The following is a 55,435-nucleotide window of genomic DNA, read 5'->3' on the forward strand; positions in this document are numbered from 1 at the left end:
ATCACGCTCGACCGCACCATGTGGGGCTCCGACCACGCCGCCTCGCTGGAGCCGTCGGGGCTGGAGCACCTCGTCCGCGACATCCGCATCATCGAGCAGGCCATGGGCGACGGCGTCAAGCGCGTCTTCCCCGGCGAGGAGGCGCCCAAGGCCCGGCTGCGCCGGGTGACCGTCTGAGTCATGACGCCGACCACTCTCTCCGTCGTCGTGCCGGTGCGTGACGGTGAGCGCTTCATCGCCGACGCGCTCACCTCGCTCGCCCGCAACGCCCGGCCCGACTTCGAGTTCATCGTCGTGGACGACGGCTCCGTGGACGCCACCCCGGACATCATCGCCGACTTCGCCCGCGACCTGCCCGGCCTGGCCGTGCTGCGCAACCCCGCCCCCGTGGGGCTGGCCGACGCCCGCAACACCGGGCTGTCGGCCGCCTCGGGGCGGTTCGTCACGTTCATGGACGGCGACGACTGGCTGGCGCCCGGCTACCTGGCCGGGCTGGTGGCGGCCATCGACGGGCTCGGCTGCGACTTCGTGCGCGTCGACCACGTCCAGGTGGAGGGGCGCAGGCGGGTGGTGCACCGGGCCCCGCTGTCGCGCCGCGGCGTCGTGCTCGACCCCCGCTCGGCGATCCTGCCGGCCGGGGAGCGGACCATGGTGGACTACCCGTACGCGTGGGCCGGGGTCTACCGGCGTTCGCTGCGGGACCTGCTGCACTTCCCCGGCTCGCTGCACACCGCCGAGGACCGGCCGTGGATCTGGCGGCTGCACCGGGAGGCGGCCACGTTCGCGGTGGTGCCGCTGGCCGGGGTGTTCTACCGGCGGCTGGTGTCCGGGTCGCTGACGCAGGTCGGCGACGAGCGGCAGCTGCACTTCTTCGACGCCTTCGAGCTGGTACTCAAGGACCTGGAGCCGGAGTTCCTGCCCAAGGCGGCGCGCAACTTCTGCTCGCTGCTGGCCCACCACCTGGAGCTCGCGGGCCGGTTCACGCCCGCGCTGCGCGCCCGGTTCGAGGAGCGGGGCGCGCAGATGGTCCGCGGCCTGCCGTCCGCCCTGGTGGCCGACGCCGTGTCGCGGATGGCCGTCGAGCGGGAGGCCGCGCTGCGCGCCCTGGTGCCCGACATTCCCCCCAGCCCCCACGTCCGGATCCGCCGGGATCGGGAGGACTCCTGATGAAGGTCTTCTACGCCTCGACGCTGTTCGGCGCGATGTCGCTGGCCGCGGCCATCGACGACGGCCGCTTCGGCGCGGGCCGGCGCGTGCTGATCGTGTCGAACAACGCGGCGATCCCCGAGGTGTCGGTGCCGCTCGACGGCACGCCCGGCTTCGCCGCCCTGCGCTCGCGCTTCGACGAGGTGCACTCCTGGAACGAGCTGATCGCCCCGCTGCACCCCTCCGACTGGCGGGCGCGGGTCATCGAGGTGCCGATGTTCGAGCGGCTGATCCGCTCCCACCTGGCGCTGGACGACGTCGAGGAGCTGGTGCTGGAGTCGATCGCGGTGCCGCCCGCGCGCACGATCGCCGGCCTGGTGCGCGACTGCCCGATCACCGTCTACTCCGACGGCCTGATGAGCTACGGGCCGACCCGCGACCCGCTGCCCGCGGAGATCTCCCGCCGCATCGAGCGGCTGCTCCACCTGGACCTGGTGCCCGGCCTGACCCCGCTGCTGCTCAGCGAGTACGGCGTGCCGCCCGTGGTGCTGCCCGAGGAGCGCTTCCGCGCGGTCGTGGACGAGGTGGCCGCCACCGCGCCGGACCTGCGCGCCGGGCAGGCGGTCGTCCTCGGCCAGTACCTGTCGGCGCTGGAGATCGTCACGCCGGAGGAGGAGGCCGGGCTGCACGCCTCGATGCTGCGTGCGCTGGCCGCCCGCGGCTGCACCGACGTGGTGTTCAAGCCGCACCCGGCCGCCGGACGCCGGCACGCGCAACTGCTGCGCGCGGCGGCCGGGCCGTTGGGGGTGCGGCTGACGGTGGCCGGGGAGAGCGTGCCGGCCGAGGTGTGCTTCGCGACGCAGCGGCCCGAGCTGGTCGTGGGCTGTTTCTCCACGGGCCTGGTGACCGCCCGGCGCTACTTCGGCCTGCCGGTCGCCTCCTTCGGCACCGGCCTGGTGCTGGACCGGCTCACGCCGTACGAGAACAGCAACCGGGTGCCGGCCACGATCGTGGACGCGCTGCTGCCCCGGCTGAACGCCGACGGCGTGATCGACGAGCCGCCGCGCACGGACCTGCCCGCGCTGGTGCGCGCGGTCGGCTACTGCATGCAGGCCGACGCCTATCCCGAGCTGCGCCCGCCGGGCGTCACGTTCGACGGGCGCTACTTCAAGCGCAAGCGCCTGGAGACGCTGGGGCTGGCCGAGCCGCCCTCGGCGTTGTCCAGGCTGCGCAGGAAGATCAGGTCAGCGATCTGAGGTAGCGGCGCACCCGCCGCTTGGCCCGGTAGCCCGCCCGCAACATCGTGGGCGGCACCTCCACCCGCAACCTGGCCCGGCGGCGGGCCGCGGCGTGCTCGGGACCGTCCAGCAGCGAGCGGGCGGGCGGGCGCGTCCCGTCCGCGGCCAGGCCGGTCAGCAGGGCCGCCCAGTCGTCGCGGCCGGCCGGGTGGAAGTAGTTGGCCTCGCACCAGCGCGGCTCGGCCGTGCGGAAGTCGCCCAGGGCGAGGTCGCCGAGCGTGCCGAGCAGGCCGCTGCCCTCGAACACCAGGTTGATCATCTCGGCGCTGACGCCGAAGTCGCTCAGCACCAGCGACGGCACGCCCATGGCGACGGCCTCCAGCGCGGCCGTCGAGCTGACCGTGACGAACCCGGCCGCCCGCGACAGCTGCTCGTGCATCGACCCGGCCGCGAACGTCAGCCTGCCGGGCTCGCCCATCTCGCGCCACAGCCGCTGGTAGTGGTGGCGTTCGTTGTGGGTCTGGCGCTCGTGCTCCAGGGCGCGCAGTTTGACCACGACCTCCAGGCCGGGCCGGCGGGCGGCCAGCTCGGCCAGCGCCGTCAGCACCCGCTCGCGCTCCTCACGCGCCCGCGGCACCTTGGCCTGGGTGGCGAACACGACCCGGTCGCCGCCGCCGGACACCGCGCCGGGCCGCAGGAACGGCAGCCGGGCCAGCCCGACCGCCCCTCCCCCGCCGAGCCGCCCGGCGATCTCGGAGAACTCGGCCACCTCGCGCTCGCTGTGGACCACGAACAGGTCGCAGCCGCTGCGGAACAGCCACGCCTTCTCCGTGGCCGGCACCGAGATGCCGGGCAGCCCGCTGACGAACACCGGCCGTGCCCGGCCCGCCGGCCGCAGCCCGGCCAGCACGTCGGCCACCAGGACGTCCACGACCGGGCCCGTGCAGCCCACCAGGATCGCGTCGGGGCGGGTGCGCTCGGCCAGGCGGCGCAGCGAGCGCGCCGACAACACCGGGGGCGCCGCGCGCCCGCCCACCGCCGCCGCGATCTGCTCCGGCGAGGGCGCGATCGGGGTGCGCACCACCACCAGCTCGCTCTCGCAGCCCGCGGGCAGGTCGTCGAGCAGGCAGGCCGCCCACTTCAGATACGAGTCGGAGTCGGCTACCGCCAGCACCCTCACCTGGAAGCTCCTGTCAAATGCGATCGCAGGCCGGGGGCCGCCCTGCTCGTCCACCAGTCGTCGGGAACGTCCACCGGCTCGACCTCGACGCCGCGCGGGCCGAGCAGCACCCGCAGCGAGGTGATCGCGGTCGAGGGCAGGCTGAGCACCCGCTGCCCGGCGTCGAGGCCGCGCAACGTCAGCTCGGCCGGCACGCCCGCGTCGTGCACCGTGATGCCGGGACGTTCGCCGATCAGCGCCAGGTCGACGGGGTCCTCGCGGCGGTGCGGGTAGTAGGCCAGCGGCTCGCGCCCGGCCAGGTCGGTCAGCCAGCGCAGGTAGTGGTCGCGGTGGACCAGGCCGTTGCGGACCAGGGACGTGCCGAGGACGACCGTGCGCTCGGCGGGCCCCTGGGCGCTCGGCGGCTGGGCGCGCAGCCAGGCGAAGTCGTGGCGGACGAGGTCGACGCCCGCCCCCCGGACGGCGGCGGCCAGCTCGTCGGGGACGGGCAGGGCGGTGAAGACCGACACCCGGCTCATCCGCAGCCGCAGCGCGGCGGCCAGGCCCAGCAGGGCGCGCGCCCGCGAGGAGGTCGCCCGCGCCCGCAGCAGCGGCCGGAACGGCCCGGCGGCCAGCAGTTCGAGCAGCCTGAGCGTGGCCAGGCCGTCGTCCACGACGACGATGCGGCCGGGGTCGGAGGTCAGCCAGCGCATCTGGACCTTGCCGGAGAACGCGTCGCCCACGGCCTGGACGCGGCGTGGCATGCGCTCGCGCGGCTCGTCCAGCACCAGGCCGGCGGGCAGGTCGAGGCGGCGCAGCTCCTTGCGGGTGGCGCGCAGCGGACGCAGGCCGGCGCGCGGCACGACCACGGTGTCCGGGCCGAGCAGCCCGGCATGGTGGGCCTCGACGGCGCACAGCATCTGGAGCGGAGACTCCACCCAGGCCGACGCCTGTCTGACCACTCTGTTTCCCCCAGCCGGTGGATGGCCTTGCACGACCCGCCTCAAGGTAGCCCGGCCTGCTTAAGCCGCAAGAAACGACACGTGAACAATGGAGGGTATGAACTCGCTGATGCTCAACACCGACGGTGTGCAGATACCACAGCTCGGCTTCGGCGTCTGGCAGGTCTCTGCCGACGACGCCGAGCACGCGGTGACGACCGCGCTGCGCGCCGGATACCGGCACGTCGACACCGCCGCCGCCTACGAGAACGAGGAGGGCGTCGGCCGGGCCGTGCGCGCCGCCGGGGTGCCACGGGAGAAGGTGTTCGTCACCACCAAGCTGTGGAACGGCGACCACGGGCGCGCCGAGCAGGCCTTCGACGAGAGCCTGGCCCGCCTGGGCCTCGACTACGTAGATCTTTTCCTGATCCACTGGCCGGTCCCGGAGCAGGACAGGTACGTGCAGGCCTGGCGGGGGCTGGAGAAGATCTACCGGGACGGCCGGGCCAAGGCCATCGGGGTCTCCAACTTCACGGTCGCCACCCTGACCCGGCTGATGGAGGAGACCGACATCACGCCGTCGATCAACCAGATCGAGCTCCACCCGTACTTCCAGCAGCGCGAGCTGCGGGCCTTCCACGAGGCCAACGGCATCCTGACCGAGGCGTGGAGCCCGCTCGGGCAGGGCAAGGGGCTGCTGGCCGACCCGGCGCTGCGCGTGCTGTCGGAGAAGTACGGCAAGACGCCCGCCCAGATCGTGCTCCGCTGGCACCTGCAGCTCGGCAACGTGGTGATCCCCAAGTCGGTCACGCCGTCGCGGATCGAGGAGAACATCGACGTGTTCGACTTCATTCTCGACACCGAGGACATGGCGGCCATGGGCGCGATGAACGCGGGGCGGCGGATCGGGCCCGACCCCGACTCGTTCAACCTGACCTGAGCGCTCTACGATCTCGGTCGTGCGAGATTTCACCTGGGGAATAGCGGCGACCGGCGGCATCGCGCGTACCGTGGGGGCGGCCATCGTGGCCGAGCCCGGCATGCGGGTGGCCGCCGTCGGCTCGCGGAGCCCGCTCAGGGCGCGGGCGCTGGCCGACGAGCTGGGCGCGGAGTCGGCCTACGGCTCCTACGAGGCCCTGTGCGCCGATCCGGCCGTCGACGCGATCTACGTCGCCACGCCGCACGCCCAGCATCTGGAGGTGGCCGAGGCCGCCATCGCGGCGGGCAAGTCGGTGCTGTGCGAGAAGCCGCTGACGGCCGACGTGGCCGACGCCGAGCGCATGGTGGCGCTGGCCCGCGCGGCCGGGGTCTTCCTCATGGAGGCCATGTGGATGCGCTTCAACCCGCTCATCCAGCGGGTGGCGGCCGATCCGCGCTTCGGTGAGATCCGGTCGGTGCGGGCCTCGTTCGGCTTCGCGCTGCCCTACGACCCCGCCCACCGGCTGTGGGCGCCTGAGCTGGGCGGCGGGGCCCTGCTCGACCTGGGGATCTACCCGTTCGGGCTGGCCCAGCTGCTGCTCGGCATGCCCGCGGAGCTGCGCATGGCCGGCTCGCTGGCGCCCAGCGGGGTCGACGCCGAGGCCGGCGGGCTGCTGCTGTACCCGGACGGGCGGCGGGCCCTGGTGGACGTGTCGCTGCTGGCACATCACGCCAACGACGCGAGCGTGGTGGGCACGTCGATGCGGGCCGACATCCTGGCGCCGTTCTGGGCGCCGCGGCGGGTGCTGCTGTCGGGGCCGTCGATGGAGACGGAGGAGCTGGTGCTCGACCCGGCCGACAACGGTTACGCGGGCGAGCTGCGCGAGGTGCGCGCGGCCACGATCGAGGGCCGCACGGAGAGCGCGATCATGCCGCTTGACGAATCCCTTGCCATGATGGGGCTTCTGGCCGAAGCGCGGGCGCAACTCTCCTAGCTGGACCTTTAGCCACTTGCCTTGCTCTTGCCCGATGTATTACCTTGTGGGGCATCTCGCGGCAGACGTCCGGTTTGTCCGGCTTTGTCCAACCATCGCAAGACATTTCACAGGATCGTCCTGTGACCGCTGAATCCGCCTCCGGGCGGAACCGGGGACCCACGTCCTTTGGGGTGAATCGGCACTTCGGTGCCGTAGGGCAGCTTCCACGTCCGAACCCGTCAGCTAACCCGGTAAGCGGCATGGAAGCAAGGAGTCAATGCCCTCGATGGCCACGCACCGTCCCATCCGTGCCCCGAAGATCACCTACGCCCACGCCGCGCTCGGCGCGGCCATCCTCGCCTCCGCCATCGGCGCCCACGCCACCGCCGCCGCCGCCGACAGCGCCGGCCCGGCCGCCGCCGCCGGCCACTCGGCCGTCGCGCCGCAGGCCGCCGCCCAGACCCGCAAGGCGGAGGAGACCCAGGTCAACGTCACCGCCCAGCAGGTCCTGGCGATGGCCAAGGCCCAGGTCGGCACCTCCGAGAACGCCTACGGCGGCGGCACCAAGTTCCAGAAGTGGTACGCCGACTCCCAGCGCGCCGCCGAGACCATTGCCCGCGACGGCGGCACCCGCGCCATGTACCTGAACGCCCCCTGGTGCTCAATCTTCGTCTCCTGGGTCGGCGAGCAGACCGGCGCGCGCCCGCAGGTCGGCTGGGACGCCTGGACCGTGGCCCACGCCAAGTGGTTCGCCGCCAACGACCGCTGGGGCACCGAGGCCAGGCCGGGCGCCGTCGTCTTCTTCTCCTGGGGCGGCAGCAAGAGCCTGGACGCCATCCAGCACGTCGGCTTCGTCGTCAAGGACAACGGCGACGGCACGATCTCCACGGTCGAGGGCAACACCGGCAACGGCAAGGTCGAGGAGCGCGTCCGTCCGAAGTCGCAGGTCGTCGGCTACGGATACCCGCAGTACGCGAGCTGACCTCCCCCCGCTCCGAGCGCGCGTCCCGCACGAGGGACGCGCGCTCGCCGCGTCTCAGGGCCGGACCGCCGCCAGCGAGTAGAGGATCGGCAGGTGCGAGTCCCCGAACGGGAACCGGTACCGGCCGTCCGCGCCCTCGGCCAGCAGGCCGCGCGGGTCCATGTCGGTCTCGACGTGCTCGCCCAGCTCGGCCACCGTGAACCCGGCCCGCGCCGCCGCCGTGACGATCTCGCCCACCGAGTGCGGGTACTCGACCGCCTCGTGGGCCTCGGTCACCACCGCGGCGTCGGCGTACGTGCCGGTCACCGTCTCCCGGTGGGCCTGGCCGCCGCCGTAGGGCCAGTCGGCCACCAGCGGGTCGAGCGAGGACACCGTCTCGTAGGCCGGATGCAGGTCGACCAGCACCAGCCGCCCGCCCGGCCGCAGCGCCATGGCCGCGCCGCGCATCCAGGCGTCCAGGTCGCCGATCCAGCACAACACGCCGTACGTGGCCACCGCCACGTCGAAGCCGCCGGCCAGCGACTCCGGCAGCCGCTGCGTGTCGGCCTCCACGAACGTGGCCGCCAGCCCCGCCCTGGCCGCCAGGTCGCGGGCGCGCGCGACCGCCACCGGGGAGAAGTCGACGCCGGTCACCCGCGCTCCGAGACGCGCCCAGCTCAGCGTGTCCAGGCCGAAGTGGCACTGCAGGTGGAGCAGGTCCAGGCCGGCGACGTCGCCGGCCAGGCGGCGTTCGAGCGCGTAGAGGGTCTGCCGGCCGGCGAGGAAGGCGTCGACGTCGTAGAACCGGTCGGCCGAGGTGGAGCCGTGGACGCGGGCGCGCTCGTCCCACAGGGCCCGGTTGGGCACGGGGGCGTCTGGTGCGGGTTGGTGCATGGGGCGAGGATGGCACATCGGCCCGCCGGCCGCACGACCGGTACGGTGCCCTGGAAGCGGACGGTCCGCGCCCGCGTGTCGATCCGGCCGGCGCCCGTTCGACGCTTCGGCGAGGCCGGCTCCGCCCCGGAGCCGCGGACGGAAGGGACGGCAGGATGAAATTCATGATCGTCGGCAAGGCCAACGGGGAGACCGAGGCCGGGGCGCTGCCCAGCCAGGAGCTCGTCGACAACATGCACGCCTACAACGAGGCGCTGGCCAAGGCGGGGGTGCTGCTGGCCGCCGAAGGGCTCTACCCGAGCTCGCAGGGCGCGCAGATCGCCTACAGCGGCGGCCGGGCCACGGTGATCGACGGCCCGTTCGCCGAGGCCAAGGAGCTGATCGCGGGGTTCTGGCTGATCCAGGTGAAGTCCAGGGAGGAGGCTCTGGAATGGGCCATGCGCGTGCCCGTCCCGAAGGGCTATGACGGGATCGGCCTGGACGTGTGGCGAGTGTACGACGCCTCCGACACGCCCGACGCGGCCTCGTCCGACCCGGTGGAGGTCGAGCGGGAGAGGGCCATGCGCCGGCGTCTGGGCGGGCGGGAGAGCTGACCTCGGCTTGCGGACCCCGGACGGTGCTGGTGTCATGAGCCGGTGATGGCTTCCGACACCCACCGGGCGATCGAGGCGGTCTGGCGGATCGAGGCGCCCCGGCTCATCGCCGGCCTGGCCGGGCTGGTCCGCGACGTCGGCCTGGCCGAGGAACTGGCCCAGGACGCGCTGGTCGCAGCCCTGGAGCAGTGGCCGGAATCGGGCGTGCCACGCAACCCGGGCGCCTGGCTGATGACGGTGTCCAAACGCCGCGCCGTCGACCTGATCCGCCGGAACGAGCGGATGTCCCGCAACCTGGCCGAGCTGGGCCACCGGCTGGAGACCGCCGCTGAGCCGCCCGAGCCCGACGAGATCGAGGACGACCTGCTGCGGCTGGTCTTCACCGCCTGCCACCCGGCGCTGTCGATGGAGGCCCGGGTGGCCCTGACGCTGCGGGTGCTCGGCGGCCTGAGCACCGACGAGATCGCCCGCGCGTTCCTGGTGCCCGAGCCGACCGCCGCCCAGCGGATCGTGCGGGCCAAGCGCACCCTGGCCGACCGGAAGGTCCCGTTCGAGGTGCCGCAGGGCGCCGAGCTGGCCGGACGCCTGTCGTCCGTGCTGGAGGTCATCTACCTGATCTTCAACGAGGGGTACTCGGCGACCGCGGGCGACGACTGGATGCGGCCCGGCCTGTGCGAGGACGCGCTGCGGCTGGGCCGGGTCCTGGCGGGGCTGATGCCCGCCGAACCCGAGGTGCACGGGCTGGTCGCGCTCATGGAGATCCAGGCGTCCAGGGCGGCGGCCCGGGTGGGGCCGTCCGGGGAGCCGGTGCTGCTGCTGGAGCAGGACCGCACCCGGTGGGACCGGCTGCTCATCGGGCGCGGGCTGGCGGCGCTGGCACGAGCCGAGAGCCTGGCCGAGGAGCGGGCCGGGAGCCCGGCCGAGGAGCGAACCGAGGGCCTGGCCGAGGAGCATGCGGAGAGCTTGGCCGAGGAACGGGCCGAGGAGCGGGCGGGCGCGGTGGGGCCGTACACGCTGCAGGCCGCGATCGCGGCCTGCCACGCCCGCGCGTTCGACCCCGGCGACACCGACTGGGTGCGCATCGCCGGCCTGTACGAGTCGCTGGCCCGGCTGGCCCGCTCCCCCGTCGTCGAGCTCAACCGCGCGGTGGCGCTGTCGATGGCCTACGGCCCGGCGGTGGGCCTCGACCTGCTCGACCAGATCGTGGACGAGCCGGCGCTCAAGGGTTACCACCTGCTGCCGAGCGTCCGCGGCGACCTGCTGTTCCGGCTGGGCCGGCGCGGCGAGGCGCGGGCCGAGTTCGAACGGGCGGCCTCGATGACCCGCAACTCCCGCGAGCGCGCCCTGCTCCACGAACGCGCCGCCGCCTGCTGAGGGCCGCTTCCCCAGAGGCCGAGCGTCGGGCCGAGCGGTGGGTAAGGCGCTGGAACGTTCCAGAAGATCGTCACGCTCCGTGACAGCAACACCTGACCGGGAGCAAGCCCGGAGCGTCCGGGCGACATGCCCTTGATGCGGCACGAAAGATGTCTCTTGAGGTGGGAGCGCTCCCAAACCGCCCTTCACACCCTTCATCCCCTTAAATCCTGATTCTGGGTGGCAAAACGCACGATTGGTAACGGTTCCGTTTCGGCGGATTGACGGACACAGCCGGTAAGTGCACCCTTTGTGGGAGCGCTCCCAAACACTCCCACCGCGGCGGAGCGCGTGCCGCGGTGCACCTCCCATCAGTCACCCGAGAAGGGGTCCCCCATGATGATCAGCAAGCGTCGCGGTCTGGCCGCGGCCTCAGCCCTGGCCGCGGCGGCGCTGACCGTCGCGTCGTGCGGCAGCGGCGACACGCCGGCCGCCGGCAACAGCCCCGCCTCCTCCGCGGCGGCGGCCGAGCCCGTCACCATCCGGGTGCAGACCTTCGGCGGCGGCTCCAACTTCGGCTACAAGAACGCCATCGAGAAGTGGAACGCCGAGCACAAGGACATCCAGATCAAGGAAGAGCACCTGACCGACCAGTTCGAGCAGCAGTACTGGCCCCAGATGATCCAGTGGCTGCAGTCCGGCAACGGCGCGGGCGACGTCATCGGCATCGACGAGGGCGGCATGGGCCTGGCCAAGGCGCACCCCGAGTGGTGGGCCGACCTGAAGGAGTACGGCCTTGAGGGCCGCAAGGCCGACTACCCCGCCTGGAAGTGGGAGAACGGCGTGACGGCCGACGGCAAGATCTTCGGCCTCGGCACCGACATCGGCGGCATGAGCCTGTGCTACCGCACGGACCTGTTCAAGAAGGCCGGGCTGCCCACGGACCGCGAGAAGGTCGCCGCCCTGTGGCCGACGTGGGACGACTTCATGAAGGTCGGCCAGCAGTTCCAGGCGAAGGTGAAGGACACCAAGTTCACCGACGGCACCAACACGCTCTACAACGTGGTGCTGTACCAGGAGGCGGCCAAGAACGGCAACGTCGCCTACTTCGACAAGGACAACAACCTCATCGTCGACAAGAACCCGGCGGTGAAGGCGGGCTTCGACTTCGCCTCCAAGCTCAGCCAGTCCGGCCTGACGGCCAAGCTGCGCAACTTCACCGACGAGTGGGCGGCGGGCACCCAGAAGGGCGCCTTCGCCACGGTCGGCTGCCCGTCCTGGATGCTCGGCGTGGTCTCGGGCAACGCCGGCGACGGCATGAAGGGCAAGTGGGACGTCGCCTCGGTGCCCGGCGGCGGCGGCAACTGGGGCGGCTCGTGGGTGGCCGTGCCCAAGCAGTCCAAGCACCCGAAGGAGGCCGCGCAGGTCGCCGACTACCTGACCAGCGCGCAGACCGAGGCGAGCATCTTCACCGACTTCGGCAACATGCCGAGCAACAGCAAGGCCCAGGCCGACGCCGCCGTGCAGGGCGCGAAGAACGAGTTCTTCAGCGACGCCCCGATCGGTGAGATCTTCGCCAAGTCCGCGGAGAGCCTGCAGCCGGTCTTCCTCGGGGTGAAGCACGCGCAGGTCAAGAACGCGGTCGAGTCGGTCATCCAGGGCATGGACGACGGCTCGGTGGCCTACGACAAAGCCTGGCAGCAGCTGGTCGACGACGCGGTGAAGGCCGCGGGCTGATCTTCCCCCGCCCGGCCCGCCGCTAGCGGGCCGGGCTTGCCGCTGAAAGGTCTGTTATGAGCCTCGACACCCTTCCGCGGGCGGCGCGGAACAACCATCGCCGCGACCGCCCGCCCGGCCGCCTCTGGCGTTCTCGACTCGACGTCAAGGCCATGCCGTACGCCCTGGTGTCCCCGTACTTCCTGCTGTTCGCCGCCTTCGGGCTGTTCCCGCTGGCCTTCACGCTCTACTACTCGCTCTACGACTACGACCTGGCCGGCGACACCAAGTGGGCCGGGCTGGGCAACTACGCCGCGCTGCTGGCCGACGAGGACTTCTGGAACGCCGTCACCAACACCGTCGGCATCTTCCTGCTCGCCACGATCCCGCAGATGCTGATGGCCCTGTTCCTGGCCAACGCGCTGAACAAGAAGCTGCGCTGGCGCCTGCCGATCCGCATGAGCGTGCTGCTGCCGCTGGTCACCTCGGTGGTCGCGGTCGCGGTGGTGTTCACCCAGCTGTTCGCGCGTGACTGGGGCCTGGTCAACTGGGTCCTGGGCTGGTTCGGCGGAGACAAGATCAACTGGCGGGCCGAGCGCTTCCCGTCCTGGCTGGCCATCGCCGCGATGGTCGACTGGCGCTGGACGGGCTACAACGCCATCATCTTCCTGGCCGGCATGCAGACGATCCCCAAGGACCTGTACGAGGCGGCCGCCATCGACGGCGCGTCCCGGCGGCGCCAGTTCTGGCAGATCACGCTGCCGATGCTGCGCCCGACCATGATCTTCGTGGTGCTCAACTCCACGATCGGCGGCCTGACGCTGTTCTCCGAGCCGACCACCTTCTACAACGGCAACGTGGACGGCGGCTCGCAGGGCCAGTTCCAGACGGTGGCGATGTTCGTCGTCAAGCAGGGCTTCCGCGAGTTCGACTACGGCTACGCCGCGGCGGCCGCCTGGCTGCTGTTCCTGCTGATCCTCATCGGCGCGGCCGTCAACTTCCTGTTCGTCCGGCGGATCGGAGGCGCCAAGTGACCGGCTGGAAACCGACCGTCATGACGCGGGTCATGCTCGGGGTGGCGATCTTCCTGTCGGCGTTCCCGCTGTACTGGATGCTCGTCATCGCCTCGCGCACGAACTCCGACGCCGTGTCGGTGCCGCCGAAGTTCCTGCCCGGCGGCAACCTCGGCGAGAACATCGTCGCGGTGCTGGAGAACGAGGACGCGCACTTCCTGCTCGGCCTGACCAACTCCTTCTTCAGCGCGGCGATCGTCACCGTGTCCGTGGTGATCATCTCCACCCTGGCCGGGTTCGCCTTCGCCAGCCTGCAGTTCAAGGGCCGCAACATCCTGCTGCTGCTCGTGCTGCTGACGATGGCGGTGCCGCTGCAGCAGATGGGCGTGGTCCCGCTCTACCGCATGATGGTGAGCCTGGAGTGGACCGGCACGCTGAAGGCCATCATCCTGCCGTACCTGCTCAACGGTTTCGGCGTGTTCCTGATGACCCAGTACACGCGCCAGGCCGTGCCGAACGAACTGGTCGAGGCGGCCAGGGTGGACGGCGCGGCGACGCTGCGGATCTGGTGGAACGTCGTGCTGCCGGCCGTGCGTCCGGGCATGGCGGTGCTCGGCATCAACACCTTCATGCTCATGTGGAACGACTACATGTGGCCGCTGATCGTGCTGACGCCGGACAACCCGACCGTGCAGATCGCCATCAACTCGCTCAACGCGCGCTACTCGACCAGCTACTCGCTGATCTTCGCGGGTACCGCGCTGTCCATCATTCCGCTCATCGCGGTATTCGTCGCATTCGGCCGCCAGATCGTCGGCGGACTCATGGAAGGTGCGGTCAAGGCGTGACGACACAAGAGGAACAGATTCGTCCCGGGCTGCGCTTCCCTCCCGGTTTCGCGTTCGGCGCGGCCACCTCGGCGTACCAGATCGAGGGCGCGGTCACCGAGGACGGACGCGGCCCGTCCATCTGGGACACCTTCACCAAGACCCCGGGGCGGGTGCTCAACGGGCACCACGGGGACGTGGCCATGGACCACTACCACCGCTACCGGCAGGACGTCGCCATCATGGCGGACCTGGGCCTGACGGCCTACCGCTTCTCGGTGTCCTGGCCGCGGATCCAGCCGACCGGCTCGGGCGCGGTCAACCAGAAGGGCCTGGACTTCTACAAGCGGCTCACGGACGAGCTCCAGAACAACGGCATCGACCCGTGGCTGACCCTCTACCACTGGGACCTGCCGCAGGAGCTGGAGGACAAGGGCGGCTGGCCCAACCGCGACACGGCCTACCGCTTCGCCGAGTACGCCGCGATCGTGCACGAGGCGCTGAAGGACCACGTCCACACCTTCAGCACGGTCAACGAGCCGTGGTGCGCCGCGTTCCTCGGCTACGCCTCGGGCGAGCACGCCCCGGGCCGGCGTGAGCCGCGCAACGCGATCAGGGGCGCGCATCACCTCAACCTCGCCCACGGCCTGGCCGTCCAGGCGATGGACGCGCGCCGCGCCGGTGGGTGCGTCAACCTGTACGCGATCTCCCCCGAGACCGGCAGCGAGGCCGACCTGGACGCGGCCCGCCGCATCGACGGCCTGCAGAACCGGTTCTTCCTGGACGCGCTGCTGACCGGCCGCTACCCCGAGGACGTCCTGAACGACATCCCGATCGACGACGACCTCGTGCGGCCGGGCGACATGAAGACCATCAACGCGCCGATCGACGTGCTGCTGGTCAACTACTACAGCCGCTTCACGGTCTCCGGCGCGCCCGGCGGCAGGGCGTCGGCGGCGGCGGCCCCCACGGACACGGCCTCGCCGTGGGTGGGCAGCGAGCACGTCTCGTTCGTCAACGGCGGCCGGCCGGTCACCGCGATGGGCTGGGAGATCGACGAGGACGGCCTGGTGGAGGTGCTCACCCGGGTGGCGCGGGACTACCCGCCGATCCCGATGGTGGTCTCCGAGAACGGCGCCGCCTTCGACGACGTGCTGGCCGACGGCCGCATCCACGACGCGCAGCGGCAGGCGTACGTGGAGGCGCACCTCGGCGCGTGCCGGCAGGCGATCGACGCGGGCGTGCCCCTGCAGGGCTATTTCGCCTGGTCGCTGATGGACAACTTCGAATGGGCCTGGGGCTACGGCAAGCGTTTCGGCCTGGTCCACGTCGACTTCGACACCCAGGAGCGGCTGCTGAAGGACAGCGCGCACTGGTACTCGGAGATCATCCGGCAGAATAGGCGACATGAACCGACCGACTCTTGAGGCAGTCGCGGCTCGGGCCGGTGTGGGCCGGGGCACGGTGTCGAGAGTCATCAACGGCTCGCCGAACGTCAGCGCCAAGGCCCGCGAGGCCGTCGAGCTGGCCATCCGCGAGCTGGGCTACGTGCCCAACAGGGCGGCGCGTGCCCTCGTCACGCGCCGCACGGACACGGTCGCCCTGGTGGTGTCGGAGTCCCAGTTCCGGGTCTTCGACGAGCCGTACTTCGCCGGCACCATCCGCGGCATCGGCTCGGCGCTGGCCGAGACCGGGCTGCAGCTGATCCTGGCGATGGCGCGCTCCCCCGAGGAGCACGAGCGGCTGGAGACCTACCTGACGGGGCAGCACGTCGACGGCGTGCTGCTGCTGTCGCTGCACGGCGCCGACCCGCTGCCGGGCAGGCTGGAGGAGATGGGCGTGCCGACCGTGCTCGGCGGCAGGCCCGTCGGCCTCGACCCCTACAGCTTCGTGGACATGGACAACCGGGCGGGGGCCCGGCAGGCGGTCAAACACCTGCTGGGCCTCGGCCGGGGCGCGATCGCCACGATCGCCGGCTCCCAGGACATGGGCGTGGGCGTCGACCGTCTGGCCGGCTACCGCGACGCCCTGCTGCCCTCGGGGCTGCCGGAGATCGTGGCCTTCGGCGACTTCTCCGAGGAGAGCGGCGCCACCGCCATGCAGGAGCTGCTGGAGAGCCATCCCGATCTCGACGCCGTCTTCGCCGCCTCCGACCCGATGGCCCTGGGCGCGATGCGCGTGCTCAAGGCCGCGGGCAAGGCGATCCCGGGCGACGTCGCCGTGATCGGCTTCGACGACTCCAAGGCCGCGCTGCACGCCGATCCGCCGCTGACCACCGTCCACCAGCCCACGGAGGCCATGGGCCGCCAGATGGCCCAGCTCCTCGTGGCCCGCATCAACGGCGAGGAGCTGCGTCAGCCCGTGGTGATCCTCGACACGCACCTGGTTCGCCGAGAGTCTGCCTGACCAGGCGTTATCCTGGCCCGGCTGCTCGCACGCCCGACGAAAGGACCTTCTCCCGTGCCCCAGCTCGAAGGCGGCGGCTACACCGCGCAGATCAGCCCGCGCGGCGCCGCGCTCAGAACGCTCCGGCACGGCGGGCGCGACCTGGTGACGACCTGGCCCGAGCAGGGCCCGGTCCCCTACTTCGCGGGCACCGTCCTGGCCCCCTGGCCCAACCGGGTGGGCGGCGCCCGCTACACCTTCCAGGGCCGCTCGCACCGGCTGGAGGTGACCGAGCCCGACCGCGGTCACGCGCTGCACGGCCTGGTCGCCGTCGTCGACTGGAAGGTGGCCGAGGCCGAGGCCGATCGGGCGCGCCTGACGTACGAGCTGGCCGAGGCGCCCGGTTACCCGTTCACGCTGGCGCTGTCGGCCGAGCACCGGCTCGACGCGGGCGGCCTGACCACGACGGTCACGGCCCGCAACACCGGCGCGGCCGACGCCCCCTACGGCTGCGGGCCCCACCCGTGGCTGCTGGGCGAGGAGCTGGAGCTGCCCGCCGCCCGCTACCTGACGACCGACGACCGGCTGCTGCCGGCCGGCCTGGCCGACGTCGCCGGCACCCCGTACGACTTCAGGAAGCCGCGCCCGGTCGGCGACACCGTGATCGACCACGCCTTCACCGGGCTCGACCGCGGCGAGGTGCGGGTCGGCGGGGTGCGGCTCGCCTGGGACCCGGCCGTACTGCCCTGGGTGCAGGTCTGCACGAGCCGGCAGCTCGGCTACGAGGGCGTCGCGGCCGAGCCGATGACCTGCCCGCCCGACGCCTTCAACTCCGGCACCGACCTGGTCGTGCTGCGGCCGGGCGACGAACACGTGGCGAGCTGGACGATCAGCGTCGCCTGAACCCGGAAGGGGCCTCGCGTGGACAGCAGGACCAAGCGCCGCTTATCGCCCGCCGAGCTCGACGCGCTGGCCAGACGGGCCGTGGGGGCGGGCGTCTTCACGGCCGTCGAGCTGACCGACGGCTACGCCAACGCCGTGTGGCGGCTGACCCTGGAGGACGGCCGCGAGGTGGTGCTCAAGCTCTCCCCCTCGCCCGACCTCGACCAGCTCAGCTACGAGCGCAACCTGCTGCGCATGGAGGCCGCCGCCTACGAGCTGGCCGCCGCGGCGGGCGTGCCGATGGCCGAGCTGCTGGTGGCCGGGTTCGACGACCCGGTGCTCGGCGGCGACTACCTGATGCTGACCGCGCTCGACGGCGTCTCCTGGAACGACGTCAAGCCCGAGGGCGAGCAGGCGCTGCGCCGGGAGCTCGGCCGTCACCTGGCCGCCTTCAACGCGGTGACCGGCGAGGTGTTCGGCTACCCGCACGCCGGGATCGTCGGCTCGACCTGGCGGGAGGCGTTCCTGGCCATGGCGGGCGCGCTGCTGGCCGACACCGAGCGCTACCCGGCGCCGCTGCCGCGCCCGGCCGCCGAGATCATGGCGGTCTTCGAGCGGGCCGCGCCGGTGCTGGACGAGGTGACCACGCCGTGCCTGGTGCACTTCGACGTGTGGGCCGGGAACGTGTTCCTCGACCTGACCGGCGAGCCGCGCATCCAGGCGATCATCGACCACGAGCGGGCGTTCTGGGGCGACCCGATCGCCGAGTTCGTCACCCCGACGATCTTCGACGAGCTGCGCGAGGACGACCCGCTGCTGGCCGGCTACCGCGAGGTGACGCCGCTGGAGCTGACCTCCTCGGCCCGCGTCCGGCTGGACCTGTACCGCGCCTACCTCTACCTGATCCTGCTGGTGGAGAACGGACCCCGGCAGTACCCGGAGTCCGAGTACGCCAGGGTCCGCGATCTGGCCGTCAGCTCACTGACGGACGTCCTGGACCGCCTCGTACGGCTTCCCCTTGACGCCCGCTGACAGCTTGCCGCACTGACCGCCGCCCGCGCCGTTCACCTGGTTCGGCACGCCGAGGTCGGCCGGCCCGGGGGTGTTGCCGGTGCAGGCGAGCGAGCCCTTGACCGTGGCGCCCGACAGGATCGGCGCGGTGTTGCCGGTGAGCACGGCCGCGCCGCGCAGCTCGGCGCCCACGACCGTGAGCCGGGCCGCGCCGGTGACGCTGAGCGCGCCGTCCACGCGCGTCCTGATCAGGTGCACGGCGGCGGGCCCGGCGGCGGTGAGCGTGCCGCTGATCCGGCCGCCGTCGGTCACCAGCGAGGCGCCGGCCTTGACCGTGACCGGGCCGGTGACCTGGGCGTCCTTCAGGCAGGTGACGCCGTCGGCCACGGTGAGCGGGCCCCGGTGCGCGCCGGTGACCGTGCGGTCGCAGGCGGGCGGCGGGGCGATGGTGGTGACGGTGAAGCTCTTGGCCTGCCCGTAGTTGCCGGCGGCGTCGATCGAGCGGTACTCGACGGTGTGCCGGCCGCGCGGCAGCTTGCCGTAGACCAGGGAGTCGATGACGGTGCCCTGCTCGGTGAACGTCCAGGGCAGCTCGGAGGAGGTGGGCCAGCCGAAGTAGTTGAACCAGCCGTCGCCGTCCACCCGGGACTCCGAGACCACGTAGCCGTCGCGGTCGTCGTCGCCGGTGAGCTTCATCGTGAACGGGCCGTTGTAGACGTAGGTGTCGCCGGAGCGGGCGAGCGGCTCGGACAGCTCGTACCCGGTGGTGGGCGCGGCGGCGTCGACCTGCCAGGTCAGCGTGGTGGCGCCGAGGGTGGCGGTGAGGGTGTGGGCGCCGGGCGCCAGGTCGGCCGCGCCCAGGTCGAACTCGGTGCCGGTGCCCGCCGGCCGGCCGTCCAGCGCCCAGGCGACGGCGGGGACGGACGCCGCCGGGTGGGTGGTCTCGACGTACACGACGGCCTCGCGCCCGGCCGGGCGGTCCGTCGGCGTGGACGACACGACCGCGGCCTGGACGCCGTCGGGCGGCGTGGTGAGCGTGGTGTCCACGGTCCAGGTGCGGGTCCGGCTCATGGCGGTCCGGATCGCCGGGTCGCGGACGAACTCGGTGGGGTCGGCGACCGTGGCCGTGACCGTGTGCGTGCCCGGGGCCAGGCCCAGCGTGCGCAGGTCGAGGACGTCGGCGTCGCCGGGCAGGTTCTTGCCGTCCACGGCCCAGGTGGTGGTCAGCGAGTGCCCCACCGGGCGCATCGGCTCGACCCAGAGCACCCGGTCGGCCCCGACGGGCGCGGCGGTGGGCGTGGAGTCCTGGATCAGCGTGGTCTTGGCGGTGATGCGCTGGGTCATGACCTCGCGGCTGACCTGGTCGAAGTAGTAGCCGAGGGTCTTCATCATGGAGTGCCTGCTCGGCCGCCACACGCCGCTCGTGTAGTACAGGCCGCCCTCGTAGCGGGCGATCGGGCCGCCGGACTCGCTGTCCTCGCCCAGCCACCGCCACCACTTCCGGCGCTGGTCGAGCATCTGCTGCTCGGTCAGCAGGCTGTGGTGCGCGCTGGAGGGCTCGGAGCCGCCGTAGGTCCCGCCGGGGACGCCGCGCTGGTAGTAGTCGTACTCGTCCTGCAGGCCGCCCAGGGAGTGGCCGAGCTCGTGCGGGCTGATCAGGGCGGACATGGAGTTGCTGCCCGAGGCGGTGGCGTAGCTGCCGCCCGCGCCGCCGTAGGTGCCGCTGTTGGCCAGGGCGAGGATCTGCCGGTTGCCCGACGTCGTCCCGGTGACCAGGTTCGCGAACCGGGTGGCGGCGGAGTTGTCCATGGTGATCAGTCGCTGCACGCTGCCGGGGTTGCAGCCGCCCCAGAAGCCCATGCTCAGCGGGGTGGTACGGCGGGGCGCGTCCAGGCCGGGGTCGCAGCTCACGCCGGACTCCCCCGAGACGATGTCGATCCGGTAGACGTTGATGTAGTCGCGGTAGGTCTTGAACGGCTCGATCGACCACATCACGTTGAGGTGCCGGTCCACGTCGGCCCGGAACTTCGCCTGTTCGGCCTCGGTGTAGCCGTCGCCCATGACGATCAGGTTGAACCGCTTGGCCGGGGCGCCGGTGACCTGGACCGGCACGACCGTGGCCGCGCCGGGCCCGTCGGCGGCCGCCGACGCATGGGCGGATGGGACATATAGGACGGCGGCGGCCAGTACCAGGGCCGCGAATCTACGCATGTCATGCACTATCGGCCCGATGGATCCAGCAGTCTCATCCCATAAGGGCATAACTCCGGAGTGATAGCTTCTGCGGGATGCAGCTCGAACTGAGACATCTCAGGACGCTGCGCGCCATCGCCGACCACGGCAGTGTGACCAGGGCCGCGGCGGCGCTCGGCGTCTCCCAGCCCGCGCTCACCGCCCAGCTCGGCCGGATCGAGCGCCTGCTCGGCGGGGCGGTCTTCACCCGCGACCACCGCGGCGTGGCGGCCACCGCGTTCGGGGAGTTCGTGCTGGCCAGGGCGCGAGTGGTGCTCGCCGGCGTGGACGACCTGCTGGCGGCGGGGCCGTACGAGCTGGCCGGGCAGGCGATCCGGGTGGGCGGCTTCGAGAACCCCGTCGTCGTTCCCCTCGTCGCGAACCTGGCGGGCGCGCTGCCCGAGGCCCGGATCACGCTGCAGACCGAGCACTACGTCCGGGTGCTGGTGGACATGGTGGCCAACGGGCGGCTCGACGTGGCGCTGGTGGCCGACTACCCCGACCACGAGCTGCGGCCCGGCCCGGCCATGGGGATGGGCGTGGTGGCGGTCGAGCCGGTGTTCGTGGCGCTGCCCGCCGCCCATCCGCTGGCCGGACGTACCGAGGTGGAGCTGGCCGAGCTGGCGGGCGAGCCGTGGGTGCTGCCGCCGCCGGACGGGATGGGCTGGCCGGAGCACCTGCTGGAGGCGTGCCGGCGGGCCGGGTTCACGCCGCGCGGGCGGTACCAGCTCGTGGAGGCCGGGGTGCGGCGGGAGCTGATCGCGGCCGGGCACGCGGTGTCGGCCTGCCAGGCGCTCTACGACCCGGGCGAGCGGGTGTCGGTGCTGCCGCTGCGCGGGAACCCGCTGTGGATGCGTCAGGTGCTCATCTGGCGGTCGTCGTTCGCCGCGCACGCCCCGGCGCTGCTGGAGAGCGCCCGCGCCGCGCACGCCGCCGTGGCGGCACGCAGCCCGGTCTACACCGCCTGGACCGCCCGCTACGGCCGCCCGCCCCTCCCCTCCTGACCCCACCTCCTCCCCGCGCCCCTCCGGCACGCCGGAGGGGCGCGGGGGCTTGCTCATTTCCGGGGACGTGGCACAATCTCATTGGGTGATGAATTATGACTTGTGTGATAGCCGGAGGCGGTCCCGCCGGGGCCGTGCTCGGACTGCTGCTGGCCAGGGCCGGCGTCGAGGTCACGCTGCTGGAGAAGCACGCCGACTTCCTGCGTGACTTCCGCGGCGACACGATCCACCCCTCCACCCTGCGCGTGCTGGCCGAGCTCGGCCTGGCGGAGGACTTCCTGAAGCTGCCCCACCGCAAGGCCCACGAGCTGCGGCTGGTGACCGACGCCGGCGACATCAGGCTCGCCAGCCTGCGCGGCCTGCCGGGCGGCTACGACTACATCGCGTTCGTGCCCCAGTGGGACTTCCTCAAGCTGGTCACCACGGCCGCGAGCGCGTACCCGAACTTCCGGCTGCTGATGAACGCCGAGGCCCACGACCTGATCCGCGAGGGCGGGGCCGTGCGCGGGGTGCGTTACCGCGACCCGTCCGGCGAGCACGAGCTGCGGGCCACACTGACCGTGGCGGCCGACGGGCGGCACTCGGCGCTGCGCGCCCGCGCAGGCCTGGTCCCCCAGGACCTGCACGCGCCGATGGACGTGGTCTGGTTCCGCCTGCCCCGGCACGACGACGACCCCGACGACACGTTCCTGCGCATCTCCAGCGGCCACATGATGGTCGCCATCAACCGGGAGACCTACTGGCAGCTCGCCTACCTGATCCCCAAGGGCGGCTTCGGGCGGCTGACCGGGCAGGGCATCGACGCCCTCAGGCGGCCGGTGGCCACGCTGCTGCCGTACCTGGCCGACCGGGTCGGGCAGATCGAGGGCTTCGACGACGTCAGCGTGCTCACGGTCGCCCTCAACCGGCTGCGCCGCTGGCACCGCCCGGGGTTCCTGTGCATCGGTGACGCCGCGCACGCCATGTCGCCGGTGTTCGGGGTGGGCATCAACCTGGCCGTCCAGGACGCGGTGGCCGCCGCCAACCTGCTGGCCGCGCCGCTCGCCGCGGGCCTGCCGATCCCGGAGTCCCTCCTGCACCGGCTGCAGCGGCGGCGCATGCTGCCCACGCGGGTCACCCAGGCGGCCCAGCGCCTGGTGCAGAACCAGGTGATCACGCCGGCGCTGGGGCGGCGGTTCGACGCGTCCAGGATGCCGCGTGACATCACCAGGATCCCGCTGCTCAACCGGCTGCCGCGGCGTTTCATCGGCCTTGGGGTGCTGCCTGAGCATGTGAAGTCTCCCGAAAGCTGATAAATGCATTCTCACAACGTGGACAAGAGGGTCGGTGGGGCCGGGTCAGTGGAATACCCTCGTATCTCGTGAGCAGCAATCTCGTGGATCTCGATTCCTGGCGAGCCCTTCCCGCGGCCCAGCAGCCCGACTGGCCCGATCGCGGTGAGCTCGACAAGGTCGTCGCCGAGCTCGGCGGCCTGCCCCCGCTCGTCTTCGCCGGGGAGTGCGACCAGCTCAAGAGGCAGCTGGCGGCCGTCTCGCGCGGAGAGGCGTTCGTCCTGCAGGGCGGCGACTGCGCCGAGACCTTCTCCGGCGCGACCGCCGACAACGTGCGCAACAAGCTCAAGACGTTGCTGCAGATGGCGATCGTGCTGACCTACGCGGCGAAGGTGCCGGTCGTGAAGATCGGCCGGGTGGCGGGCCAGTTCGCCAAGCCGCGGTCGAAGGGCACCGAGATCCGCGACGGCGTGGAGCTGCCGGCCTACCGGGGCGACATGGTCAACGGGTTCGAGTTCACCCCCGAGTCGCGCGAGCCCGACCCGTGGCGGCTGCTCAAGGCGTACCACTCCTCGGCGGTGACGCTCAACCTGGCGCGCGCCTTCACCAAGGGCGGCTACGCCGACCTGCGCCAGGTGCACGCCTGGAACCAGGACTTCGTGGCCGAGTCGCCCGCCGGGCGCCGCTACGAGCAGTTGGCCCGCGAGATCGACCAGGCGCTGGCCTTCATGCGGGCCTGCGGGGCCGAGCCCGAGGAGTTCCACACGGTCGAGTTCTACTCCTCCCACGAGGCGCTCATCCTCGACTACGACCGGGCGCTCACCCGCATCGACTCGCGCACCGGCCTGCCCTACGACGTCTCGGCGCACATGGTCTGGATCGGCGAGCGCACCCGTCAGCTCGACGGCGCGCACGTCGACTTCTTCGCCGGCATCCGCAACCCGATCGGCGTCAAGCTCGGGCCGACGACCTCGCCGGAGGAGGCGCTGGCGCTGATCGAGAAGCTCAACCCGGACAACGAGCCCGGCCGGCTCACGTTCATCACCCGGATGGGCGCGTCCAAGATCCGTGAGCACCTGCCCACCCTGGTCAAGGAGGTCACGGCCGCCGGCGCCCAGGTGGCCTGGATCTGCGACCCGATGCACGGCAACACCTTCGAGGCGCCCAGCGGGCACAAGACGCGCCACTTCGACGACGTGCTCGACGAGGTGGCCGGGTTCTTCGAGGTCCACCGCGCGCTCGGCACCCACCCGGGCGGCATCCACATCGAGTTCACCGGCGACGACGTCACCGAGTGCGTGGGCGGCGGCCACGAGATCGTCGAGGGCGACCTCGGCACCCGCTACGAGACGGCCTGCGACCCGCGGCTCAACCGCGGCCAGTCCCTCGACCTCGCCTTCCGCGTGGCCGAGCTGTACCGGGGCTGAGCTCTACCAGGGCCGGGCTCAACCCGGGGCTGGGCCGTGCCGTTGAGGGCGGTGTCCGCCCTGGGTGAGCCGGTTCCGCGCGGCGCGTGTTGGTGACGCGCGCCGCGCGGACAACCGAACCGAATTCCAGTACGGGCGGGGTCGGCGAGGCTATGATCACCCGAAGGACCGAAATTTCGGGAGAAATCGTGGACAGTGCCCCCGAGGGGGTCGACCCCAACGTCCCCAACGTCGCGCGGATGTACGACTACTACCTCGACGGCAAGGACAACTTCGCGGCCGACCGCGCCGCGGCGGAGCAGATCCTCAAGGTGTTCCCCAACACCAAGGAGGCCGCCCGCTCCAACCGGGCGTTCCTGCAGCGGGCCGTGCGGCATCTGGTGGACTCGGGCGTACGGCAGATCGTCGACCTGGGCGCCGGGCTGCCGACCCAGGGCAACACGCACGAGATCGCGCCCGAGGCCCGCGTGGTCTACGTCGACTACGACTCGGTGGTGTGCGTCCACGGCCGGGCGCTGCTGGCCCGTACGGACAACGTCGACATCCTGCAGGCCGACATCCGCGAGGTGGACACCCTGCTGGACAAGCTGGGCGCGCTGATCGACTTCGACCAGCCGGTGGCCTTCCTCATGCTGGCGATCCTGCACTTCATCCCCGACGAGCAGGCCCACCCGATCGTGGCCCGGCTGCGCGAGGTCAGCGCCCCCGGCAGCCACCTGGTGATCAGCCACGCCATCGACGCCAGGCCCGACACCACCCCGCAGGCGCTGGAGGTCTACAACCAGGCCACGGCCGCGCTGAGCCTGCGGACCGACAAGGAGATCCTGACCTTCTTCGAGGGCTACGAGCTGGCCGACCCCGGCCTGGTCTTCCCCCAGGACTGGCGTCCCACCGAGCCGGCCGCCCTGACGAACGGCACCGACGTCGGCTACGTCGGCGTCGCCCGCAAGCCCTGACGCACGGCCGGATCGCGGCCCCCGGTCCGGGCCGCTGAGGGGCCCGGTGAGGGGCCCGGTGAGGGGCCCGGTCAGGGCAGGGCCGCCAGGAGCTGCCGCACCCGGGCCGTCGGCGGCCCGGCCGGCACGGCGAGGTAGGTGCGCACCTCGGGCTCGTCCAGGCCGGTGTAGGCCACGCCGCGGATCGGCGGCAGCTCGTCGAAGACCGGGTAGAACAGCGTCCACGACGGCGGGCTCGAGGCCAGGTCGATGAGCGTGTCGTGCAGGCCGGTGAAGGCCGGGCCGCGCGGCGGGTCCACGCCCGCCCGTGCCAGGGCCCCGGTGACCAGGTCGTGGAAGGGCGGGTTGCGCTCGCGGGGGGCGAGCCGTACGGGCAGGTCGCCCAGCTGGGTGAGGCTGAGCGTGCCGGAGCCGGCCAGCGGATGGGCGGCGGGCAGCGCCACGACCAGCGGCTCGGTCCAGGCGGGGAAGAACTCCAGACCGGGCGCGGCGTCCACCAGACGCACCAGGGCGGCGTCCAGGTCGCCGGAGCGCACCGCCGCCAGCCGCTCGGCCAGCCCCTGTTTGGCGAGCCGGACCCGCAGGCCGGGGTCGAGCCGGTCGAGCATCGGGTACAGGCGGGTGCCGGGCGCGGCGGACACGCCGAGCCGCAGGGTGGTCTCGGCCAGGTGGCCGGTGACCGCCCGGCGGGCCCGTTCGGCCGCGGCGAGCACCTCGCGGGCCTCGGGCAGCAGCCGCTCCCCCGCCTCCGTCAGCCGTACGTGCCGGGTCGACCGGTCGAACAGGCGGGCGCCCAGCTCGCGTTCCAGCCTGCTCACCTGCTGGCTGACCGCGGGCTGCACGATGTGCAGCCGCTCGGCGGCCCGGCCGAAGCCGCCCTCGTCGGCGACGGCCACGAAGTAGGCGAGCTGCCGCAGCTCCACTGTGTCTCCATTCATCATGATCTGTGATGACTGTCCAGGAGAACGTCTCCTGGTTCGCCCGCTCTTCCCGCGATGGACTGACCCGCATGAACGGGAGTGGATCGATCGGGATCAGGCTGGGCGCGCTCTTCGGCCCGGCCGTGTTCGGCGTCACGGCGGCCGGGGTCGCCCTGCCGGACGTCGCCGCCGCACTGGGGGCGCGTCCTGGCGCGGTGGTGTGGGTGCTGACCGCGCACGCGCTGGCGCTGGGCATCGGGACGGCGCTGTTCGGGCGTCTGTCGGACGCGTGGGGGGTGCGCCGCACGCTGCTGCTCGGCTCGGCGGTGCTGGCGCTGGGAGCGCTGGCCTGCCTGGTGGCGCCGTCACTGGGCGCGCTCGTGGCGGCGCGGGCGGTGCTGGCGGCCGGGTCGGGCGCGCTGTCGGCGGTCGCGCTGAACCTGGCGGCGACGGCCGAGCCGGAGCGGCGTCAGGCGGTGCTGGCCTGGTTCGGCAGCGCGATGGCGGTGTTCTCGGCGGGCGCGACGCTGGCCGGCGGGCTGGTCACCCAGGCGTTGTCGTGGCGGCTCACGCTGGCCCTGCCCGCGCTGGCGCTGGTGGCGGTGCCGTTCTGCCTGCCGGTGGCGCGGCGCGCGGGGTCGGGCGGCCGGGTGGACGTCGTGGGCGCGGGGCTGCTGGCGGCGGGCGTGTCGGCGTTCCTCGTGCTCGTCCAGTCGGCCAACCTGGGGCTGAGCCGGCCGGTCGCGGCGCTGGCCGGGGTGGTGGCGGTGCTCGCGGGGGCCGCGCTGGTCCGGCGCACCCGTACGGTCGCGGGCGGGTTCGTCCCGCGTGACCTGCCGGCCGACCGCGTCTTCCGCGGGGCCGCCCTGATCGGCGTCGGCGTGTACGGCGGCCTGTTCGCCACCATGTGGGCCGCCCCGCAACTCCTGGCCGGGGTGCACGGGTGGAGCGTGCTGACGATCGGCGCCTGGCTGCTGCCGGGCGCGCTGGTGGGCGTGGTGCTGGCCAGGATCGCGGGCACCCGGTCGTGGCTGCTGCCCGCCGTGGCCGCGGCGTTCGCGCTCTGCCTGGTCGCGGCGGGGCTCGCCGGAGCGCTCACCGGCGGGCAGGGCGGGCACGGCGGGCCGGCGGGGTGGGCCGCGGTGCTGCTGGTGGTGGCCGCCTCGCTCGGGTTCCCGGCGTTCTCGCTGGCCCAGGTGGTGATCACGGCCCGGATGTCGGCGAGCTTCCCGGTGGAACGGCGCGGCGGCGCGATGGGCCTGCTGAACCTGACGTTCTTCGTCGGCGGCGGGATCGGGCTGGGCGTGGCGGGCGCGTTGTCACGCCTGGCCGGGCTGCCCGGCGCGCTCGTGGTGATCGCGCTGTTCCCGCTGGCCGCCGCCCTGGCGCGGGCCGGGCGACGCGAGGGCCCCGCCGTGCCGGCGGGGCCCGCCGGGGTCAGTTCTGCTCGGCGTTCTTCAGCTCCTCGCTGAGCTCGGCCCGGATCGCGTCCATGTCGAGGGCGCGGACCTGGCGGATGAGGTCCTCCAGGGCCGGGGCCGGGATCGCGCCGGCCTGGGCGAAGACCACGATGCCGTCGCGGATGGCCATCAGCGTGGGGATCGAGGTGATGTCGAAGCCCTGGGCGAGCGCCTGCTCGGCATCGGTGTCGATCTTGCCGAAGGTGATGTCGTCGTGCTTGTCGGAGGCCGCTTCGAAGATCGGCCCGAACTTCTTGCACGGCGGGCACCACGTCGCCCAGAAGTCGAGCAGCACGATGCCCTTGTCGGCGATCTCGTTGAAGGTCTTCTCTGTTACTTCGATGGTCGCCACAAGTGACTCCTCGCTCTTCGTTCGGTGAAATTGCAACCGTGTCAACCACGTACCCCCCACCAGCATTCCATGCTCTGAGGGCCCGCAACCCCGCTGCGGCTGGCGTTCCGGAACGCCGGAAGGCGCGGCCCGCGGGCCGCGCCCTCCGCACGGGTCAGTGGCCGCCGGGCAGGGTCAGGCCGATCACCAGGGGGTCGTGGTCGGAGGAACGGTAGGCGTCCGGTTGGTAGAGGCCGGGCGGGTTGAACTCGGTGTTGTAGTCGCGGATGCGCGGCTCGTCGGAGTTGATGTGCCAGATCGTGGTGCTGGTCACCCGCTTGAGCAGCTGCTTGCCGGCGAAGGCGTGGTCGAGCTCGCCGGCCAGGCCGTCGAACAGGTAGCTGTAGCGCTGTGCCTGCGGCACGAACCGCTTGGTGAGGCTGGTCAGGCCGCCGGCCTCCAGCGTGTCGATCGGGTCTTCCTCGCCGTAGGCGTTGAGGTCGCCGAGCACGAGCGGGTTGGGCAGGTCCTGGTCGCCGATGATGCCGAGCAGCGCCTGCGCCTGCTTGACGCGGGTGGGGTTCCAGCAGCTCTGGCCGTCGCCCTGGTCGGCGTCGGGGCCGTCGGCCGGGCAGCTGCCCTTGGACTTGAGGTGGTTGACGATCATGGTGAACGGCTGGCCGCCGCCCTTCCTGCGGAAGGTCTGGATCAGCGGCGGACGGCTGAAGACGGGGTCCTGGGAGGCTTTGGTCTCGCCGACCGGGGTGAGCTTGCCCGGCTTGTAGATCAGGCCGACCTGGATGAGGTCCGTGCCGGGGTGGGGGTGGCTGAGCGCCGCGTACGTGCCGGCGCCGACCTCGGCGTTGACGGCGTCCACGAGCGCCTGCAGCGCGGTCTGGCCGTTGTTCTCGACCTCCATGAGGGCGACCGCGTCGGCGTCCAGGCCCTTCAGCGCGGCCACCAGCTTGGCGAGCTGTCGCTGCTGCTCGCCGGCGTTGCTCGCGCCGCGCGAGCCGATGGTGGTGAACCAGTTGAGGGTGTTGAACGAGGCCACCTTCACGTTGCCCACCACCGGGAAGGGGCGCGGCGTGCGCGGGTTGGCGTCCAGGTAGGCGATCGGCTGGGTGGGCTGGAGGCGGTACTCGCCGAAGCCGTACCCGAGCACGCCGGTGACGCCGGCGGCCACGGTGCCCGCCCGCGTGACGGGCGGCAGCGTCGCCGGGTTCTCCCGGTTGGAGCCGTCGTCGATGAGCAGCGAGCGGCGCGTGTCGGCGGCGGGGTCCACGCCGGGCCGGTCGGTGGGCTGGTACAGCCGGCCGTGCGCCGACACCGTGACCTCGCCGAAGCGGCCCAGGTTGTAGTTGTCGTCCACGGTGAGCGACTGCGGGAAGGTGAGCAGCATGTTCTCGACGGCCTCCAGGCCGTCCGCGGCCGGGGGCAGCGTGTACGGCTGCGCCGCCACGCTCCCGGTGCCGCAGACGTCCACGGCGGTGACCGGGGACAGCTCGGTCCAGCCGTTGAACTCGGTGGCCTTGCCGGTGACCAGGACGCGGTCGCCGGTCTTGACGTCCTTGACGGACTCGCGGGCGAAGACGAACAGGCCCTCGGAGGTCCGGGGGTCGGCGTCCGGCCGCGGGTCCTGGAGGAAGAAGCCGCTGAGCTGGTCGGTCCGCTGGAAGTCGCCGGTGACGATGCCTTCGACCCGTACGGTCTGGCCGGTCAGGGGGCCGGTGTCGCCGCTGCCCTGCACCTCGGCGACGCGGCGGTCGGCCGGGGTGTCACAGGGCGCCGCCGCCGTGTCGGCGAGGGCCGGGGTGGCGGTGAGGGCGCCCGCCACGAGGGCAGCGAGTGCTGCTCGGGATAAAACGCGCATGACCGGCACTTTAGAGGGATTATTGACCGCATATTTCCACACAAAAGTGGATAGAACATTAAATCATCGAACCTTGACATTGGCGGCACGCGGGTATGACCAGTGCATGGACTGGGTCACCTGCGCGTTTTCTGCTGCCTGCCCCGGAATCGCCCAACAGCCGTCCGGCCTGTGCCTGGCGCATCTGCCGGCCGAGGACCTGCCCGCCGTCCTCGCCCGGTTGTCCCCCGGCAGGCTGCTCGATCTCCGCGGCACCACCGTCAACGGCGACCTGCTGTCGCGGGTCCTGGAGGCGACGAGTTGCAGACCGGGCCGCGCCCGGCTCGACCGGGCCAGGTTCACCGGCGACGTCAGGCTGTCGGGCGTGACGTTCGCCGGGGACGTGTCGCTCGACGGAGCCAGGTTCGAGCGGCTCGCCTCCTTCTTCGGGGCCCGATTCGAGGGCAACGTGTCGCTGGCGGCGGCCAGGTTCACGCGCGAGCTGTCCTTCCACGGCGTACGCGTCCGGGGGCACGTCTCGCTCGACCGGGCCGTGATGTCCCGCGACGCGCTGTTCGGCCAGGCCGTCTTCGAGCACGGGCTCTCCTGCGAGGGCGCCCGGTTCGACGGGTACGCCACCTTCGACGACGCCCGCCTGGGCACCGGCGCCACGTTCCGCGGGGCCAGGTTCGGCCGGACGCTCTCCTTCCGCAAGGTGCGCGGGCAGGCGGGGTTCGACTACGCCCACTTCGCCGGGGACGCCTACCTGTCGGCCTCTGGCAGGCTCTCGGCCGCGCGGGCCCGCGCCGACGGCCTGCTCGACGTGACGGTCGCGCGCTGCGGGGTGGACCTGCGGCGCGCCGAGGTCTTCGGGGCCGCCACCGTGCGGCTGACCGACTCCAGCGCCGACCTGGAGGGCGCCGTGCTGCACGGGCCCGCCTCGGTGACCGGGAAGGGCCTGTCGATGCTGAGCTCGCTGCGCCAGGTGGACGCCGCCAGCCTCACGCTGACCGGCCTCGACCTGTCGGGGTGCGGCTTCGCCGGGCTCACGCACCCGGCCGGGGTGCGGGTCAGGAACTGCACGTTCGCGCTCACGCCGCGCGGCGTGCGGGTCAGCCTGCGCCGTCCGATGCTGCGCTGGATCTCGCGGCGCAGCGCGCTGGCCGACGAGCACGCCCTGCGCGGCTGGGACGCCTCCGGCGGCTCGCCCACCACCCCCGACCTGCTGGCCGCCCTCTACGCCGAGCTGCGCGGCCGGATCGAGGACCGCGACACCTCGGCGGACTTCGCCTTCGCCGCCATGGAGATGCGCCGCCAGGCCGGTGAGCACTGGTGGCTGTCGCTGTCGTGGCTGCTGTGGGGGTACGGCATGCGGCTCGGACGCGCGGTGGCCTGGTGCACGCTGCTGGCGGCGCTGACGGCGGCGGCGGTGTTGTGGAGCTCCACCTCGCACGCGGCCCGTCAGGCGGTCCACCACAACCCGGTCCTCCACCAGTAGCCGGGCCGAGCCGGTCCGCCACCGGTCATCCACCGGCAGGCGGGCCGAAATGCGGTGGCAGGCGGCGGACCGGGCTCGCTAGGGTCGCGCCGGTGAGTACCGATCCGCTGCCGCTGCTGTGGTTGACAGGCCCCACGGGCGCCGGGAAGTCCTCGGCCGGGTGGGAGATCTTCGACCATCTGGGCCGCAGCGGCGTCAAGGCGGTGTTCCTCGACGCCGACCAGATCGCCCTGTGCCATCCGGCGCCGGAGGGCGGCACGCATCGCCTGCGGGCGCGCAACCTGGCGGCCCTGTGGCCCGGGTTCCGGCGCGCGGGGATGCGCTGCCTGGTGCTGGCCGGGTTCGTGGACACGCCCGAGGAGGTCGGCGAGTACACCGCGCTGCTGCCCGGCGCGGCGTTCACCGTGTGCCGGTTGCGGGTGCCGCACGCGGAGCTGCGGAAGCGGTTCCTGGGGCGGGGCTGGCGGCCGGACCTGGTGGAGGCGGCCGTGGCCGAGGCCGTCGAGCAGGACCGCAGCCGGTACGCCGACCTGTGCGTGGACACCGGCGGCCGGACGGTGGCCGAGACGGCCCGGCTGGTGCTCGACCGGCTGGGCGGATGGCCGCCGCCCGTCCCTGCCACCGCCACCGAGCCGGCGCCCGCCCCGGCCGATCCGGGCGGGGGTGTCGGTGCCGGCGTGCCGGTTCCCCTGGTGTGGTTCTCGGGGGCGACGGCGGCCGGGAAGTCGACGGTCGGCTACGAGGTCTTCAGCCGGGTCCACCGGTCGGGCGTCCGGGCCGCCTACGTCGATCTGCGGCAGATCTCGGCGCTGCGCCCGTCCACCGAGGAGGAGGGCCGCCGGCTCAGGGCACGCGGCCTGGCCGCGCTGTGGGACGGGTACCGGGCGGCCGGGGCCGGCTGCCTGGTCGTCTCCGGCGGGGCCGACTCCGACGAGACCGTCCGCGCCTGCACCCGCCTGCTTCCCGGCCTGACGCCGACCGTGTTCCGGCTGCACGCCTCCCCCGCCACGCTGCTGGAACGCGTGCTGCTGCGCGGCCGGGGAGGCGGCCCGGCGCTGCCCGGCGACGAGCTGCGGGGGCTCGGCCCGGACGCCCTGCGGGCCGTGGCCGGACGGGCGGCGCGGGAGGCCGCCGCCCTCGACCGGGCGGGGGCGGGCGACGTGCGCCTGGACACCGACGGCCGGCCGCCGCAGGAGGTGGCCGCGCGGGTCATGGCCCATCTGCGGCTCTCGTCGTAGTGACTTTGCGCATTCATTCGATTACTTTGGGTGACGAGTCGCAGAGTGCGGCCGACAGTTTCGGAGGTGTCCCCCGTGCCCCGCATCGTCACCAAGATCAGCGCTGTGCTGGCATCCGTCGTCCTGCTCGCCGCGGCGGGAGCCGTCCCGGCCCAGGCGGCCGGAGAGGCGTACTTCGAGTTCACCGACACCGACGGCCGGTCCCGGTTCGTCATGCAGCTCACCGACCCCGACTCCATCCGGCACGCCCGCGACCTGCTGGCCGGCGCCACCGACGAGCGGCCGCACGTGCACGGCCGCATCGTCAAGCGGCCCGTCGCCTACAACGCCCGGTGGAGCTACCACCTGCAGCCCGAGACGATCAATTTCTTCGACGTGGCCATCGAGGTCTGCGACGCGAGCATGACGTACGTGGAGGACCACCTCGACGAGGCGGGCGGCGCGTTCCTGCCGGGCGGCCACTGGTGCCCGTGGAGCTCGCGCCTGACCCGCGAGCTCCCGGCCATGTAGGAGCCCGGCTCAGAGGGTGGCGGCCAGGTCGCCGATGACGGTGAAGTGCCGGGGCCAGCCGCCGCCCATGATCCGGCGGGAGAGCTGCTGGGTGGGGTCGTCGGGGTCGAAGCCCTCGTGGTCGAGGAACAGCCGGGTGCCCCGGCCCTCCGGCACCAGCCGCCAGGTGACCGTCCAGTCGGCCTGCTTGCGGTCGCTCCAGCTGATCCGCAGCAGCTTCTCCGCCTCGAACTCCAGCACCTGGCAGTGGACCGTCCCGTCGAACCCCACCGCCTTCCTGGGCTGGGTGGTGAAGGTGAACCGGTGGCCCACCTCCAGCCGGAAGTCGTTGGGCATCAGCCAGCGGGCCATCAGCTCGGGATCGGTCAGCGCCCGCCACACCTTGGCCGGCGGGTGCTTGAGGAACTCGTCCAGCCTGATCGCGGTCCGGTCTTCAGCCATCCTCTTCCTCCATCTCGTCGAGCAGTGCGGACAGGCCGGTCAGCTTCTCGCGCCAGAACCTCTCGTACGGGGTGAGCCAGTCGCGGATCTCCATGAGCGGCTCCGCCTCCAGCTGGTAGTGCCGTTCGCGCCCTTTGCGAGCCTCGGCCACGAGCCCGGCGTCCTTGAGCACCTTGAGATGCTCCGAGACGCTGGGCCGGCTCATGTCGAAGCGCTCGGCCAGCCGTCCGGCGGGCTGGGGGCCCTCCTGGAGCAGCAGGCGCAGCAGTTCGCGCCGGGCCGGGCTGGCCAGCGCGGTGAAGACGTGGTCGGCGGTCATACCTGGCTGACCACGAACCCGTTGCCGAAGGGGTCCTGGAAGAGGAGCTGGCGTCCCCACGCCTGCTCGCTCGGCCCCTCGAAGGCGACGTCGTCCGCGGCGAGCCGGGCGGCCAGGGCGTCGAGGTCGGGCGCGGCCACCACGAGCCCGCCGACGGGGGCCATGTCGGGGAACCAGGAGGCCAGCAGGAGCGTGGTCGCCGCCCCCTTGGGCGCGACGGTGAGCCAGCGGCCCATCGGGAACGGGTTGTCGGTGCGCACCTCGAAGTCGAGCACGCCGGTGTAGAAGTCGAGCGCCCGCGCCTGGTCGGCGACGGGCACGGTGACGGTGAGGATCCCGGAAATCAGCATGTCGGACACTATATGTAGGATTTTTCCGACATATCAAGTCGGGGCGCGAAATATCGGGGACTTCCCTGATAGGCCAACGGCGGCTCACTCCGTAAACTGGGATCATGCGGATCGACGACTACGTGGCCGACCTCGATCGCGCGCTCTCCGGCCCGTCCGGCGCGAAGCGCGACCTGGTCGTCGAGGCCCGCGACAGCCTGTCCGACACCGCCGACGCCCTGGAGGCCGACGGCCTCGACCGCGCCGAGGCCGAGCGGCTGGCGGTCGCCGAGTTCGGCCCGGTCACCGACATCGCCCCCGGCTACCAGAGCGAGCTGACCGCCGTGGCCGGGCGGCGGCTGGGCCTGCTGCTGTTCATCAGCGTCCCGCTGACCGCGCTCATGTGGTCGATGGTGTGGCGCACCTACCCCGCCGACCCGGCGCTGTGGGTGGGCCGTCCGGCCTGGTACCACCTGATCTCGAAGCTGCTCGACATCTGCCAGCTCGCCACCGGCCTGTACGGCGGCCTCGCCCTGCTGGCGCTGGGCCGGGGCGCGCGCTGGATCCGCCGTCCGCACCTGGTGACCAGGTCGCTGGGCATCGTCGTGTGGGGCATGCTGCCGCTCGGAGGCGCCATGAGCCTCGTGCTGTCCTACAGCGCCCCCGGGCCGGTCACGATGGCCGGGTACCTGCCCGCGTTCCTGGCGAACCTGGTCACGACCGCGTTCTGGGGCCTGCAGATCTACGGCGCGACGCGCTGCCTGCGGGTCAGCCGCACCCGCCGGCCCGCCGCGGCCCCGTCAGCCTGAGGCCCGCGCGTCGGCCCGGGTGTCGGCCTGGAGCACGCCGCCGATCACGCTGGTGAACTCCCGCCAGGCCGACCGCTCCCCTTCGAGCTGCTTCCTGCCCGGGTCGGTCAGCCGGTACGTGCGCCGCTTGCGCCCGCCCACCGTGGCCCACTCGCTGGCCAGGTAGCCGACCCGCTCCAGCCGCCGCAGCGCCGGATAGACGGTGCCGGTGGGCACGCTCAGCGCGCCCCCGCTGCGCTCCTGGAGCGCCTCGATGATCGCGTAGCCGTGCAGCGGCTCGCGCTCCAGCACCGAGAGCAGCAACGCGTCCATGTGCCCGCGCAGCGCGTCTGGATTCATGCTCCTGATCCTAGACAACCGTTCGCCATGTAGCCAGTCTACATGTAGGCTGCCTATATGTAGGTAGGCACAACAACGGAGTCGATCGAATGGACGTACTCGAACTCGCCCGCACGCAGTTCGCCGTGACGGGAAGCCTGCACTTCCTGTTCGTCGTGCTCACGCTCGGGCTGGCGCCGGTCGTGGCGCTCATGCACACCCGCCACGTGCTCTCCGGCAGCGCGCTGCACGGCGGCATGACGCGGTTCTGGGGGCAGATCTACGTCATCAACTACGCCCTGGGCATCGTCACCGGCCTGGTGATGGAGTTCCAGTTCGGGCTGTCGTGGAGCGGGCTGTCCCACTACGCCGGAGACGTGTTCGGCGCGCCGCTGGCCATGGAGACGCTGGTGGCCTTCTTCCTGGAGTCCACGTTCCTGGGTCTGTGGATCTTCGGGTGGGGGCGGCTGCCCAAGTGGCTGCACCTGGCCTGCATCTGGCTGGTGACGCTGACCGCGTACGCCAGCGCGTTCTTCATCATGGTCGCCAACTCCTTCCTGCAGAACCCGGCCGGCTCGGTGGTCAGGAACGGCCGGCTGGAGCTGGTCGACTTCGGCGCCCTGCTCACCAACAAGACGCTGGTCTTCTCCTTCCCCCACATCATCGGCGCGGGTCTGCTGACCGGTGGCCTGGTGCTGGCCGGGGCCAGCGCGTACCAGCTGCGGCGGCGCACCCGCGAGACGCTGTTCTTCACCAAGTCGCTGCGCACGGGGGTCGGCGTGGCGGCGGTCGGCGCCTTCCTGGCCCTGGGCTTCGGGTACGCGCAGTTCGGCGGCGTCCAGGAGGGCAAGTTCGACGGCGACGCGGGCGCCGGGGTGCCGCTCGGGCTCATGATCGAGATCGGCCAGCTCCTGGCGTTCGTGCTGCTGTTCGTGCTCCTGCCGCTCATCTACTGGCTGCCGCGCTGGCGGTGGACGCACCTTGTGCTGATCGTGATGACCCCGGTGCCGTTCGCGCTGGCGATCCTGGGCTGGATGGCCAGGGAGATCGGCCGCCAGCCGTGGATGGTCTGGCACAAGCTCACCGTGGCCGACGCCCTGACCCCCGGCCTGACCTCGGGCATGGTCACGGCCTCGCTGATCGGGTTCGCCGGCGTGCTGGGGCTGCTGGCGGTCGTCGACTACGTCCTCATCGCCCGGGTCGTCCGGCGCGGCCCGCGCGACCTCGACCTCGGGGCGGTCCCGACCGGCGCCGAGCCCGCCCCGGCGATGAGCTACTAGGAGTGCTGACATGGAAGTGATCTGGTTCCTGTTCTTCGCGGTGCTGCTGGCCGGGTACTTCGCCCTGGAGGGTTTCGACCTCGGCGTCGGCCTGCTGCTGCCGGTGCTGGGCAGGACGCGCGGCAACCGCGACCGCATGGTGGCCGCGATGGCGCCGTTCGTGCTGGCCAACGAGGTGTGGCTGGTGGCGGTGGCCGGGACGCTGTTCGGGGTGTACCCGCGCCTGGAGGGCGAGGTGCTGTTCGGGCTGTACCCGCTGGTGGTGGCCATGCTGCTGAGCTGGATCGTGCGCGACGCCGGGCTGTGGTTCCGGCGGCGGCTGGACGGCGCGAGGTGGCGCGGCTTCTGGGACGCGATGATCGCGTTCGGGTCGCTGGGGTTGTCGTTCGGGTGGGGCATGGCGCTGCACGCCGCCGCGACCGGGTTCGCCTCCTCGCCGGTGAATCCGGTCGGGGTGCTGCTGGGCGTGCTGGTGACGCTGCTGTTCGCCTTCCACGGGTGGACGTTCCTGGCCTGGCGGGAGCCGGGCGCGTTCGGGGCCGTGCGGTCGGGGCGGGCGCTGCTGCTGTCCGGGCTGGTGGCCGCGCTGCCCGCGATCGGCCTGCTGGCTGGGGCGATGCCGTACTTGCTGGAGCACAGCGCGCCGGCGGCTACGTTGAATGTGCTCAGTGTCATGGCGTTGCCGTTCGCGCCGATCATGCTGGGCGCGCAAGTATGGGTATGGCGGACTTTCCGGCCAGGTAAGGGCGCCGTCCCGCTCCCCTCGTTCTTCTGAAGGCCACGTGCATAAGGATCTTCTGCGGCTCATGCGGGCCGAGCGCTCGGTGCGCCGCCACCTGACCGTCACCATGGTCGCGGCCGTGCTCGCCGGGCTGCTCGTGCTCGCGCAGGCCGAGCTGCTGGCCGGCGTGCTGTCGGGCCGGTTCACCGCCGCCGCCCTGGGGGCGCTCGCCGCCGTCGTGGGCGTCCGGGCGCTGCTGGCCTGGACGCAGGGCGTCTTCGCCGGACGCACCGCGACGGGCGTGAAGTCCGCGCTGCGCCACCGGCTGCTGGCCCGCCTGGGCGAGCTGGGCCCGTCAAGGCTGACCGGTCACCGGTCGGGCGAGCTGGTCACGCTGACCGGCCGCGGCCTGGACGGCCTCGACGCCTACCTGACCGGCTACCTGCCCTCGATCGCGGTGGCGGCCGTGGTGCCGGTGGCCGTGCTGGTCCGGCTGTTCGCCGCCGACCTGGGCAGCGCGGTGATCGTCCTGGTGACGCTGCCGCTGATCCCGGTCTTCGGCGCGCTGGTCGGCATGACGACCAAGGCGGTCACCGAGCGGCAGTTCCACGCCCTGTCGCGGCTCGGCGGGCACTTCCTCGACGTGGTGCGCGGGCTGCCCACGCTGCGCGCCTTCGGGCGGGCCCGCTACCAGGCCACGGTCATCCGGCAGGTCGCCGACGCCCATCGCAGCGCGACCATGCGCACCTTGCGGGTGGCGTTCCTGTCGTCGCTGGTGCTGGAGCTGTGCGCGTCGCTGTCGCTGGCGCTGGTGGCGGTGCCGATCGGGCTGCGGCTGCTCGGCGGGTCGCTGGACCTGACGACGGCGCTGCTGGTGCTGCTGCTGGCGCCGGAGGCGTACCTGCCGCTGCGGGCCATGGGGACCCGGTTCCACGCCTCCATGGAGGGGGTGGCCGCCGCCGACGCGGCCTTCGCCGTCCTGGACGAGGCCGCCGGCGACCCGTCCGGCCCGGCCCGGCCGTACGACGGGCACGGCGCGCCGGAGATCCGCCTGGAGAACGTGACCGTCCGCTACCCCGGCAGGGACGAGCCCGCCCTGGAGAACGTGACGCTCACCATCGCGCCCGGCGAGCGGGTGGCGCTGGTCGGCGAGAGCGGCGGCGGCAAGAGCACCCTCCTCCACCTGGTCCTGGGCTTCCTGCGCCCGTCGGAGGGACGCGTCCTGGTCGACGGGGCCGACCTGCGCGAGCTGGACCTGGACAGCTGGCGGGCGGCCCTGGCGTACGTGCCGCAGCGGCCCCACCTGTTCACCACCTCCGTGGCCGACAACATCCGGCTGGGCGCGCCCGGCGCCACCCTGGAGGAGGTCCGGCGGGCGGCCGCCGCCGCGCACGCCGACTTCGTGGACGGCCTGCCCCAGGGTTTCGACACCGTGGTCGGCGAGCGCGGCGCGAACCTGTCGGCCGGCCAGCGGCAGCGCGTGGCGCTGGCCCGCGGCTTCTGCCGCCCGGACGCCACGGCGCTGCTGCTCGACGAGCCCACCGCCCGCCTCGACGGCCGCAGCGAGGCCGCCGTCGTGGCCGCCACCGCGCAGCTGGCGCGGGGGCGCACCGCCGTCATCGTCGCCCACCGGCCCGCGATGATCGACCTCGCCGACCGGATCGTGCGGGTGCACGAGGGCCGCGTCGTCGCCGACACCACCCGCGACCGGCCGCCGGCCCACCCGGACGGCGACGGTCACCGGGAGCCGCAGAGCGCGGTCTCCCTTCCCGAGGGGAGCGCGCGATGAACCGGCGCATGGGCACCCGGCTGGCCTGGGCCGTGCTGGCCGGGGCGGCCGCCGACCTGGCCGGGCTGGGGCTGATCGCGGCCGCCGCCTGGCTGATCACCAGGGCCGCGCAGCAGCCGTCCTTGGCCGCGTTGAGCGTGGCCATCGTGGCGACCAGGGCGTTCGCGACCGGCAAGGGCGTCTTCCGCTACGCCGAACGGCTCACCGGCCACGACGTGGCCCTGCGCGCCCAGGCCGGCACCCGCGAGCGGCTCTACCAGGCGCTCGTCCCGCCCCAGCGGCCCCGCCACGGCGGCGCCGACCTGCTCAGCCGCATGGTGGACGACACCGAGGCCGTCCAGGACCTGCTGGTCCGCGCGCTGCTCCCGGCCGCCGCCGCGCTGCTGACCGGGCTGGCCGCGGTCGCCATCGGGCTGTTCGTGCTGCCGCTGACCGCGCTGGTGCTGGTGGCCGGGCTCGTGGTGGCGGGCGTGCTGCTGCCGGCCGCGACCGCCGCCGCCGCGCGCCGCTGGTCGGCCCGGATCGCGCCGGCCAGGGCCGCGCTGGCGGCCCGCGTGGCCGACCTCGTGCACGGCTCGGCCGACCTGGCCGCCTACGGCGCGGGCGAGCGGGCGCTGTCCGGCGCGCTGGCCGCCGACGAGGCACTGGCCGGGCTGGAGCGCCGCCAGTCGCGCGTGCACGCCGCCGCCCTGGCGGTCGGGACGCTGGCCCAGGGCCTGACCGTGGCGGCCATCGTGCTGCTCGCCCAGGGGGCGGGCGCCGGCTCCGTCGCCACGGCGGTGCTCGCGCTGACCGCGCTGGTGTCGTTCGAGCCGGTGCTGCCGCTGGCGGCGGCGGGCGAGCGCATGGCCGGGATCACCGCCGCGATCCGGCGGCTGCGCGAGGTCCGCGCCGCCGCGCCGGCCGTCACCGAGCCAGCCGCGCCCGCGCCCGTGCCGTCGGCTCCGCTGACGGTCGAGGTCGACGACCTCGTCGTCCGCCACCCCGACGCCGCACGGGCCGCCCTCGACGGCGTCTCCCTGCGCCTGACCCCCGGCCGCCGGGTGGCGATCGTGGGCCCGAGCGGGGCGGGCAAGAGCACCCTGCTGGCCGCGCTGATGCGCCTGGTCGAGCCCGAGTCGGGAAGCGTGCGCGTCAACGGGACCGACCTGCGCGACCTGTCCGGCGACGACGTCCGCACACTGATGACCGGCCTCACCCAGGACCCGTACATCTTCCGCACCACCCTGCGCGACAACCTGCGCCTGGCCGGGCCGGACGCCGGCGACGAGCGGCTGGCGGCGGCCGTGCGGGAGGCCAGGCTCGGCCCGTGGGTCGAGCGCACCGGCTGGGACACCGAGCTCGGTGAGGACGGCAGGACCGTCTCCGGCGGCCAGCTCCAGCGCCTGGCCCTGGCCAGGGCGCTGCTGTACGACCCGCCCGTGCTGCTGCTGGACGAGCCCGCCGAGGCGCTCGACGAGGAGACCGCCGACCGCCTGATGGCCGACCTGCTGGACGTCATCCGCGACCGCACCACCGTGCTGGTGACCCACCGGCTCAAGGGCCTGGAGTCGGTGGACGAGGTCGTGGTGCTCGACGAGGGCCGCGTCGTCCAGCGCGGGCGGCACGACGAGCTCGTGGCCGTGCCCGGCTACTACCGCGACCTGTGGGAGTCCGAGGCGCTGACCAGGCGCTAGCCGATCCTTCGCGCTCGCTTTGAGTTTGCGCCGCCATCAGGTTTATGATGCAAACCTGTTTGCGGGTAAGAGGAGTTGGCATGGTGGACGACGATCGGGCGCGTACTCCCGAGGAGACGCTGCGGCTGATCGAGCAGCAGCGCACCGCCACGGTCCGGCGCCTGCACGGCGACCCGGTGCTGCTCTACGTGCCCTGGGGCGTGGCCTGGCTGCTCGGCTTCACGGCGCTGTTCCTGCACTACGGCCTCGACGGCGTCCCCTACGCGCCGATCTCCCGCCCGCAGGCGCTCATGGTGCTGTTCGCGGGCATGTCGCTGGCCGGGGCGATCGCGATCTTCGGCATGGTGAAGATGGGGGCGCAGGTCCGCGGCGAGACCTCGGCCAAGGGCATGATGTACGGCTACGCCTGGGCGGCCGGCCTGGTCTCCATGACGGTGCTCGCCATCCGCGTCAGCCCCCAGCTCCCCGCCACCGAGAGCGGCCTGCTGTGGGGCGGCGGATTCATGATGCTCGTCGCGCTGCTCTACATGGCCGGCGGCGCGATCTGGACGTACTGGCCGATGTTCTTCGTCGGCGTGTGGGCGGCGGTGGTCAACGGCGTGGGCGTCATGCTCGGCGCCGGCTGGCACGCGCTGCTGACGGCCGTGCTGACCGGCGGCGGCTACATCGCGGCCGGCGTCGTGCTGCGGCGGCGGATGTGAGCCCCGACGGGGCCGTCCCCGAACTCGACCCGGTGATCCACGCGCAGGCCAGGCTGCGGGTGGTCGCCACGCTCAACACCCTCGGCGGGCGCGACGAGATCGCCTTCCCCTCGCTGAAGGACCTGCTCGGGATGACGGCCGGCAACCTCTCGGTGCATCTGACCAAGCTGGAGGACGCCGGTTACGTCCGCATCACCAAGACCCACAAGGGCCGCACCCCCGTCACGTACGTCGCGCTCACCCAGCGCGGACGGCTGGCCTTCGAGGACTACACCAAGGCGATCCGCGCCTTGCTCGACAACGCTGGAGGAACCCCATGACGGCCCTCGCCAGAACGGTGGAGGTCACCCGCCGCTACGGGGACGTGCTCGCGCTCGACCGCGTCTCGCTCGACATCCGGGCAGGAGAGCTGGTCGGCCTGCTCGGGCCGAACGGCGCGGGCAAGTCCACCCTGATCAACCTGTTCGTCGGGCTGCGCCGTCCGACCTCCGGCACGGTCGAGCTGTTCGGCGGCTCGCCCCAGGATCCCGTCATCCGCCAGGGCATCGGCGTGACCCCGCAGGAGACCGGCCTGCCCGAGTCGCTGCGGGTCGGCGAGATCGCCGACTTCGTGCGCGCCCACTTCCCCGACGCGCTCGGCAGGGACGAACTGCTCGACCGCTTCGGCCTGAGCGACCTGGTCAAGCGGCAGGTGGGCGGGCTGTCCGGCGGCCAGAAGCGGCGCCTGGCCGTGGCGCTGGCCTTCGCCGGCCGCCCGCGCCTGGTGTTCCTGGACGAGCCGACGACCGGCCTCGACGTCGAGGCCAGGCGCACCCTCTGGGACGGCATCCAGGCCTTCCACGCCGAAGGCGGCACGGTCGTCCTGACCAGCCACTACCTGGAGGAGATCGAGGCGCTGGCCCAGCGCGTGGTCGTCGTCGGGCAGGGACGCGTCCTGGCCGACGACACCGTGCGGGCCGTGCGCGACATGGTGGGGGTGCGGCGCGTCTCGCTCGACGCCGAGGACCTGCCCGAGCTGCCCGGCGTGCTCAGCACCGAACGCCAGGACGGCCGCGTCAGCCTGCTGACCACCGATCCCGACCGGCTGGTGGTCGAGCTGGTGCGCAGCGGCATCCCGTTCTCGGGGCTGGAGGTCAGGCCGACCACGCTGGAGGAGGCCTTCCTCACCATCACCTCGACCTCGCCCCCCAAGGAGAGCGCGCATGTCTAGCCTGATCGTGGCCCACACCCGGCTGCAGCTCGTCGAGCAGTTCAGGGTGCCCATCGGGATCCTGGCCAGCTCCATGTTCCCGGCCATCTCGATGCTGGCGTTCGTGGTGCCGTTCGCGGGCGGCGACCCGGCGGCGGCGACGTCGGCGACGGGGGCGCTGATGTTCTTCGGCGCCATGTCCTCGGCGGTGATCGGGCTGAGCGCGTCGGTGTCGCAGGACCGCGAGCAGCCCTGGGACCCCTACACCCGCACGCTGCCCGCCGGGCCGTTCCCGCGGCTGGCCGGGCGGATGGTCTCGACGGTGGTCCTCATGCTGCTGTCGGTGGTGCCGGTGCTGGTGGTCGCGGCCCTGCTGACCGAGGCGGTCATCACGCCGGTCCGGCTGGCCCTGGGGCTGGCCGCGCTGGTCGGCGGAGGGGTGCCGTTCATGCTGATCGGCCTGTTCCTCGGCCTGACGCTGCCGTCGAAGGCGGCGCTCGCGGTGGCGCAGATCGTCTTCTTCCCCGTGGCGATCGTGGGCGGGCTGATCCTGCCGCCGCAGATCCTGCCGGACATCGTGGAGGCCGTCTCGCCGTACGTTCCGTCCAGGGGCGCGGCCGAGCTGATCTGGGCGGCCATTTCGGGGGCCCGCCCTGACGGCATCGCGCTGATCATGCTGGGCGTCTGGACGGTGATCGCGGCGGCCGCCGCGACGTGGGCGTACCGCCGCGACGAGGGCCGGCGTTTCGCCTGATGGGGGGGGTGTGCCGCCGAGTCCGCAGCGATCTCAACGGCACACCCGTCTCCGGGAGGGGGTCCTTGTGTTTACTTCTTCTCTTGGAGGGTGACGGTGGCCTCCGCGGACCGTCCGTCCCTCATATATGTGATCTTGACCTGTTGGCCCGGTTTGAAACCTCTGACCTGTCCAACAACGGTATCGCCTGAGTCAACAGGTGTGTCCCCAATCTTGGTAATCAGGTCGCCCTCCTGCAGCCCGGCCCTGGCCGCCGGGCTGTCCGCGGTCACCTGCCGGATCAGCGCGCCGGGCACGTCGCCGGTGGCGTCGGTGACGCTCACGCCGAGGAAGGCGTGGCTGACCTTGCCGCTCTTGATGAGCTGCTCGGCGACCTGCTTGGCGGTGTTGACCGGGATCGCGAAGCCGACGCCGCCGCCGGCCGCGTCGGAGGCGATGGCGGTGTTGATGCCGACGAGCGCGCCCGCCGCGTTCACCAGCGCGCCGCCGGAGTTGCCGGGGTTGATCGCGGCGTCGGTCTGGATGACGTCGCCGATGGTGGTGCCCTCCACCGGGGCCTGCTGCTGCTCGCCGCCGAAGCCGGGGGGAAGCTGCTGACGCTGCTCGCCGCCCAGCTTGAGCGTACGGTTCAGGGCGCTGACGATGCCCCTGCTGACCGACCCGTCCAGGCCGAGGGGGCTGCCGATGGCCAGCACGTCGTCGCCGACCTTGAGCTGGTCGCTGTCGCCCAGCGTGGCCTTGGTCAGGCCCGAGACGTCCTCGGCCTTGATGACCGCGAGGTCGGTGGCCGGGTCGGTGCCCACGACCTTGGCCTTGGCCGTCTTGCCGTCGCTGAACTTGACCGTCATCTGACCCCCGCCCTGCGAGGCGCCGACGACCACGTGGTTGTTGGTGAGGATGAGGCCGTCCTCGGAGAGCACGACCCCCGACCCCTCGCCCGTCTGCCCCTGGATCATGACCACCGACGGCTGCACCCGCTCGGCCACCTCAGCGGTGGAGAGCTGGTTGGAGGCCGCCCTGAGCACCGGGCTCGGCGCGCTGACCACCTGCTGCGGCTCGGGCTGGAACGCGGTCGCGACGGCGGCCCCCACGACACCGCCGCCGATGGCCATCGCGGCCAGGGCGAGCCCGGCGACGGCCTTCTGCCCGGCGTTGAGCCGCGCCTTGACGGGGGTGGACGGCGGAGGAGGAGGCGGCTGCTCCATGACGATCGTGTCCCGCCGGGGGAAGCCCCCGGCGGCCGGCGGGGTGGCGCCGAACTGGCTCCACCCACCGGTGCCCTGCTCGCGAGGCTCGTTCGCGTTCATCTGTCATCTCCCTCAAGTCCCTATGACTCAAGGGTGCCAAGAGGGGCGTAAGACCTGGTTAAGGCGCTGATCGGAACTCTGCGAGACGACTCACTCACACCTTATCTGCGCTGCTCATGGGCCGGACTTATGCACACAAAAACAGGAAAGAATCTACAAACCACGTTCGTACGGGGTGCGGCGCAGCCGGGGGGTTCACCGGCGGCGGCCGCGCTTCGCCAGCCTCACCGCCGCGACCACGATCCCTCCCACGACCAGCGCCATGACGACGAGGACGACCAGCATCGCGAGGATCACAGTGGGTCCGAAACGCATGCACGACTCCTGGTTGGACGGTGACTTATGGGTGCAGCGGCGTGCTGCGGTCTGCGTACACCGGCAGGTCCGGTCAGCGGCGGGCGCGGACGGCCGCTTCGATGCGCAGGGCGAAGCCGCCCAAGGCGATCACCAGGTAGACGAGCAGCCACGCGGTGGGCTCGTCCTGCCACGGCATGAGGATGGTGAGCACCGACAGCGCCAAGCCGAGGCAGATGGCCACGGTGCCGACCACGCGCACCGCCGTGGCGGGGTCACCGTCCCCTCCGGTGGACGCCACGAGGACGGGGACTTGGACGGGGACTTGGTCGTCGGCGGGCTCGCCTGCTGAAGAGGTCACGGGTCGAAAGGCTGCCATCCCTGGATCAAGATCCGATAGCTGCCGGATCCACGATCCGGTGACGAGGTGCCACGGCCTCCGCCTGGGCGGGGTCAGGTCTGGAGGGAGCGCCAGGAGTCCACCGTGGCTGCGGCGATCGTCTCGATGCGCCGGCCGTAGGCCGGATGACCGTCGGACACGAAGCTGCCGTCCCGGACCGGGAGGTCGCTGAACGTGGCGCGGAAGTGCCGGGGCGGCCCGCCCGGCGGGAGCGGCGCGTACGCCGACAGCGGCTCCGGGTCGTGGACCGGCCGCGTCCCGTGCCTGTTCCTGGCCACCTGGCGGGCTCCCACGCGAAGCAGCGCGTCCAGGCCCCGGTCCAGGCAGAGCTGCAACTGGCGGAACTGGCCGTCGAGGTACTTCGGGTGCGCCCCGGACGGATGCTGCAGGAAGTACGCGCAGACCACCACCGCGTGCCACCGGTACATGCCGGGATCGCCCTGCTCCTCGGACAGGACGGCGTGGTAGTAGTCCACGCAGGCGCCCAGCGGTCCGGCGACCGCGCCGCACTCGCACCGAGCCATGGTGAGACGCTCCGTCACGCCCCGCACCCTAGGCGGCCAGAGCGGCGTTGTCGACGAGGCGTCCGGCGCCGGGGCTACCGCCGGCCGCGGTTGGCGAGCTTCACCGCCACGAACACGATGCCTCCTAAGATCAACGCCCCGAGGGCGAGGATCACCAGAAGAGCGAGGATCTCAGGGACTCCGATGTTGGTCATGCTCGTCTCCCGTCCAGGTCGGTGCGGGGCCGTCACGCCGGCGCGGCCGCCAGGGGCGGCCGGGCGGACGAGGGGTCGCCGCCTCGCGGGAACGGGCCCCCGGATGTCGGTCCCGGACTGTTCGCCCCCGGCCCGCGGCAGGGCCGGGGGGCACCACCGAGCCTCCCTCATCGACCTACGTACGCGCCAGAGGCGGCGACGGACCGGGCTTCCTCTCGCAGCCTCCGCCCGTCCACCACGGGACGATCCTGGACGCCGGTCGCGTGATCGCGGCCCTGTGGTCAAGTGCGGGTGGGCCAGTATTCGTCCCTCAGGAGGCGTTTGTAGAGTTTGCCGGTCGGGTGGCGTGGAAGTTCGTCGCGGAAGTCGACCGACTTCGGGCACTTGTAGTGGGCCAGGTGCTCCCGGCAGTACGCGATCAGCTCCGCCTCCAGCGCCGGGCCCGCCTCCGCCGCCGTCATCGCCTGGACCACGGCCTTGACCTGCTCCCCCATCTCCTCGTCCGGCACCCCGAACACGGCCACGTCGGCCACCTTGGGATGCACGGCCAGCACGTTCTCGGCCTCCTGCGGGTAGATGTTCACCCCACCCGAGATGATCATGTACGAGCGGCGGTCCGTGAGGTAGAGGAAACCGTCGGCGTCCAGGTAGCCGATGTCGCCGAGGGTGGTCCAGCCCCGGCCCTTCGGGTCCTGCGCCGAGCGGGTCTTGTCGGGGTCGCCGTGGTACTCGAAGCGGGCGCCGTTCTCGAAGTAGACCGTGCCGTGCTCGCCCGGCGGCAGGTCCTCGCCCTCCTCGTCGCAGATGTGCACGACGCCGAGCAGCGAGCGGCCGACCGTGCCCTTGTGCTCCAGCCAGTCCTGGGAGCCGACGTAGAGGAAGCCGTTGCCCTCGGTTCCCGCGTAGTACTCGTGGATCACCGGCCCCCACCAGGAGATCATCTGCTCCTTGACCGGCACGGGACACGGCGCGGCGGCGTGGATGGCGCAGACCAGCGACGACAGGTCGTACTTCTTCCGGGTCTCCTCCGGCAGCTTCAGCATCTTGATGAACATCGTCGGGACGAGCTGCGAGTGCGTCACCCCGTACCGCTCGACCAGCCGCAGGTACTCCTCGGGGTCGAAGCGTTCCATCACCACCACCGTGGCGCCGAGCCGCTGGAAGGACAGGCAGTAGCGCAGCGGCGCGGCATGGTACAGCGGCGCGGGCGAGAGGTAGACGCTGTCGGCCGACGGCGCGAACAGCGCCTGGATGAGCCGGACCAGCGTGTTCGACTCGGTCAGCGGGGCCAGCGAGGCGGCCACCTTGACGCCCTTCGGACGCCCGGTCGTGCCGGAGGAGTAGAGCATGTCGGCGCCCTGGCACTCGTCGGCGATCGGGGTGACCGGGCAGCCGGCCACCGTCTCCTCGTAGGAGGCGAAGCCCTCGGCGACGCCGTCGAGCATGAGCCGCAGCTCCACGCGCGGCGTGGCGTCGGTGATCGAGGTGGCCACCTCCGTCAGGTTCGCGCTGGAGATGAAGACCCGGGCGCCGCAGTTGTCCACGATGTAGGCGAGTTCGTCGGTCTGCAGGCGGGAGCTGATCGGCGTGTAGTACAGGCCCGCGCGGTGCGCGGCCCAGGCGATGGCCAGGAAGAGCGGGTGGTTGGCGAGCATGAAGGCGACGTGGTCGCCGGGCCTGAGCCCGGCCGCGCGGAAGGCGTGGGCCAGGCGGTTGGACTCCTCTTCGAGCTCGCGGTAGGTGAGGACCTGCCCGGAGCCCGCCATGATCACAGCGGGCTTGTCGGGGGTGACGGCTGCGATGGCTCCCGGGTACATATTAGAACAGTATTCGGTCCGTCGGCGGCGGCGCTAGGGCGCGCCGAAGCCGCGGCTCCCCGGTGGGGAAGCCGCGGCTTCGGCGTCGGTCCACGCCGGGATCACACGGCGGGGATCACACGCCGGGATCACTCGGCGGGGATCACCGAGCCCTCGTACTTCTGCTTGATGAAGTCCTTGACCTTCGGGTCCTGGAGCAGCTTGCCGAGGGTGACGATGTTGGCGTCCTTCTCGTGGCCGGCCTGGACGACGAGCCCGTTGACGTACGGGTTGCCCTCGGTCTTCTCCAGCACCAGCGCCTGGCTCGCGGGCTTGAGCCCGGCCTCGATGGCGTAGTTGCCGTTGATCACGGCGGCGTCCACGTCGTCGAGCGAGCGCGGGAGCTGGGCTGCCTCAAGGGGCTTGAACTGCAGCTTCTTGGGGTTGTCCGTGACGTCGCGCTCGGTGGCCGCGGTGCCCGCGCCGTCCTTGAGCTTGACCAGGCCGTTGTCGGCGAGCAGCTTGAGCGAGCGGCCGAGGTTCGTGGCGTCGTTGGGGACGGCCACGGTGGCCCCGTCCGCCAGCGCCGACAGCGAGGTGATCTTCTTGGAGTACAGGCCGAGCGGCTCCAGGTGCACCGGGGTGACGAAGCTCAGCTTGGTGCCCTTGGAGGCGTTGAAGTCGTCCAGGTAGGGCTTGTGCTGGAAGAAGTTGGCGTTCAGCTGGCCCTCGTCGAGCTGCACGTTCGGCTGGACGTAGTCGGTGAACTCGACGATCTCCAGCTTCAGCCCGGCGGCCGGGGCCAGGTTGTCCTTGACGAACTTCAGGATCTCGCCGTGCGGGACGGGGCTCGCGCCCACCTTCAGCACCGTGTCGGCCGACTCGGCGGCGGGGGTGGTGGTCGCGGACTGCGACGTACCGCATGCGGCGAGCAACAGGGACAGCGCAGCAGCACCCAATATCGAGCGAATCTTCATGATTTTTCCCTTACTTATGTGAAATGCGCCGAGCGACCCAGTCGCCCAGACTCTGCAGAATTTGCACGATGACGATGAGCAGGATGACGGTCACGATCATCACGAGCGTCTCGAACCGCTGGTAGCCGTAGCGCACGGCCAGGTCGCCGAGCCCGCCGCCGCCGACGGTGCCCGCCATGGCCGAGTACCCGATGAGCGCGACGATCGTGACGGTCAGCCCCGACACCAGGCCCGGCAGCGCCTCGGGCAGCAGGACCTTGCGCACGATGGCGGTCCGGCTCGCCCCCATGGCCTGCGCGGCCTGGACGACGTCGGTGCCGACCTCGCGCAGCGCCGTCTCGACCAGCCGGGCGAAGAACGGCACGGCCCCCACGGTCAGCGGCACCACCACGGCCGCGGTGCCGATCGTGGTCCCGATGACGAGCCGGGTGAACGGGATGATCGCGATCATCAGCACGATGAACGGCAACGACCGCCCGATGTTGACGACGATCCCCAGCACGGACTTCAACGCCGGCAGCGGGCGCAGCCCGTCCCGGTCGAAGGCCACCAGCGCCACGCCCAGCGGCAGCCCGAACAGCACGGTGAACAGCGTGGCCCAGCCCACCATCTGGGCGGTCTCCCACGTGGCCGGCCACAGCAGCGGCGCGATCTCTTCCCAGGTCATGCGGCCTCCCCCGCGACTTCGACGAGCAACCCCGACTCCCGCAGGAACGACAGCGCCGAGGACGACTCGGCGCCGGTCAGCGCCACGCGCAGGCGGCCGACCGAACCGCCGGCCAGCTCCTCGATCGAGCCGCCGAGGATGTTGACGTCCACGTCGAACTTGCGCGCCATCTCCGAGACCAGCGGACGGCCCGGGTCACCGGTGAAGGTGAGCGTGACGGAACCGGCCGGAGCGGGCTCGGGCAGCGGGAAGATCTCCCTGGTCAGGCGGGATCCGGGGGTCCTGATGAGGTCGGCGATCGCCCCCGACTCCTCGACGCGGCCCCCGGCCATGATCGCGACCGAGTCGCAGACGCTCTTGACGACGTTCATCTCGTGGGTGATGAGCAGGATCGTCAGGCCCAGCTCGGCGTTGAGCCGCTTGAGCAGGGCGAGGATCGACTGGGTGGTGGCCGGGTCCAGCGCGGAGGTGGCCTCGTCCGACAGCAGCACCGACGGGTTGCCCGCCAGCGCCCTGGCGATGCCGACGCGCTGCTTCTGGCCGCCGGAGAGCTGGTGGGGGCGGTCGCCGCCGCGTCCCTGGAGGCCGACGAGGTCGAGCAGCTCGGCCACACGCCGCTGCCGTTCGGCCCTGGGCACGCCCATGACCTCCAGCGGGAAGGCGACGTTGCCGGCCACCGTCCGCGAGGACAACAGCGCGAAGTGCTGGTGGATCATGCCGATGCGCTGCCTGGCGCGGTTGAGCTCGCGGCCGGGCAGGGCGGTCAGGTCCTGCCCGGCGACGGTGACCGTGCCCGCGGTGGGGCGTTCGAGCAGGTTGACGCAGCGCAGCAGCGTGCTCTTGCCGGCACCGCTCTGGCCGAGCACGCCGTAGATCTCGCCCTCGCGCACATGCAGGTCGACGCCGTCGAGCGCGACGGTCTGGCCGTACTGCTTGCGCAGGCCGGAAGCCTGGATCACGAAATTTCCCCACGAGTGAGAGCGGCCGGGTGGCGGGCCGCTTCCTTACACGAACATCACCGTCGGAGCGGTGGGATCTAGTGGCTGCCCGGAGGGAACGGCAGGTGGCTCAGCCTGCGCAGCACGAAGCAGAAAGTGTGGATCATGGTGACCTTCGAGGAGAACGGGCGGGATCTGGTCTCTAGCGGGCCGGCATTCGCCCCATACGCATGCGACAACACATGGCGTCCCGGTGGGCGCGGTGGTCGTTCGCGTATGCCTCGTTCACGCCGGTGCTAACGCCGCCTTTACATACTCCTATTCCGGGGAATTGTGGTGATCTGCGTCACTCAGCACCGCGGTGAGGAAACCGCCGCGCGGGGCGGGGCGGCCGTACCGGGCGGCGAGGGCGGCGGCTTCGACCGTACGCGTCCGCCAGCCGCGGGCCGTCAGCCGGGCGACGGCGTCCGCACCCGGGCCGCCCTTCCAGAGGGTGGCGATCCGCCGCAGCTCGGGCATCGTGCGCACCCGCTCGGCGAGCACGGCGGCCGCGGCCGGGTCGTGCTCGAAGGCGAGCCTGCTGCCCGCGGCCGACAGCGCGCACACGCCGTCGAGGAGCCGCCCGGCCTCGGCCGGGCTCAGGTAGATCAGCAGGCCCTCGATCAGCCAGGCCGTCGGCCGCGCCGGGTCGAACCCGGCCGCGCGCAGGCTGCCCGGCCAGTCCCCGCGCAGGTCCACCGGCACCGGGACGCGCTGGCACCGCGCCGTCGCGGCCAGCCCGCGCAGCACGCCGTCCTTGAACGCCAGCAGCTCGGGCAGGTCGAGCTCGAACAGCCGCACGCCCGGCGGCCAGTCCAGCCGGAAGGCGCGGGCGTCGAGCCCGGCGGCCAGCAGGACGACCTGGTCGCAGCCGGAACCGCTCAGATGGTCGTCGAAGAACCTGGTCCTGAACACCAGATGGGCGCTGAAGAGATCACCCGCTCCGCTCCCCCGTCCCGCGTCCGGCGACCCGGCGTCCGCCGCCGCCACGAAGGCGCCCGCGTACGGGTCCTCGAACAGCCGGTCGGGCCGTTCGCTCTCGCGCGCCCGTAACCGGGCCGCGCCCACCGCCGTCCTCGCCACCCCATTCATATCGCTGACGATACATCTCCAGCGATACAATCGGCCACCATGAACGTGGCACGACTGCGAAGGCTCGGACGACGGCTGGTCGAGCTGTCGAAGACGGCGGCCGGCGAGACCAAGGGCCCGCCCCTCACCCCCGGCGAGGAGGCCGTCTTCGAGGACGTGCTGCGCCACCCGGGCGGCACCGTCGGCGAGATCCAGGCCAGGACGGGCTTCGTCCAGAGCCACGTGTCGGCCTCGGTGGCCCGGATGCGCGAGCGCGGCCTCGTCCGGACCGAGCCCGACCCCGGCGACGGGCGGCGCACCCTGGTCACGCTGACGGAACCGGCGCTGGCCGCGGTCCACCGCCGGGCGGCCAGACCGGTGGAAGAGGCAGTGCGCGCGGCGGCCGGCGACGACCCCGAACGCGCGGCCCGGGTCGTGGCGCTGCTGGAGGAACTGGAGTCGCTGCTGCTCACCGCCTGACCCCGGCCCGCCGGTCCGTACATGGAGCCGCCCCGCCGCATCCGGGAAGCCGGAGGCGGCGGGGCGGTGCCGGGGCAGCCCCCGGGCGCGGCGTCAGGCCGCGACCGTGGTGGCGACCTCGGCCGGGGTCAGCGCGATGTCGAGGACCTCGCGCACGTCGCTGACCGCGTGGATGGTCAGCTCGTTGCGCACCTCCTCGGGCACGTCGTCCAGGTCGGGCTCGTTGCGGGCCGGGATGAGCACCGTGGTGATGCCCGCCCGGTGGGCGGCCAGCAGCTTCTGCTTGACGCCGCCGATCGGCAGGACCCGCCCGGTCAGCGAGATCTCACCGGTCATGGCGACGTCGGCGCGGACCTGGCGGCCCGACAGGAGCGAGGCCAGCGCAGTGGTCAGCGTCACGCCCGCCGAGGGACCGTCCTTGGGGACGGCGCCCGCGGGGAAGTGCACGTGGACCGAGCGGTCCTTCAGCGCGGTGACCGGCAGTTCCAGCTCCGCGCCGTGCGAGCGCAGGTAGGACAGCGCGATCCGGGCCGACTCCTTCATCACGTCGCCGAGCTGGCCGGTCAGGGTCAGGCCGGTCTCGCCGGTCTCCGGGTCGGCCAGCGACGCCTCCACGTAGAGGACGTCGCCGCCGGCCCCGGTCACCGCCAGGCCCGTGGCCACGCCCGGCACGGAGGTGCGCTGGGTGGACTCGGGCAGCGACGACTCCGGCACGAACCGCGGCCTGCCGATGTAGCCGACCAGGTCGTCCGGGCCGACCGTGACGGGCAGCTCGTCCTTGGCCGCCACCTTGCGCAGGATCCTGGCGACCGCCCGCTCCAGCGAGCGCACGCCGGCCTCGCGGGTGTACTCGCCGGCCAGCCGCCGCAGCGCGCCGTCGTCGACCTTGACCTCCTCGGAGGTCAGCCCGGCGAGCTCCAGCTGCCTGGGCAGCAGGTGGTCGCGGGCGATGGCGACCTTCTCGTCCTCGGTGTAGCCGTCGAGGGTGACGACCTCCATGCGGTCGAGCAGCGGGCCGGGGATGGCCTCCAGCACGTTGGCCGTGGCCAGGAACAGCACGTCGGACAGGTCGAGCTCGACCTCGAGGTAGTGGTCGCGGAAGGTGTGGTTCTGGGCCGGGTCGAGGACCTCCAGCAGCGCCGCCGTGGGGTCGCCGCGGTAGTCGGCGCCGACCTTGTCGACCTCGTCGAGCAGGACGACCGGGTTCATCGAGCCGGCCTCGCGGATGGCCCGGACGACGCGGCCCGGCAGCGCGCCGACGTAGGTGCGCCGGTGTCCGCGGATCTCGGCCTCGTCGCGTACGCCGCCGAGCGCGACCCGGACGAACTTGCGGCCCATCGCGCGCGCCACCGACTCGCCCAGGGACGTCTTGCCGACCCCGGGAGGACCGGCGAGGGCCAGGACGGCGCCGCTGCGCCGGCCGCCCACCACGCCGACGCCCTTGTCCTGGCGGCGCTTGCGCACGGCCAGGTGCTCGATGATGCGGTCCTTGACGTCGTCGAGGCCCGTGTGGTCGGCGTCGAGCACGGCCCGCGCGCCCGCGATGTCGTAGTTGTCCTCGGTACGCTCGTTCCACGGGATGTCGAGCACCGTGTCGAGCCAGGTGCGGATCCAGCCGCCCTCCGGGGACTGGTCGGAGGTGCGCTCCAGCTTGTCGACCTCCTTGAGCGCGGCCTCGCGCACCTTCTCCGGCAGGTCGGCGGCCTCGACGCGGGCCCGGTAGTCCTCCTCCTCGCTCTCGGCGGTGTCGCCGTTGAGCTCCTTCAGCTCCTTGCGGACCGCGGCGAGCTGCTGGCGCAGCAGGAACTCACGCTGCTGCTTCTCCATGCCCTCCTGGACGTCCTTGCGGATCGTCTCGGCGACGTCGAGCTCGGCGAGGTGCTCGCGGGACCACTCGATGAGCCTGGCCAGGCGGTCGGCCGGGTCGGCGGCCTCCAGCAGCTCGACCTTCTGGGCGGTGGTCAGCCACGGGGTGTAGCCGGAGCTGTCGGCCAGCACCGAGGGGTCGTCGATCTGGTTGACCTGGTCGACGACCTGCCAGGCGCCGCGCTTCTGCAGGATGGTGGTGGCCAGGGCCTTGTACTCCTTGGCCAGCTCCTGGGCGCGCTCGCCGGCCGCAACCGTGTCGATCGTGTCGGCCTCGACCCACAGTGCGGCGCCGGGGCCGGTGGTGCCGGTGCCCACGCGCACGCGGTTGACACCGCGGACCACGGCGGCGGGCTCACCGCCGGGCAACCTTCCGACCTGCTCGATCACGGCCTGGACGCCGACGGCGCCGTAACGGCCGTCGATCCGGGGAACGAGGAGGACCCGCGGCTTGTTACCACCGGACGCGCGGGCCGCGTCGATCGCAGCACGCACCTCGGAGTCGGACAGGTCCAGCGGAACCACCATGCCCGGCAGGACGACCTCGTCGTCGAGCGGCAGGACCGGGAGGATCAAGCTCTCACTCATGCGAACTCCAAAGGGTTGAGTTATACCGACTCAATTCATTGGAGCGCGCTGTTGTTCCCAACCTTGCCGATGTTCGCTCACGGCGATCGTAATGTTGTAAGTGATACCTGAGGGTGACGTCAGGATCAGACCTTGGTCTGACGTTCGGCCGCCCGCTTTTCCGTATTCTTGACCAGGTGAATCACCGTGCCCGGCGCTCCGCGCCCCTCGCCTCCCAGGGCGACGCGCGCACCGGCCCTCCGGAGTCGTCCGGAGGGCCGGCCGGGCGGTTCGCCGTGGCGCTGTGGCGGGCCTTGCTGGCCGTGCTGCGGCCCTTCACGCTCGCGTTGCTGACGGGCAGCGCCGATCCCCCGTCCCGGCCGCGTTCCCGGTGGCTGCGGATGCCGGTGCCCCGATGGCTGGCGCCGCTGGTCCCGGTGAAGACGTACAGCCTGTTGCAGATCGCCGAGCTCCTGCTGGCCGTGGAGCTGTTCGGCGTGACGCTGTCCACGACCCTGGAGTGGAACGTGCAGGCGGCCGCCACGCCCGGCGATCCCGCGCCGCTCTGGGGCGGCGCCGTCGTCCTCGCGGGCCTGGCCGCCGGCCTGCCCGTGGTGCTGCGCAACCGGTGGCCGCTGGCGGCCTGGCGGGCGGCGGCCGTGCTGACCCCCGTCGCCGTCTGCGCCAGCCTCACGATCGGGCGGGACGAGGGCTACGCGCCCTACCCGGTCGCGGTGGGGGTGGCGTACCTGCTGGCGCTCTATTCCGTAGGCGTGCGCTGCGAGCGGCGGATCACGGTGGGGGCCGGGATCCTCACCGTCCTGTTGTGCCTGGCCGTCGACGTCGACTCGACGCCGGTGGTGGCCGGCGTGGCCGTGGTCGTCCTGCTGTTCGGCTACAACGTGCGCGCCCGGCGCAACGCCACGGCCCTGCTCATCGAGGAGGAGCGGCGCACCCGCCAGGCCGAGGGCGCGCAGGCGGTGCTGGAGGAGCGCGCCCGCATCGCCCGCGAGCTGCACGACGTGGTGGCCCACCACATGTCGGTGATCGCCATCCAGGCCGAGGCCGTGCCGCTCAGGGCCGCGGGCGACGCGTCCCAGCTGGAGGCGGGGCTGGCCGAGATCCGCGCGTTGTCCCTGGAGGCCATCAACGAGCTGCGCCAGGTCCTCGGCGTGCTGCGCGACCCCGAGGGCCGCACCGACACCGCGCCGCAGCCCGGCCTCGACCGGCTGGAGGAGCTGGTGGCCAACGCCCGCAACGCGGGGCTGACCGTGGC

At 72.4% G+C, this 55,435-nt stretch carries 54 protein-coding genes and 1 riboswitch (2 of these 55 only partly in view); of the genes, 34 read left to right on the top strand and 20 right to left on the bottom strand.

Annotated elements, in window-relative coordinates; translation table 11 throughout:
* The 3 genes in view from AB0J46_RS20030 to AB0J46_RS20040 are tightly spaced (at most 3 nt apart) and all read left to right on the top strand, a layout consistent with a single transcriptional unit that may run on beyond the window.
* Positions 1 to 177: the 3' portion of an N-acetylneuraminate synthase family protein gene (locus AB0J46_RS20030; protein ID WP_364333718.1), read on the top strand. Its footprint begins 1,860 nt before the window's first position; the window shows 177 of its 2,037 coding nt (coding positions 1,861–2,037); its start codon lies beyond the left edge, outside the window; the stop codon is at positions 175 to 177.
* 3 nt (positions 178 to 180) lie between these two features.
* Positions 181 to 1,167, top strand: a complete 987-nt coding sequence (locus tag AB0J46_RS20035; protein ID WP_364333721.1) for a glycosyltransferase family 2 protein — start codon at positions 181 to 183, stop codon at positions 1,165 to 1,167.
* The gene (locus AB0J46_RS20040) at positions 1,167 to 2,402 is read left to right on the top strand and encodes a polysialyltransferase family glycosyltransferase (protein WP_364333724.1); all 1,236 of its coding nucleotides are present in this window, start codon (positions 1,167 to 1,169) and stop codon (positions 2,400 to 2,402) included. The genes AB0J46_RS20035 and AB0J46_RS20040 overlap by 1 nt, the downstream gene beginning before the upstream one ends.
* On the opposite strand, the gene AB0J46_RS20045 is transcribed toward AB0J46_RS20040, so the two are convergent.
* Positions 2,386 to 3,564, bottom strand: a complete 1,179-nt coding sequence (locus AB0J46_RS20045; protein ID WP_364333726.1) for a DUF6716 putative glycosyltransferase — start codon at positions 3,562 to 3,564, stop codon at positions 2,386 to 2,388. The two genes, AB0J46_RS20040 and AB0J46_RS20045, sit on opposite strands and share 17 nt — an antisense overlap.
* Positions 3,561 to 4,505 (bottom strand): hypothetical protein, encoded by a 945-nt coding sequence (locus AB0J46_RS20050; protein ID WP_364333729.1) that lies wholly within the window; start codon positions 4,503 to 4,505, stop codon positions 3,561 to 3,563. Before AB0J46_RS20050 ends, AB0J46_RS20045 begins: the two co-directional genes overlap by 4 nt.
* Before the next feature lie 97 nt (positions 4,506 to 4,602).
* Here AB0J46_RS20050 and AB0J46_RS20055 point away from each other — a divergent pair, with 97 nt between their 5' ends.
* From AB0J46_RS20055 to AB0J46_RS20065, 3 genes are all read left to right on the top strand, one after another.
* Positions 4,603 to 5,424, top strand: a complete 822-nt coding sequence (locus AB0J46_RS20055; protein ID WP_364333732.1) for an aldo/keto reductase — start codon at positions 4,603 to 4,605, stop codon at positions 5,422 to 5,424.
* 19 nt (positions 5,425 to 5,443) lie between these two features.
* Positions 5,444 to 6,397 (top strand): Gfo/Idh/MocA family oxidoreductase, encoded by a 954-nt coding sequence (locus AB0J46_RS20060; RefSeq protein ID WP_364333735.1) that lies wholly within the window; start codon positions 5,444 to 5,446, stop codon positions 6,395 to 6,397.
* Positions 6,398 to 6,514: 117 nt separating this feature from the next.
* Positions 6,515 to 6,652: riboswitch (cyclic di-AMP (ydaO/yuaA leader) on the top strand.
* 13 nt (positions 6,653 to 6,665) lie between these two features.
* Complete coding sequence (locus tag AB0J46_RS20065) at positions 6,666 to 7,361, top strand: CHAP domain-containing protein (RefSeq protein WP_364333738.1); 696 nt, start codon at positions 6,666 to 6,668, stop codon at positions 7,359 to 7,361.
* A gap of 54 nt (positions 7,362 to 7,415) precedes the next feature.
* Here the strand turns inward: AB0J46_RS20065 and AB0J46_RS20070 are convergent, their stop codons facing one another.
* Complete coding sequence (locus AB0J46_RS20070) at positions 7,416 to 8,234, bottom strand: methyltransferase (RefSeq protein WP_364333741.1); 819 nt, start codon at positions 8,232 to 8,234, stop codon at positions 7,416 to 7,418.
* Positions 8,235 to 8,389: 155 nt separating this feature from the next.
* On the opposite strand from AB0J46_RS20070, the gene AB0J46_RS20075 reads away from it, so the two are divergent.
* From AB0J46_RS20075 to AB0J46_RS20115, 9 genes are all read left to right on the top strand, one after another.
* Positions 8,390 to 8,827 carry a YciI family protein gene (locus AB0J46_RS20075; RefSeq protein WP_364333744.1) on the top strand — a complete coding sequence of 146 codons (438 nt, stop codon included), beginning with the start codon at positions 8,390 to 8,392 and terminating at the stop codon, positions 8,825 to 8,827.
* A 45-nt stretch (positions 8,828 to 8,872) separates the two neighbouring features.
* Positions 8,873 to 10,201 carry an RNA polymerase sigma factor gene (locus tag AB0J46_RS20080; protein ID WP_364333747.1) on the top strand — a complete coding sequence of 443 codons (1,329 nt, stop codon included), beginning with the start codon at positions 8,873 to 8,875 and terminating at the stop codon, positions 10,199 to 10,201.
* Positions 10,202 to 10,576: 375 nt separating this feature from the next.
* The gene (locus tag AB0J46_RS20085) at positions 10,577 to 11,917 is read left to right on the top strand and encodes an extracellular solute-binding protein (RefSeq protein WP_364333750.1); all 1,341 of its coding nucleotides are present in this window, start codon (positions 10,577 to 10,579) and stop codon (positions 11,915 to 11,917) included.
* Positions 11,918 to 11,973: 56 nt separating this feature from the next.
* Positions 11,974 to 12,930, top strand: a complete 957-nt coding sequence (locus AB0J46_RS20090) for a sugar ABC transporter permease (protein WP_358008523.1) — start codon at positions 11,974 to 11,976, stop codon at positions 12,928 to 12,930.
* Positions 12,927 to 13,757, top strand: coding sequence for a carbohydrate ABC transporter permease (locus AB0J46_RS20095; RefSeq protein WP_358293033.1), 831 nt, complete (start codon positions 12,927 to 12,929; stop codon positions 13,755 to 13,757). The genes AB0J46_RS20090 and AB0J46_RS20095 overlap by 4 nt, the downstream gene beginning before the upstream one ends.
* The gene (locus tag AB0J46_RS20100) at positions 13,754 to 15,163 is read left to right on the top strand and encodes a GH1 family beta-glucosidase (protein ID WP_358293036.1); all 1,410 of its coding nucleotides are present in this window, start codon (positions 13,754 to 13,756) and stop codon (positions 15,161 to 15,163) included. Before AB0J46_RS20095 ends, AB0J46_RS20100 begins: the two co-directional genes overlap by 4 nt.
* Positions 15,144 to 16,142 carry a LacI family DNA-binding transcriptional regulator gene (locus AB0J46_RS20105; RefSeq protein WP_352325792.1) on the top strand — a complete coding sequence of 333 codons (999 nt, stop codon included), beginning with the start codon at positions 15,144 to 15,146 and terminating at the stop codon, positions 16,140 to 16,142. The genes AB0J46_RS20100 and AB0J46_RS20105 overlap by 20 nt, the downstream gene beginning before the upstream one ends.
* Before the next feature lie 54 nt (positions 16,143 to 16,196).
* Complete coding sequence (locus AB0J46_RS20110; protein WP_364333755.1) at positions 16,197 to 17,024, top strand: aldose 1-epimerase family protein; 828 nt, start codon at positions 16,197 to 16,199, stop codon at positions 17,022 to 17,024.
* 18 nt (positions 17,025 to 17,042) lie between these two features.
* Complete coding sequence (locus AB0J46_RS20115) at positions 17,043 to 18,035, top strand: aminoglycoside phosphotransferase family protein (protein ID WP_358293041.1); 993 nt, start codon at positions 17,043 to 17,045, stop codon at positions 18,033 to 18,035.
* On the opposite strand, the gene AB0J46_RS20120 is transcribed toward AB0J46_RS20115, so the two are convergent.
* Positions 17,982 to 20,225, bottom strand: coding sequence for a M64 family metallopeptidase (locus AB0J46_RS20120; protein ID WP_364333758.1), 2,244 nt, complete (start codon positions 20,223 to 20,225; stop codon positions 17,982 to 17,984). The two genes, AB0J46_RS20115 and AB0J46_RS20120, sit on opposite strands and share 54 nt — an antisense overlap.
* 77 nt (positions 20,226 to 20,302) lie before the next feature.
* Between AB0J46_RS20120 and AB0J46_RS20125 the strand changes: the two genes are divergently transcribed.
* The 4 genes from AB0J46_RS20125 to AB0J46_RS20140 all read left to right on the top strand — a co-directional run bounded on the left by AB0J46_RS20125 (position 20,303) and on the right by AB0J46_RS20140 (position 24,904).
* A complete protein-coding gene (locus AB0J46_RS20125) occupies positions 20,303 to 21,250 on the top strand; it encodes a LysR family transcriptional regulator (protein ID WP_364333761.1) in 948 nt (315 codons plus the stop codon).
* Between the two features lie 95 nt (positions 21,251 to 21,345).
* On the top strand, positions 21,346 to 22,542 hold the full coding sequence (locus AB0J46_RS20130; RefSeq protein WP_364333764.1) for an FAD-dependent oxidoreductase: 1,197 nt from the start codon (positions 21,346 to 21,348) through the stop codon (positions 22,540 to 22,542).
* 68 nt (positions 22,543 to 22,610) lie between these two features.
* The gene (locus tag AB0J46_RS20135) at positions 22,611 to 23,948 is read left to right on the top strand and encodes a class II 3-deoxy-7-phosphoheptulonate synthase (RefSeq protein ID WP_352351730.1); all 1,338 of its coding nucleotides are present in this window, start codon (positions 22,611 to 22,613) and stop codon (positions 23,946 to 23,948) included.
* A gap of 188 nt (positions 23,949 to 24,136) precedes the next feature.
* A complete protein-coding gene (locus AB0J46_RS20140; RefSeq protein WP_364333768.1) occupies positions 24,137 to 24,904 on the top strand; it encodes an SAM-dependent methyltransferase in 768 nt (255 codons plus the stop codon).
* Positions 24,905 to 24,975: 71 nt separating this feature from the next.
* Here AB0J46_RS20140 and AB0J46_RS20145 read toward each other — a convergent pair whose 3' ends face one another.
* Positions 24,976 to 25,827 (bottom strand): LysR family transcriptional regulator, encoded by an 852-nt coding sequence (locus AB0J46_RS20145; protein ID WP_364333771.1) that lies wholly within the window; start codon positions 25,825 to 25,827, stop codon positions 24,976 to 24,978.
* A 26-nt stretch (positions 25,828 to 25,853) separates the two neighbouring features.
* On the opposite strand from AB0J46_RS20145, the gene AB0J46_RS20150 reads away from it, so the two are divergent.
* Positions 25,854 to 27,296, top strand: coding sequence for an MFS transporter (locus AB0J46_RS20150; protein WP_364333774.1), 1,443 nt, complete (start codon positions 25,854 to 25,856; stop codon positions 27,294 to 27,296).
* On the opposite strand, the gene AB0J46_RS20155 is transcribed toward AB0J46_RS20150, so the two are convergent.
* The gene (locus tag AB0J46_RS20155; RefSeq protein WP_364333777.1) at positions 27,262 to 27,636 is read right to left on the bottom strand and encodes a thioredoxin family protein; all 375 of its coding nucleotides are present in this window, start codon (positions 27,634 to 27,636) and stop codon (positions 27,262 to 27,264) included. The two genes, AB0J46_RS20150 and AB0J46_RS20155, sit on opposite strands and share 35 nt — an antisense overlap.
* A 154-nt stretch (positions 27,637 to 27,790) precedes the next feature.
* Complete coding sequence (locus tag AB0J46_RS20160) at positions 27,791 to 29,488, bottom strand: ExeM/NucH family extracellular endonuclease (RefSeq protein ID WP_364333780.1); 1,698 nt, start codon at positions 29,486 to 29,488, stop codon at positions 27,791 to 27,793.
* 106 nt (positions 29,489 to 29,594) lie between these two features.
* Between AB0J46_RS20160 and AB0J46_RS20165 the strand changes: the two genes are divergently transcribed.
* The 3 genes from AB0J46_RS20165 (at position 29,595) to AB0J46_RS20175 (ending at position 32,713) form a co-directional block, all read left to right on the top strand.
* Positions 29,595 to 30,965, top strand: a complete 1,371-nt coding sequence (locus AB0J46_RS20165; RefSeq protein ID WP_358293061.1) for a pentapeptide repeat-containing protein — start codon at positions 29,595 to 29,597, stop codon at positions 30,963 to 30,965.
* 92 nt (positions 30,966 to 31,057) lie between these two features.
* Positions 31,058 to 32,203, top strand: coding sequence for a hypothetical protein (locus AB0J46_RS20170; protein ID WP_364333783.1), 1,146 nt, complete (start codon positions 31,058 to 31,060; stop codon positions 32,201 to 32,203).
* A 75-nt stretch (positions 32,204 to 32,278) separates the two neighbouring features.
* Complete coding sequence (locus tag AB0J46_RS20175; RefSeq protein ID WP_358293066.1) at positions 32,279 to 32,713, top strand: calmodulin-binding protein; 435 nt, start codon at positions 32,279 to 32,281, stop codon at positions 32,711 to 32,713.
* Between the two features lie 9 nt (positions 32,714 to 32,722).
* Here AB0J46_RS20175 and AB0J46_RS20180 read toward each other — a convergent pair whose 3' ends face one another.
* Genes AB0J46_RS20180 through AB0J46_RS20190 form a run of 3 tightly spaced genes read right to left on the bottom strand, consistent with a single transcriptional unit; the run spans position 32,723 to position 33,823 of the window.
* Complete coding sequence (locus AB0J46_RS20180) at positions 32,723 to 33,154, bottom strand: SRPBCC domain-containing protein (RefSeq protein WP_364333786.1); 432 nt, start codon at positions 33,152 to 33,154, stop codon at positions 32,723 to 32,725.
* Entirely contained in the window at positions 33,147 to 33,473 is a 327-nt protein-coding gene (locus AB0J46_RS20185) for a metalloregulator ArsR/SmtB family transcription factor (RefSeq protein WP_358293072.1), read from the bottom strand. The genes AB0J46_RS20180 and AB0J46_RS20185 overlap by 8 nt, the downstream gene beginning before the upstream one ends.
* Positions 33,470 to 33,823 carry a VOC family protein gene (locus AB0J46_RS20190; RefSeq protein ID WP_364333789.1) on the bottom strand — a complete coding sequence of 118 codons (354 nt, stop codon included), beginning with the start codon at positions 33,821 to 33,823 and terminating at the stop codon, positions 33,470 to 33,472. Before AB0J46_RS20190 ends, AB0J46_RS20185 begins: the two co-directional genes overlap by 4 nt.
* A gap of 104 nt (positions 33,824 to 33,927) precedes the next feature.
* On the opposite strand from AB0J46_RS20190, the gene AB0J46_RS20195 reads away from it, so the two are divergent.
* Entirely contained in the window at positions 33,928 to 34,611 is a 684-nt protein-coding gene (locus tag AB0J46_RS20195) for a permease prefix domain 1-containing protein (protein ID WP_364333792.1), read from the top strand.
* Here the strand turns inward: AB0J46_RS20195 and AB0J46_RS20200 are convergent.
* Positions 34,603 to 34,950, bottom strand: coding sequence for a helix-turn-helix transcriptional regulator (locus AB0J46_RS20200; protein ID WP_352328371.1), 348 nt, complete (start codon positions 34,948 to 34,950; stop codon positions 34,603 to 34,605). The genes AB0J46_RS20195 and AB0J46_RS20200 overlap by 9 nt on opposite strands.
* Before the next feature lie 89 nt (positions 34,951 to 35,039).
* Between AB0J46_RS20200 and AB0J46_RS20205 the strand changes: the two genes are divergently transcribed.
* From AB0J46_RS20205 to AB0J46_RS20240, 8 genes are all read left to right on the top strand, one after another.
* Positions 35,040 to 36,209, top strand: a complete 1,170-nt coding sequence (locus AB0J46_RS20205) for a cytochrome ubiquinol oxidase subunit I (protein ID WP_364333795.1) — start codon at positions 35,040 to 35,042, stop codon at positions 36,207 to 36,209.
* 10 nt (positions 36,210 to 36,219) lie between these two features.
* The gene (locus AB0J46_RS20210; RefSeq protein ID WP_364333798.1) at positions 36,220 to 36,984 is read left to right on the top strand and encodes a cytochrome d ubiquinol oxidase subunit II; all 765 of its coding nucleotides are present in this window, start codon (positions 36,220 to 36,222) and stop codon (positions 36,982 to 36,984) included.
* Positions 36,985 to 36,991: 7 nt separating this feature from the next.
* Entirely contained in the window at positions 36,992 to 38,719 is a 1,728-nt protein-coding gene (gene cydD / locus AB0J46_RS20215; protein ID WP_364333801.1) for a thiol reductant ABC exporter subunit CydD, read from the top strand.
* Positions 38,716 to 40,395, top strand: a complete 1,680-nt coding sequence (cydC, locus tag AB0J46_RS20220; RefSeq protein ID WP_364333804.1) for a thiol reductant ABC exporter subunit CydC — start codon at positions 38,716 to 38,718, stop codon at positions 40,393 to 40,395. The genes cydD and cydC overlap by 4 nt, the downstream gene beginning before the upstream one ends.
* Positions 40,396 to 40,475: 80 nt before the next feature.
* Positions 40,476 to 41,096, top strand: a complete 621-nt coding sequence (locus AB0J46_RS20225; protein ID WP_358293093.1) for a hypothetical protein — start codon at positions 40,476 to 40,478, stop codon at positions 41,094 to 41,096.
* Complete coding sequence (locus AB0J46_RS20230; protein ID WP_352328377.1) at positions 41,093 to 41,416, top strand: transcriptional regulator; 324 nt, start codon at positions 41,093 to 41,095, stop codon at positions 41,414 to 41,416. The genes AB0J46_RS20225 and AB0J46_RS20230 overlap by 4 nt, the downstream gene beginning before the upstream one ends.
* Positions 41,413 to 42,306 carry an ABC transporter ATP-binding protein gene (locus AB0J46_RS20235; RefSeq protein ID WP_364333808.1) on the top strand — a complete coding sequence of 298 codons (894 nt, stop codon included), beginning with the start codon at positions 41,413 to 41,415 and terminating at the stop codon, positions 42,304 to 42,306. Before AB0J46_RS20230 ends, AB0J46_RS20235 begins: the two co-directional genes overlap by 4 nt.
* The gene (locus AB0J46_RS20240; protein ID WP_364333811.1) at positions 42,299 to 43,039 is read left to right on the top strand and encodes an ABC transporter permease; all 741 of its coding nucleotides are present in this window, start codon (positions 42,299 to 42,301) and stop codon (positions 43,037 to 43,039) included. Before AB0J46_RS20235 ends, AB0J46_RS20240 begins: the two co-directional genes overlap by 8 nt.
* A 71-nt stretch (positions 43,040 to 43,110) precedes the next feature.
* Here AB0J46_RS20240 and AB0J46_RS20245 read toward each other — a convergent pair whose 3' ends face one another.
* The 8 genes from AB0J46_RS20245 to AB0J46_RS20280 form a co-directional block, all read right to left on the bottom strand.
* A complete protein-coding gene (locus AB0J46_RS20245) occupies positions 43,111 to 44,346 on the bottom strand; it encodes a trypsin-like peptidase domain-containing protein (RefSeq protein ID WP_364333814.1) in 1,236 nt (411 codons plus the stop codon).
* Positions 44,347 to 44,734: 388 nt separating this feature from the next.
* Positions 44,735 to 45,001, bottom strand: coding sequence for a hypothetical protein (locus tag AB0J46_RS20250; RefSeq protein WP_364333816.1), 267 nt, complete (start codon positions 44,999 to 45,001; stop codon positions 44,735 to 44,737).
* A 92-nt stretch (positions 45,002 to 45,093) separates the two neighbouring features.
* The gene (locus AB0J46_RS20255; protein ID WP_364333819.1) at positions 45,094 to 45,582 is read right to left on the bottom strand and encodes a DUF5946 family protein; all 489 of its coding nucleotides are present in this window, start codon (positions 45,580 to 45,582) and stop codon (positions 45,094 to 45,096) included.
* A gap of 457 nt (positions 45,583 to 46,039) precedes the next feature.
* A complete protein-coding gene (locus AB0J46_RS20260) occupies positions 46,040 to 47,575 on the bottom strand; it encodes an AMP-binding protein (RefSeq protein ID WP_364333822.1) in 1,536 nt (511 codons plus the stop codon).
* Positions 47,576 to 47,703: 128 nt separating this feature from the next.
* Positions 47,704 to 48,531, bottom strand: coding sequence for a MetQ/NlpA family ABC transporter substrate-binding protein (locus tag AB0J46_RS20265; protein WP_364333824.1), 828 nt, complete (start codon positions 48,529 to 48,531; stop codon positions 47,704 to 47,706).
* Positions 48,532 to 48,541: 10 nt separating this feature from the next.
* Positions 48,542 to 49,198, bottom strand: coding sequence for a methionine ABC transporter permease (locus AB0J46_RS20270; protein ID WP_358011036.1), 657 nt, complete (start codon positions 49,196 to 49,198; stop codon positions 48,542 to 48,544).
* Positions 49,195 to 50,157 carry an ATP-binding cassette domain-containing protein gene (locus AB0J46_RS20275; protein WP_358293113.1) on the bottom strand — a complete coding sequence of 321 codons (963 nt, stop codon included), beginning with the start codon at positions 50,155 to 50,157 and terminating at the stop codon, positions 49,195 to 49,197. Before AB0J46_RS20275 ends, AB0J46_RS20270 begins: the two co-directional genes overlap by 4 nt.
* A 297-nt stretch (positions 50,158 to 50,454) precedes the next feature.
* Entirely contained in the window at positions 50,455 to 51,267 is an 813-nt protein-coding gene (locus AB0J46_RS20280; RefSeq protein ID WP_364333828.1) for an SAM-dependent methyltransferase, read from the bottom strand.
* Between the two features lie 39 nt (positions 51,268 to 51,306).
* On the opposite strand from AB0J46_RS20280, the gene AB0J46_RS20285 reads away from it, so the two are divergent.
* On the top strand, positions 51,307 to 51,726 hold the full coding sequence (locus AB0J46_RS20285; RefSeq protein WP_364333831.1) for a MarR family winged helix-turn-helix transcriptional regulator: 420 nt from the start codon (positions 51,307 to 51,309) through the stop codon (positions 51,724 to 51,726).
* A gap of 93 nt (positions 51,727 to 51,819) precedes the next feature.
* Here the strand turns inward: AB0J46_RS20285 and lon are convergent, their stop codons facing one another.
* Entirely contained in the window at positions 51,820 to 54,180 is a 2,361-nt protein-coding gene (gene lon, locus AB0J46_RS20290) for an endopeptidase La (RefSeq protein ID WP_364333834.1), read from the bottom strand.
* A gap of 176 nt (positions 54,181 to 54,356) precedes the next feature.
* On the opposite strand from lon, the gene AB0J46_RS20295 reads away from it, so the two are divergent.
* A protein-coding gene (locus tag AB0J46_RS20295; protein WP_364333837.1) for a sensor histidine kinase crosses the window boundary here: on the top strand, positions 54,357 to 55,435 show its 5' portion. Its footprint extends 382 nt past the window's final position; 1,079 of the gene's 1,461 nt are visible here — the first part of the coding sequence; its start codon is at positions 54,357 to 54,359; its stop codon lies beyond the right edge, outside the window.

It is taken from the genome of Nonomuraea sp. NPDC049758, from assembly GCF_040674635.1.
Taxonomy (GTDB): domain Bacteria; phylum Actinomycetota; class Actinomycetes; order Streptosporangiales; family Streptosporangiaceae; genus Nonomuraea.

Bases quoted from the DNA above. Each gene is read 5' to 3' on its own strand.
- AB0J46_RS20180 (WP_364333786.1), bottom strand. From the start codon at position 33,154: ATGGCTGAAGACCGGACCGCGATCAGGCTGGACGAGTTCCTCAAGCAC.
- AB0J46_RS20265 (WP_364333824.1), bottom strand. From the start codon at position 48,531: ATGAAGATTCGCTCGATATTGGGTGCTGCTGCGCTGTCCCTGTTGCTC.
- AB0J46_RS20285 (WP_364333831.1), top strand. From the start codon at position 51,307: ATGAACGTGGCACGACTGCGAAGGCTCGGACGACGGCTGGTCGAGCTG.
- AB0J46_RS20080 (WP_364333747.1), top strand. From the start codon at position 8,873: ATGGCTTCCGACACCCACCGGGCGATCGAGGCGGTCTGGCGGATCGAG.
- AB0J46_RS20130 (WP_364333764.1), top strand. From the start codon at position 21,346: ATGACTTGTGTGATAGCCGGAGGCGGTCCCGCCGGGGCCGTGCTCGGA.
- AB0J46_RS20200 (WP_352328371.1), bottom strand. From the start codon at position 34,950: ATGAATCCAGACGCGCTGCGCGGGCACATGGACGCGTTGCTGCTCTCG.
- AB0J46_RS20085 (WP_364333750.1), top strand. From the start codon at position 10,577: ATGATGATCAGCAAGCGTCGCGGTCTGGCCGCGGCCTCAGCCCTGGCC.
- AB0J46_RS20075 (WP_364333744.1), top strand. From the start codon at position 8,390: ATGAAATTCATGATCGTCGGCAAGGCCAACGGGGAGACCGAGGCCGGG.
- AB0J46_RS20205 (WP_364333795.1), top strand. From the start codon at position 35,040: ATGGACGTACTCGAACTCGCCCGCACGCAGTTCGCCGTGACGGGAAGC.
- AB0J46_RS20280 (WP_364333828.1), bottom strand. From the start codon at position 51,267: ATGAATGGGGTGGCGAGGACGGCGGTGGGCGCGGCCCGGTTACGGGCG.
- AB0J46_RS20150 (WP_364333774.1), top strand. From the start codon at position 25,854: ATGACTGTCCAGGAGAACGTCTCCTGGTTCGCCCGCTCTTCCCGCGAT.
- AB0J46_RS20185 (WP_358293072.1), bottom strand. From the start codon at position 33,473: ATGACCGCCGACCACGTCTTCACCGCGCTGGCCAGCCCGGCCCGGCGC.
- AB0J46_RS20225 (WP_358293093.1), top strand. From the start codon at position 40,476: ATGGTGGACGACGATCGGGCGCGTACTCCCGAGGAGACGCTGCGGCTG.
- AB0J46_RS20190 (WP_364333789.1), bottom strand. From the start codon at position 33,823: ATGCTGATTTCCGGGATCCTCACCGTCACCGTGCCCGTCGCCGACCAG.
- AB0J46_RS20240 (WP_364333811.1), top strand. From the start codon at position 42,299: ATGTCTAGCCTGATCGTGGCCCACACCCGGCTGCAGCTCGTCGAGCAG.
- AB0J46_RS20245 (WP_364333814.1), bottom strand. From the start codon at position 44,346: ATGAACGCGAACGAGCCTCGCGAGCAGGGCACCGGTGGGTGGAGCCAG.
- cydC (WP_364333804.1), top strand. From the start codon at position 38,716: ATGAACCGGCGCATGGGCACCCGGCTGGCCTGGGCCGTGCTGGCCGGG.
- AB0J46_RS20040 (WP_364333724.1), top strand. From the start codon at position 1,167: ATGAAGGTCTTCTACGCCTCGACGCTGTTCGGCGCGATGTCGCTGGCC.
- AB0J46_RS20090 (WP_358008523.1), top strand. From the start codon at position 11,974: ATGAGCCTCGACACCCTTCCGCGGGCGGCGCGGAACAACCATCGCCGC.
- AB0J46_RS20120 (WP_364333758.1), bottom strand. From the start codon at position 20,225: ATGCGTAGATTCGCGGCCCTGGTACTGGCCGCCGCCGTCCTATATGTC.
- AB0J46_RS20235 (WP_364333808.1), top strand. From the start codon at position 41,413: ATGACGGCCCTCGCCAGAACGGTGGAGGTCACCCGCCGCTACGGGGAC.
- AB0J46_RS20195 (WP_364333792.1), top strand. From the start codon at position 33,928: ATGCGGATCGACGACTACGTGGCCGACCTCGATCGCGCGCTCTCCGGC.
- AB0J46_RS20105 (WP_352325792.1), top strand. From the start codon at position 15,144: ATGAACCGACCGACTCTTGAGGCAGTCGCGGCTCGGGCCGGTGTGGGC.
- AB0J46_RS20260 (WP_364333822.1), bottom strand. From the start codon at position 47,575: ATGTACCCGGGAGCCATCGCAGCCGTCACCCCCGACAAGCCCGCTGTG.
- AB0J46_RS20070 (WP_364333741.1), bottom strand. From the start codon at position 8,234: ATGCACCAACCCGCACCAGACGCCCCCGTGCCCAACCGGGCCCTGTGG.
- AB0J46_RS20055 (WP_364333732.1), top strand. From the start codon at position 4,603: ATGAACTCGCTGATGCTCAACACCGACGGTGTGCAGATACCACAGCTC.
- AB0J46_RS20165 (WP_358293061.1), top strand. From the start codon at position 29,595: ATGGACTGGGTCACCTGCGCGTTTTCTGCTGCCTGCCCCGGAATCGCC.
- AB0J46_RS20065 (WP_364333738.1), top strand. From the start codon at position 6,666: ATGGCCACGCACCGTCCCATCCGTGCCCCGAAGATCACCTACGCCCAC.
- AB0J46_RS20160 (WP_364333780.1), bottom strand. From the start codon at position 29,488: ATGCGCGTTTTATCCCGAGCAGCACTCGCTGCCCTCGTGGCGGGCGCC.
- AB0J46_RS20270 (WP_358011036.1), bottom strand. From the start codon at position 49,198: ATGACCTGGGAAGAGATCGCGCCGCTGCTGTGGCCGGCCACGTGGGAG.
- AB0J46_RS20035 (WP_364333721.1), top strand. From the start codon at position 181: ATGACGCCGACCACTCTCTCCGTCGTCGTGCCGGTGCGTGACGGTGAG.
- lon (WP_364333834.1), bottom strand. From the start codon at position 54,180: ATGAGTGAGAGCTTGATCCTCCCGGTCCTGCCGCTCGACGACGAGGTC.
- AB0J46_RS20210 (WP_364333798.1), top strand. From the start codon at position 36,220: ATGGAAGTGATCTGGTTCCTGTTCTTCGCGGTGCTGCTGGCCGGGTAC.
- AB0J46_RS20125 (WP_364333761.1), top strand. From the start codon at position 20,303: ATGCAGCTCGAACTGAGACATCTCAGGACGCTGCGCGCCATCGCCGAC.